Raw genomic sequence first — 57,671 nt, 5'->3', positions numbered from 1 at the left:
GAAATGGTGTTGTCTAACAGTAATTGCAAATCGTTTAATGAAGTAGGCACGTCCAAATTTGTAGCTGGCTTTTTATCCAGGAAGTCCTTTTTACAACTGGTAATCAAAAACAAGCTGCATAAAAACAGCATTGCATTTATATATATTTTGGTTTTCATCTTTAATCCGTTTAATTATTAAAATCCTACTTTTAATCCTAGTGAATATGTCCTTGGGTTAGGATATATATTGCCGCTGTAATAGAGACAGTGGCTTTCGATTGGTGATGTTAAATTGCAGCTATGAATATAGATAAAAACACGCGTTTGATTGACCTGACCGTTGCGGATTTAATGGTCATTGTAAAAGAATGCATGACCGAGTTCATGCTGGTTGATGAAACCTTAAATGACGAAGACGAAATTGGCGGATATGAGATCGCCGAAACAATAACCGGGTATTCCCGTCAAACGCTTTACCAGTTAAAATCTGCCGGAGAATTGCCTTATATAGGTTTACCCGGTGGGGGTATCCGGTTTTCAAAAAAGATGTTAATGAACTGGTTGCTATCCTATCAAAAGCTTACGCACAGGGAAATACAGGAAAAAGCGGAAACCCTGAAACTTAAGCGCAAGCTGCGAAGAAAATAGTGGTTAGTACAAATTATTCAGATAGTATCCTGTACAGTTCCAGGTTTAAGTAGTAATTGCCTTTACCGATTACCCTCTTTTCCAAAACACCCATTTCCGTTAACTGATCAAGGTATTTTCTGGCGGTATTTTCAGCATAAATACCACCGCTAACAAGGTGCTTTACCCGTGTGTAAGGTTGGGTAAATATGGCGTTGACCAACGATTCGGGGCGTGCGATGTCGGTATCTTCGATGATGGCTTTTAAAATGGCATCCTTTGCACTAACGATGTCATTGATCTTGTCATAGGTGATGTTCGAAGTCTCCTCGACGGCTTTCAGCATATACAACAACCAGTTCTTCCAACTTCCTCTTTGGGTTACCCCGGCAAGTCCGGCGTAGTAATCATCTTTATGGTCCATGATGTAACGGCTTAAAAAAAGGATCGGATAATCCAGCAAGCCTTTTTTGGTCAGGTAGTGGATATTGAAAATCCTGCCAGTGCGGCCGTTGCCATCGCGGAAAGGGTGTATCGCCTCAAATTGAAAATGACCAATGGCCATTTTGAGCAATGGATCTACCGAATAAGTTTTGTCATCGTTCAAAAATTCGATCAGATTGTGAAGTTTAGCTTCGACTATTCCTTTGCCTCTTGGCGGCGTATAGGATACTTTACCGGCATTGGGACCGGTGCCGCCCTCTTTGATGACGATCTGGGCGATGGGTGTTCTGATGCCATCATTAAACTGGCAAACGATCCGGTACATTTTAACAAAGTAATTTTCGTCAAAAACCTGATCTTCATTCAAATAGGCATAACCTTCCCATAAGGCCTCACGATAATACAGCACTTCTTTAGACGGTCCGGTGAGTTGCTGAATTTGTTCTTCACTGTAAGCCTGGTACAGTTCATCATCAGTGGTAAAGATGTTTTCTATTGCGCTGGATGCTTTTGCTTCCTGTAAACTAATAGAATTAATAAGCAGTCCTTGGTTAGGGATGACGATACTTCTGCCCTGTAAGCGGCCGAGCGCCGCTTTGGCATTACCCAATTGACTGTAAATTTCCACATCTTCATAAAGGTGTTTGTCAATAGGCAGTTCCGGCAAGGTATTCCATGGAACGTTCCGGTCAGGGTTTACTCGGTATGGCATAAGCAAATGTACATTATTGACATTAAAAATCAAATATTTTAAGGCGAACGGCTTTTTGTGGCATTAAAGCCATGCCAGAGGGTATCGATGACCTTAAAAGTAGAAAGTTTTAAGGTATAACTCGATTTTCGCTTTAATATGTTTTTGGAAACTTTATAAATGTAAAGAAGTTCTATTAAGCAATTACTTGTTTAGCACACTAAATTTTTCATGATGGCACGTACAAGAATTGCACATTGGAACGAACCGATGTATTGATAAAATATGCAGACACACGTAAAGTATTGAAATAGATGATCATACCGGATAACCTTACCAAGTTCAATTCTAACGGTGAACGAATTATTTATTATAAGTTCAAGGTCGACCCGCAGGCGGAACATTACTATGTCCTGCATTCTCTTTTTACTAACTTTCACATAAAAAGCATATCCGGGGAATTGGATTTTCTTGTACTGGCTCCGGGGCACGGGATTTTCGCGCTGGAAATAAAGCATGGCCGTGTTAAACGTGAAAACGGGTTGTGGTATTTTACCAATCGCTTTGGCAAAACCTCCAGTTCGGCGAAAGGCCCTTTCCGGCAGGTCAGCGATACAATGCATTCGATACGGGATTATATCTTAAAGTCTGTTGAAAATAAAACCGACGTACATCAGCGGTATTCCCGGTTGCTGTTTGGCAACGGGGTTATTTTTACAGGAGAGGATGAGCAGCCGAATTTCGGGCCCGAAGGGCATAGCTGGCAGGTAATGACCCGTGATACTTTGGCTTTGCCAATCAACGCATACATCGCACAGTTGTCAGCCGGATGGCACGGTATTAATAAAAGCAAAAACTGGTACGATGCCAATTTGTCTAAGCCTACTGATGCTGAATGCCGGCATATCTTGGCGATTTTAAGGGGTGATTTTTTGATCGATTATTCTCCTTTGAACCAAATGCTGGATGGCGAATTTCTAATTGAGTCGTTCACCCGGGAACAATTCAAACTATTGGATTTTGTTCGTTTTAACGACAGGTCATTGATCGAAGGGGAAGCCGGCACAGGCAAAACCTTAATGGCGCTGGAGTTAGCCAGAAGGAGCATGGCTGATGGAAAGCGAGTTGCCCTGTTTTGCTTCAATAATAAATTGGGCAAGCGATTAGCCTGCGATATGGATAAATTGGCCGTTGGAGCAGAGGGATCATATTTCGCCGGGTCCCTGCACACTTTTTTGATCAAAAGCACGGCTATTAATGTTCCGGAATATCCTGATAATCAATTCTTCTCGGAAGTACTGCCGTTTGAATTTCTGCTTGCTAATGAAAGTATCCCGGAATCAGAGCAATTCGAGGTTTTGATCGTTGATGAGGCACAGGACCTGATCCACCCGTATTATATGGAGGTATTTAATGTGATTCTGAAGCAGGGTATTAAAAATGGCAAATGGATATTTTTGGGTGATTTTTGCAACCAATCCATCTATAACAAAGATGCCGAAAGCATGTTGGCATCACTCAGCGGGCAAACCAGTTTTGTTAAATTTCCGCCGTTGAAGATTAACTGCCGGAACACCAAACGGATATCCATTCACAATACTTTGCTCTCGGGCTCGACTCCGCCGGAATTCCTGTCTTCTGCTTTAGAGGGCGACAGCCCCAAAACCGAATTCCCGGCCCTCAGCCATGTCCGTAACCGCATAGAGCTACTTATCCAGGCATTAATGCAAAAGGGCATACCCAGAGAAAAGATTACGATCTTATCACCAAAATCACTGACCAATTCCGGCTTAACGGCCTCTGATTTTTTACATAGCTTTATAGGGGATGACGGGAAAGCTTTTAGTACGATCCAGTCTTTTAAAGGATTGGAAAATACGATCATCATTTTAACAGGATTTGACGAATTATTATCAGAAGACGCGCAACGGCTGCTTTATGTTGGCATTTCAAGGGCACGGCTGCAACTGTACCTTATTTTTAACAAAACGGTGGAAACCCAGTTCAGTACGCTGATCAATAAGAACTCTGGAAAATTACAAAAATGGACATCAGACAAAAATTAATAGAAGCGATCGGCCGGGAGATCATTGGGCCGGCACCTCATCCGGCTTATTCAGCGGAAGACGGCGAGGAGTTGATCCTTTCCCGGATCCATGGTACACCGAAATCCCGTTATGGTGTGGCCATGTTGTATCCGCAACTGACGATTAACGAAGGGGAGGTGGACGATAAAACCGCGTCCGCTGTGGAACCGCTTTTTGCTGAAGAAAACGAAGAACTTAAAGGATCCAGGATTACCGATATAACGGGCAGTGAAGATGACGAAGAACCGGTAAGCCTGGCCAATCAGTTCCTGCCGTCGGCTATGGGGTTCACCCTGCGTTTTAAAAGGACGCCGGCGCAGAACACGATCATACTCAAAACATCAGCAGCAGCTTATGAGCGGGAAAAGGGATTTCGGCCCGTTCTCAAAGTGGCGCCGGAAAACGCAGGGCAGATGCCGGTGACCAAAGCAAACGGGGAGGTTATCGAAAGCGAATTCTGGAAAAGGAAATCGTTCGCCATTGATCCGGTCACGATAGACCTGGGAACTATTAAAAAAGAAAAGATCGTAAAAGACATTCCTTTGATCCAAGCCGATAAAGGCGACTGGTTAAAATTAAAAATATATAACCGGACAACGCCAGCGGATGATAGCGAAGGTTTCCTGACCCTAACATTTGTGTTGGTGAATTGTATGAAATCAGTTACTGACGGTTCTCGTAACGACAAATACATCCTTTATCAAACGAAATTGCGACTGGAAACAGAAAATGAAGCATTGATCGCGCCTTATTCGGAAAGAGTTGCTGCAACCAATACAGCGGAGGAAGATCAGTTGAAACTGCTTTACAGGAAAAAGCGGGTATACGCTATCGGACATGGTACGGCGGTAAACTGGAAACTCCGTAATCTCGGGGTAGAAAGTGTAGAAACATCGGCCATCCCTGTTTACGAAATGCCGCAGGTCGCGCCTGCCGGTGATGTTGTCCAGAGTATGTACGATTTGTCCACCGAGGGTAACTGGGGCCAGGCGGCCGGGATCTTAAACGATCTTCTTTCAGCCTATGAACAATGGATCAACGGGATCGAAAAAGAAAAAGAAGGTCTGGAAAGCCAATATCAAAAGGCGGCGGCGGCCAGCATTGCTAAATGCAGGGAATGTTACGACCGTATAAAAAGAGGAATAGAAACCCTGCTCGCCGCTGAGGAGAACTCGGACCTCGTCCGCTGTTTTAGATGGATGAATTCCGCCATGCCCTGGCAGTAGCAGCGGTCAAAGACCAAACAGCGTCTTTGGAAAAGAAACGGTACGGGGAAAGCCGCATTTTATGAACTGGAAGGGATCGGCGGCGGCCAGGGAAAAGACTTTCAAGGTTTAAAGGCCTATCATGATGCCTCTCCGTATAATGGCAAATGGCGCCCCTTCCAGCTGGCATTTATACTCTTAAATATCCACTCTGTTGCCGATCCGTATGGCAATGAGCGGCGTATCGTTGATCTGATCTGGTTTCCTACCGGCGGCGGAAAAACGGAAGCTTATCTGGGATTAAGTGCCTTTACCATATTCATGCGCCGTATCAAAGGTTTTAAGAATTTTGACTGGTCATTCCATAACGGGACCGCGATACTCATGCGGTATACGCTCAGACTACTTACGACACAGCAATATGAACGTGCCGCATCCCTCATATGCGCCTGCGACCTGATCCGGAAAGCTAACGTTGAATTGGGCAGCGACCCTATCTCCATCGGCCTGTGGGTTGGCTGAAGTTCTACGCCAAATACCCATAATTCAGGCGAAGGTAATGCCGTGACCCAATATAACCAACTGGTGCAAAAGGATAACGCGCCCTATAATTTTATCGTGATGAAGTGCCCCTGCTGCGGCGCGCAAATCGGAAAAGTTGATAAGGCGACTTTAAAAGGCCTTTCCAAAAATGACGGGCCGAATGGCCATGTCGTTTTCAAATGCGAAAATAAGCATTGCGAATATAGCGGTTTGGAATTGCCACTTTTCGTCGTCGATGAGTATATTTATCAAAAGCATCCGACACTTATACTTGGGACAGTTGATAAGTTCGCTATGATCCCCTGGAAAAAGGAAGCCGGCTCCATTTTTGGCTTTCGGGAGCACGAGGGTTCCTGGGCGCGTATTTCGCCCCCGGAACTGATCATTCAGGATGAGCTTCATTTGATTTCCGGTCCGCTCGGCACCATGGTTGGTTTATACGAGGTGATGGTCCAAAACTTATGTATTAATTATGGTGTCAGGCAAAGCCCGTTTCTACCGGATGACAGATCAGCAGGTTTCGTCGGTAAAGTAATCGCATCTTCCGCAACCATAAGCCGCGCTGCTGAACAAGTAAAATCCTTATACGGAACAGATCAGTTATCGATCTTTCCGCCACAGGGCCTGGAGTTTGGGAACACCTGGTTTTCAGAAGAGAAGGCGATCAGTGATCAATTCCCGGCAAGGACCTATGTTGGCATACTGGGGTCTGGCTATCCATCTATTCAGGCCTCGATCATCAGGTCATATGCAGCCGTGCGTCAAAAAGTTAAGGAGCTGTCCGATAATGAAAAAATAGATTATTACTGGACCTTACTCGGCTATTTTAACAGTATCCGGGAGCTGGGGAATGCCTCCTCATTAATCTATGCTGATGTAAGGGAACGTCTCAGTCAGTTACAGAATAGGGAGCTTCTTCCTTTTACTTTACGCAGGAAGTTGTTTAAATCAGAAGAATTGACGAGCAGGATATCGGCTTTTGAAATACCGGAAGCTTTAAAAAAACTTGAAAAAATTTTCAGTAACAACCATAACCAGGCGATAGATATTTGCCTAGCGACAAATATGGTCGCAACCGGAGTGGATATTTCCAGGCTGGGGCTGATGTTCGTTCATGGTCAACCAAAAACAACGGCTGAATATATTCAGGCAAGTTCCAGGGTGGGGCGGGACGTGCCGAAAGGACCGGGGCTGATCTTTACCATTTACAGCCCGTCAAAACCAAGGGACAAATCGCTCTATGAAAATTTCCAGGGCTACCATATGCGTATTTATGCACATGTAGAACCGACTTCGGTAACACCTTATTCCATAAATGCCAGGCAAAAGGGCTTACATGCGGTATTTATCGGGCTGATGCGCCATTTAGCCGAAGGAAATTTGAGGACAAATGCGTCTACCCAAGGTACGGATTTTCAACAGTTAGCCGTAAAGGTCAAGGAGCTGATTATAGAGCGCTGTGCCATTTCAGACCCGCATGAGCTTACCAATACAACAAATAAGATCGATGAGATCATCCATTTTTGGAAAGGCCGTTTCCAGAACTATGGCGACGCGGGTAATTTTAAGATATTGGGCGATGAAGATTATGTTCCGCTGATGTACGCGTCCAGCGCGGAAGTTAGAGACGAAATCAGAAAGTCTTCGCTTTCAACTCCCACTTCCATGCGGGGAGTGGACTCAGAATCACGAATTGTTATAGTAGACCAAAAACTGTAGTATGGCAAGGAACTTAAGAAGCGGGCAGCTGTTGAGCCCATTTGGTATAGGTCAAATCGTCAATTTTCCTAATGAGGAATCCTTGATGATTTGTGGATTGGACAATTGGGACGATATTCTTGTAACCCGCAAAGAAGAGGTCGGTGCGGCAAGTGTCGACGAATCGGAATTCACCATTCGCGAAAGACGCCTGGAGAAAATGTTGGGCGTGGAGAAGTTCAAAGCACCCTGGGCATATAAAAAGGCCGGAAAAATGAATACCAAGTTATCCATTCCGGCAATCCGGTTTCCCGGCTGGCATTATTGCAGTGTTTGCGGTTATATGGTTCAGATCAGCTATGATCAGAAAGATGTACCCGAGTGTAAGCAGACGCGCAAAGGGAAAGACTGTAATGGGAGATTGGTGCCGATGCGTTTTGTCGCAGTCTGTCAGCATGGGCATATCCAGGATGTTCCATTTAAAGAGTGGGTCCATGGCGGTCCTATCACTGACACCAATCATCATTTGCTTAAGTATGAATCAGGCACAGGCTCTGGCGAACTGGCGAGTATCTCGATCAGGTGTAGTTGCGGGCAGCGGAAATCGCTGGCCGGATTGCTCAATGTTCGAAAGGCGGGAAGTATTGTTTTTGATAGCGCGCTGGCCCGTATCGGTCATGGGGAAGATGATGGCAATTTCAGTATAGAAAATCCAAATAATAGCAATACCAATGGCCAGTATTGCCTTGGGCACAGACCCTGGCTTTGGCCGGAAGGCGTCAAAAGTGCCCGCTATTGTGGCGCCCATCTGCAGGTGCTTATCAAAGGTTGCTCCAACGTGCATTATTCTGAGATTGTATCTGCATTATATCTCCCGGAAATCGAAGATAAAGTGAATCCATTGGTATTACAGCTTATCAATCGGTTGAATGGGATGGCGGGCGATCAGACGGGCCTCGATTACTTAAAAATGTTTTATAATCAGGATCCAACAGGGAATATATTACGAGCTGTATTGATGGGCCAACCCGAAGTAATTAAAGGACAGATCTTGTTGGATGAACTGGTACAGGAAATTATCTCGGTCATTGCTGACAAGGGCGGACAGGATATAGCCGACGAAAATAAGAGCGACAACTTGTGCTTTGAGGAATATGAATGTATTTTGAAGGGAAGAAATTCCGAAAGCGCTGATTTTAAGGCGCTAAGGAAATCCTTCGAAAATTATGTGGACAACGAGTTACATAGCGAATCCTTTGAAACGGTAGTATTGATCGAAAAGCTCAAAGAAACACGCGTTTTTAAAGGGTTCTCCAGAATAAATGGCGCTGGGTTTTGGCCCGGTAATGACTCTAGTCAAAATTTGACATTACATACGGTTAATTGGCTACCTGCTTCGGAAGTTTTCGGGGAGGGGATATTTTTGCAGTTTAAAGATGATAAAATTGATCAGTGGCTGTTAAATAACGGACGGTACCAGCGTTTGTTAAACCAATACCATGACATTAATAACAAGAGGCAGATGACCTTTACGAACCGGGACATTAATCCTGCATTTGTACTAATTCATACTTTTGCCCACCTTTTAATAAAACGATTGTGTTTTAATTGCGGGTATGGATCTTCGTCGCTGCGCGAAAAGATATATTTTAGCAGTGACCCCGGAGAACGAATGAATGGTGTCCTGATCTATACGTCTTCGGGCGATTCAGAAGTGTCTATGGGAGGTCTTGTACGGCAAGGCACGGAGAAGTTTTTGAGTAAACTGATTAAGGAGGCCATCGAGGATTCGAGGTGGCGCTCAGCTGACCCGGTATGTTCAGACATTGGACAATCCAGTGGCCAGGGGCCAGACAATGTGAATGGGTCCGCTTGTCATAATTGTTGCATTGTTCCGGAAACCAGCTGCGAAGAATATAATGTATTATTGGACAGAAGTTCGTTAACAGGAACCCTGGTAAATCCGGAATGGGGTTTTTTTAGTTAGGATTATTAATCTTCCCTATGGTCTTTATGGAAACTGATAAACCTCAGATTTTTGTATAACTAAGCCGCTAACTTTTTTAAGCCATGTTTTGGTTGGACCAAAACGACTGACAAGTAAAATTAAATTTGATAGCAACACTTCGTTTATTAAGCCTATTTATTTTTTAACTACTATTGACATCGATTAATTATAGCCACATTACGCTAATTATTCGTTAACAATAAATTGCATCAATCGCTATTAATACTTATCTTTATATAAGTCATTAGGAATTAAACTATTGCAAATTATTTGTGGGAAATTCGAGAGTAGCCACTTTTGCAAACTTGTAATATATTGAAATACTGAATGTTATAGGGATAGGTTCATGTCCCGTCCATTCCGCTTAGATAACATCTAAAATTGTCAAAACCCCTCAGATTCATCATCTGAGGGGTTTTTGATTTTCAGACCGGGCTGGGGTTAATTCGCGCTGCTTAAATAGGTCACCAAATTATTTATACTTTTTGCTACAACCGCAACTTGCTCCTGCGCTTCTTTCCAGTTGCGCTGTTCTATTGCTTCGCGAATTCCAGGCAGGGTTTTAACGCCATAGCCGGTATAAAAGCCCGGAGCATAAATAGTATGCCTGTACCATGGGCGGCGCGGCAAGCCTTCAGACAGGAGTTGCTGCTCTGCACGATAAAGCATTTTGTTCATTTTATCATTGTCGCCGTTAGCCTGTGATGCTGTTGCCCAATTTACAGCAAGTTTATCCGCAACTTTTTTAAGCGTATCAACAGCTGCTTTTAGGGCAGTAAAATCAAGTTTTGGTACGGTATCTTTCGCAACCGGCATTTGCTCGTGTTTGGTTGGGTCTGTAGCTAAGCCAAAATCGTTGGCTTTTATCAGCTGGTTTTCCATGTCGGTGTTTTCACGCATTTTGTCGGTCAGCTCGTTTACCTCGGTAACATATTTATCAATAGTGGTTTCCAGGTGGCGGAAATCAAATGGTAATAATTCCGCATCGGCCATACGCAACACAGCATGCCCGGCAGTTTGTGCAAGCGCAACACCGTATTTAAACGATGAATCTTTAAATCGGCGATAGTCATCAAACGAATCATAAATGGAGTGGTATTCACCACCGCCATCTTCACCACCAAAGGCAATATCCAAAGTTGGTATGCCCAGATGCTGTAAAAACGATGAAAAATCCGAACCCGAACCCAGGGCTTCCAGTTTTCCGCCTTTACGGTCCAATATCTCTTTTTTATCTTTTACTGATGATGCCTCCACAAGTTCATGTGCTTTTTTGCGGTCGAACACGCTTACATTGGTTTGCGGGTCGGTTACGTTTTGCGTTATCTCGTCCATAAATGGTTCCAGCGCCTGCGAGCCGCCGGTGCCTAAAAAGCCACGGCCATTGCCATCAGAGTTGATGTAAACCACTGTTTTTTCCTGCAGTTCTTTGTCGTGTCCCTCGGCAAATTCTGTCGAGCCCAGTAATCCCGGCTCCTCGCCATCCCATGAACAATAAATAATGGTACGCTTTGGCTTCCAGCCGCTCTTCAGCAAATCGCCGAGCGCTTTAGCCTCATCCAGCATAGCCGATTGTCCGCTGATAGGGTCGCCGGCTCCATTTACCCAGCCATCGTGGTGATTACCACGCATCACCCATTCGTCCGGCCATTTGCTACCTTTTATCTTGGCGATAACGTCGTAGGCAGGAACCAAATCCCAGTTAAATTCCATTTTTAAATGCACTGTTGCCTTACCTGCGCCGATATGGTAGGTTATCGGCAGACTGCCCTGCCAATTGCCGGGTGCAACCCTGCCGTCCAAGGCAGCCAGTAATGGCTGGGCGTCGTGGTAGCTTATAGGAAGCACAGGTATTTTTAATATCGTTGGAGCATCCTTCCTGTCCAGGCGTTTGGCATCTTTGGTAGCCCCAACGCCGGGTGTAAGCGGGTCGCCGGGGTATATCACCATATCCATCACCGAGCCTCGCTGAACGCCGTATTCGTTTTTATAGGCACCTTTAGGGTATACATCACCCGCGGTGTACCCATCATCTTTCGGGTCGGAGTAAATAATACAGCCAATCGCGCCGTGTTCGTAAGCAACTTTCGGCTTTATGCCGCGCCAGGAGCGGCCGTATTTGGCAATTACGATTTTACCTTTTACATCAACCCCAAGCTTTGCAAGCGTTTCATAATCATCAGGCAGGCCATAGTTTACAAATACAAGGGGTGCGGTTACATCGCCGTCGCCACTCCACGCATTATAGGTGGGTAATTGATTGGCCTGGTTGGACGTTGCATCTTCTGCTAAAGCCGGCTCTTTTAATAAAGCAGTATATTTTGTTGGGCCGGTCAATTCCAGTACCCTTGTTTTTGGGGTCGGGAACAATACCGTATAAGTTTCGATATGTGCATCCAACCCATAGCTTTTATATTTCTGCAAAATCTTTTCTGCCACTGCCTTGCCACCGGGTGAGCCTACGTTATGCGGATAGGCCGCAAGTTCTTTAATAGTTTCGCCAATGCGGGGCGCGCTAAGCGAGGCATCAAAAGCCTGCTCGGTTTGCAGTTCTTTGGCTGCTGATGTTGGGGTAAAGCCGCTGATGGTTTTTTGCTGTGCCGATGCAGCCGCTGTTATTGCTATAAAAGAGAGGGTAAAGATTTTTTTCATTTTTGAAGGATGAATGTGATGCGTGAAAATAGGGTTTAATGCGCGGAAACGCAAATGGTTCGTGGCAAATGCTTCGTAGTTAATGGTAGTTATGGCGCCGGTTATTTATTCAACATCATTATCCGGAAAAAAGGGCTTCTTTTAATGGCAATTTCATTTATATTTATTCTGATTTATCACCCGGTAACCTATCAACAAACATGTTATGCGCCTAGCAAGAAAATTTCTTTTTATCTGTTCATTATCGCTCTCTGCAGCAGTCTGTGCGTCGGCTCAAAACCTGCCCGATTCAACGATAAAAAAAATTGATAACCTGTTTAAGTATTGGGATAAAAATACCAGCCCGGGATATGCTGTAGGTGTTGTGAGAAATGACTCCCTTATTTTTGCCAAAGGGTATGGCATGGCCAACCTGGAATATAATATACCTATTAAACCCGAAACTATTTTTCACATGGCCTCGGTATCCAAACAGTTTACGGCTTTTTCTATCGTGCTGCTGGCCAGGCAGGGAAAACTGAACCTTGATGATGATATCAGGAAATACCTGCCGTGGTTCCCGGATTTGAAGGTAAAAATTACCGTCAGGAACCTTTTAAACCATACCAGTGGCATTCGCGATCAATGGCAATTGCTTGCCATTGCCGGTACCCGGCTTGATGATGTAATTACGCAAGACCAGGTTATAAAGATACTAAGCAAACAGCAGGCCCTTAACTTTAAACCGGGCGAGGAGTACAGCTATTCGAACAGCGGGTTTACTATGCTGGCCGAAATAGTACGCGCTGTTAGCGGCAAAAGCCTGCGCAAGTTTACCGACTCGGCCATTTTTAAACCGCTGGGAATGAACAACACCCATTTCCATGATGACTATACGGAGATTGTACCCAACCGCTCCTATTCGTACGATCGCACAAGGGGGCATTTCACAAACAGCACGCTTAGCTATTCTGTTGCAGGCGCTACCAGTTTGTTTACCAATATTGATGATATTGGCAAATGGGTGATGAATTTTTATGATCATAAAGCAGGCGACCAAAAAGACATTGAACAACTAACACAAAAGGGCAAATTGAACAATGGCACAGAAATAGATTACGCCTTAGGCATATCGGTAAATGATTTCAAAGGGCATAAAATCTATTCGCACAACGGTGCTGACGCTGGTTACCGAACCATGGTTAGCGTATTCCCCGATCTGAAAATGGGGTTTATTATTTTCAGTAACCTGGGCGACACAGACCCTTTTGGCAAGGCGCAGCAGTTGCAGGGCCTGTTTATTAAAGATGCATCGCCACAAAAAAAATCTCCCAAGCCTGCAGTTGCAGACAGCACAGGGGCAATATTCAACGATACCCTGGCGATCAAAAAAATTACCGGGAGTTACATCTCAGAGGACGGAGCCCGTTTTGCGTTTAAGCTGAAAAACCGGAAACTATTTTGGGAAACAGGCAGAAATAATAACCAGTTGGTTAAGCACGCAAATGACACGCTGGTTATGCTCAATGATCCGACTGTAAAATTTATTTTCACGGTAAAAAGTTCTAAGGAAACAATAGTCGAACAATATTGGCCCGGGAACCATCGCAAGCTGATAAAATACGATGCCGATGCAAAACCAACTGATGTGCAATTGCAAGTATATGCCGGCAACTATTATTGCCCCGAACTGGATTGCAGTTATCAGATCGTTTTAAAGGACCATCATTTGCTGTTAACTAACGCCAAATACAACGACATGCCGCTTACTTTATACGGCGATAATCATTTAACCAACAATTTTTGGTGGATGGATAATTTGCAAATCGTTAGAAATGCGAAGAACCAGGTAACCGGGTTCGAGGTTAACTCGGGGCGAATAAGGCACTTGCTGTTTAAGAGACAGAACCGGGATTAAGCTGGGTTAAACTTTTGCATTCGGCCAGAAATATGCCTGTCGGCAATAATTCAACACTTTACAGTCTTCTTCTTTTTGCCTTGCGCGCCACGGGCTTTTACCTTGTCAATATAGGTTGTGGCATCGGGTACTTTGCAGGCTGTCCCAGTTGTATCAACGTATACAGCCCCAATTTTAGTAGCGGCGGCAACGGCTTCATCGGCCAAAGGGAGTATATAGCAGCCCACATTCATTACGAAAATATTCATCCTGGCCTTTACCCTGTTGGCCGACGTATGTATATTATTTATAACCCTTTGCAATAAGGCGCGGTAAGTAGCCAGGTTCAGTTCACTATCTGCCTTCAACGCCGCTACATTTCCCAAGGTGGACCATCCTGCAGCGGCAACATGGTCCTTATCACTATCTATCCACTCCAAACCCAGCTCAAACCCATAATTACTTTCGGCTGCCACCCATGGCACAGTATATTCATTAATATTATTTGACAGGGCCTGTTCGGCCCAAGCCTGCAAATCGGCTTTGGTCATTTTGCTATCGTCGGTAATCAGGCCGGCAAGGTACATGGCATCGGCATTACCGGTAGCATAAAGGTCTTTGGCCAAAGAGTAGTCCTTTTTTACCTTTTTCTGGATTGTTTTTAAATGCTCAATCTTAACGCCGAAAAAGGGTTCCTTTACACCATGGTTTAAAAGGATTTTCTTGATGCTTTCGCTGCCATGCGCCTGCAAATCGGCCATGATTTCGTTTACGGTCATTTTTAAACAGATTAAATAATTGATTTAAAAATACTTAAATATAGTAAAACCGCGAATAATTTTGCAAGGTGCTGCTACTCAGCTTATTTCACTAATCGGTACGCAAAAAGGGGCTCTGTTTTATTAATACTGTGCGACGTCTTGGTTACGTCAACAACATCCTGCTTATATTCAAGCTGATAAGTAACGAGTAATTTATCATCAACAATCAGTTGCTTTCTAATAAGATTATACTTAGCGTCATAAAAAAAGAATACGCCGCTTAAATACGTTTTTACAAGGGAGCCTTTATCGTTGTATTGGAACCGTTTCTTTATTTCACGGTCTTCGGCTCCCAGCGCTGAATAGTCAACCTCCAGGAATTCGCTTGCCAGCTTTGATTGGTTTGGGTTAACCGGAGAATATTGCGTAGCTTCTTTTCTTATAAGATTCCCGTTTTTATCATAGTAATACTTGTTTTCGCCCCGCAGCGATCGATGATTGCCTGCATCAACCTCGAACGTTGTGGCGCTTTCAATCAAGCCCCTGGTGTTGAATTTGAAACAATTTACCCAGCTATCTGCCTGGAAATTTATAGTCACCTCAAGCGTATCGCCAACTCTCTTCAATGCATTTGCATGAAAATTGTTAAAATCACCTTTTAAAACGTATGCCAGTTTTTTAACATTGACAGCGCAGCCATTCTTTTCAACGGTATTGTCAGAGGTGCACATGTAACGGGCTAAGGTATTATAGTAGGACGGCTTAACCGGGTTTATGTCCACCATCGAGCCGCCTCCCTGGTAATAATCTTTTGTAAAATCCAGTGTGTCAAGTGCCGTATTGTTTTTTAGCATAACAACCTTAGTTGAATTGTCTAAAAAACTATGGCTGTTGTTTAATATAAGATCAATAAAAGTGCGGGCGGCATCATCGCGTTGCTGATAGCGCTCCTGCTGTACTGGTATCACCATATCCTGAGCAAGGGCGCGACATAAAAATATTGATGCGAGTATTGCGAACGTAATTTTCATTTTGGCAGCTTACAAAGGTAAATAATTACAAATATAGGGAATGATTCTTGGGGGAGAACCTGTCGCTCGCACATCGACTCACCCTAACATAACAATCCTGCAACACAACAATAACCAACCAATAATCCATTATATTTGGCCTTTAACTAATGCAACTCCAGCTAATGAAAAAAATACTGACCGCTCTTTTCGCCTGCGCAACCGTAATAGCGTCGGCACAAACAAAAACTAACGATATTTTGGTTCAATATGTTAAGCCCATTATTGGCACGCAGCGTATGGGGCACGTGTTCCCGGGTGCAACGGTGCCTTTTGGTATGGTGCAGCTTAGCCCCGAAACCGATACCGCCAGTTACGAGCTGAACGGCAAATACAACCCCGACGTATATAAATACTGCGCCGGTTACCAGTACGATGATAAAACCATTGTAGGATTTAGTCACACCCACTTTAGTGGTACCGGCCATAGCGATTTGGGCGATTTTTTAATTATGCCTACTGTAGGCGCGGTAAAACTAAATCCAGGCACTGCCGACAAACCCGGCAGCGGCTACCGCTCGGCTTTCTCTCACGCTAACGAAGTAAGCGAAGCCAATTATTACAAAGTAAAGCTTGATGCCAGCAATATTACGGCTGAAATGACCACAACCACCCGTGTGGGCTTTCATCAATATACTTTCCCAAAATCAGATAACTCGCACATCATTCTTGATTTGATGGCAGGGATTTACAACTACCCGGATAAAAATGTGTGGACTTACCTGCGCATGGTGAACGATAGTACGGTTGTGGGCTATCGCTCAACAAATGGCTGGGCGCGTACCCGTACCCTTTATTTCGCCATGACGTTTAATAAACCCTTCATCCAGATGGGATATAAAAAGTTCGACAAGCGCGAAGTGTATGGCGGTTTTTGGGGCAAGTTTGCCAGGGTGAAAAACTTCCCGGATTTGGCCGGAAGGCAATTGCGCACCTATTTCGACTTCAAGACCGAAGAAGGTGAAAAAATCAAGATAAAATTTGCCATTTCACCGGTGAGCATCGATGGCGCATTAAATAACATGAAGGTTGAAATACCGGGTTGGGACTTCGACAAAGTAAAAAATGATGGCCAGGCCGAATGGGAAGCGGAATTGCATAAAATTGTTATCGACGGCAGCCAGGACGAAAAGGTGGATTTTTACACCTCGATGTACCACGCCATGATAAACCCAACCATTTATATGGACGCGGATGGCCAGTACAAAGGCCTCGACCAAAATGTGCACAAAGCCGAAGGGTTTACCAACTATACAACCTTTAGCCTTTGGGATACGCATCGTGCGCTGCACCCGTTGTTCAACATTATCGACCCGAAACGAAACTCGGACATGGTACAAAGCATGATAGCCCACTTCGACCAAAGTGCCGAACACATGTTGCCGATATGGAGTAACAGCGCCAACGAAAACTGGTGTATGAGCGGCTACCACAGCGTATCTGTTATTGCAGATGCCGTAGTGAAAGGCAATGCGCCTTTTGATGCCAACAAAGCGCTTGACGCCTGCGTAGCCACCGCGAAACACCGTGACTATGAGGGTATAGGTTACTATATGGATATGGGCTACATTCCTGACGAGAAAAACGGCAACTCAGTATCCTCAACCCAGGAATATGCGTACGACGATTTTTGCATTGCCCAAATGGCCAAAAAGCTAAACCGGATGGACGTTTATGAAGAATTTAATAAGCGCGCCCAAAACTGGAAAAATGTGTACGACCCTAAAACCGGCTTTATGCACCCCAAAATGGCCGATGGTACCTTCCGCAAAAACTTCGATCCATTTACTACCATTAACCAGGGCTTTATCGAGGGGAATGCCTGGAACTACACCTTATATGTTCCTCATGACCCGGAAGGGCTGATAAAAATAATGGGCGGCGACAAGCGCTTTATTACTTATGTAGATAGCCTGTTTAGCTATAACCTGCCTGATAAATATTTTGCCGAAACAGAAGATATTACTAAGGACGGCATCATCGGCAACTATGTGCATGGTAACGAGCCATCGCACCACGTGGCCTACCTGTACGACTGGACTGACAAGCCCTGGAAAGCGCAGGAGAAAATAAGGATGATATTACCCCGCATGTACAAGCCAACTCCGGACGGGCTTGGCGGCAACGACGATACCGGCCAGATGAGCGCATGGTATATTTTTAGCTCGCTGGGCTTTTACCCCGTTGCTCCTGCTACCGATCAGTATGCCATTGGCAGCCCTGCGGTACAGCACGCCGTTATTCAAGTTGGCGACGGAAAAACCTTCACCATTAACGTAAAAAACCAAAGCGATAAAAACGTTTACATACAAAGCATTACCCTTAACGGCAAACCACACCCGGGCATGTTTTTAACCCATGCCGATATTATGAATGGCGGTGAGATCAGTTTTGTGATGGGAAGTAAACATAAGTAGTTATTGGGGGTTGGTTGATTAGAGATTAGTAAGACGTCTTAAACTAATCTCTAATCAATTAATCGCTAACAATCACCTCACCGTCACCACTGCCGCGCTTCCTGCCGGCACTGTTACCGTAAAACTTTTCTGATTGGTACGATATTCCTCGGGATTTGCCGGTTCAAAGCTTCCATCACTGTTCACCGTGCTTCCGGCAAAGGTAACACCAGTGTTGGCCGTTATTGATGGGGCTGAAAGCCGGGCAACCTGTATGTTTGATGCTGCATTAGACAATTGTATAGTAAACGAAAAATCTTTGGTCGTCTCTTTGTTTATGATAGTTACCAGGGTTGCATTATCGGGACTAACACAAGCGTGTACACTGTAGTTATCATCGGCGCTTGAGTTTAAAAACCGTGGCTGTATTATTTTATTGCCAACTGCGCCATATTTAAAAGCCAGCATGGCATAGTACAGGGGTTTGGCCGTGGTAACGCCGTTTGCAGTATTTATAGGCGTATAAACAAACCGCACGCCGCCACCGTGAAAATTAACGCCCTGGCCTTTATTTTCGGCAACGCTCCACATAAAATCAAGCGCCCACAATGCTGACGCAAATACATTGCTGATGCCGGGCTTGCCCTGTCCCCAGATACTGTTACCTTCAGATATCCGAAATGGCAACCCATGCGAAGACGCGATTACCGACATACCCTGCAGGTACGTAGCCATTCTATTATTGGGTACTAAAACATCGGGCAGACCTATTGAAGGGTTTGATGCGGGGCCATTGTTATAATAGTGCCCATCGAGCATAACCACCTTATCGTGGTTGCTTTTGGTGAAGTTATGCAGCCAGCGGAGGTTAAAGGGCATCATATCGGGCCCCGCAAATACAGCTCCGGGCACCTGGCGTTTTATGGCATTATAATACCCCCGCCAATCCCGCTGGTAATCTTCGTAAATATACTTGCCCTGGCGGTGAATATTGCCAAAAAAATCTGGTTCATTACCACTTTGAAATGCGTATAAGCTGCTTTGTAGCCTGCTGTGAACATACGCCGCCTCGTTTGCGGCCTCTGCTGGATTGCTATTCCCCAGGTTTAAACCAAACAACACCGGCCATTTAATGGCTTTGGCAAATGCTGCCAGCCTGTCAATACCAGGCTTGGTAAGTTTGCGGTGCAGCATGTCGGTACCGGCGTCATCGGCCCCCCAGTCAATTTCGTCGCTGCTGTTGCCGCCGATGCGCAAAACGCCCTTGCCTAAGTTTTTCAACAATTGAACGAGTACAGTATTGCTTTCATTTAAATAGTCGGGGTCCTGGGTTAAAAGCGCGGTTTCGTAGCTGAGGCCTTCGAAAATGTGTGGTATTTTGTACCCGGTAAGGGTTTGGTCTAAAACAAGGGTAACCGGTATAACTGCCGGGTCCGGTCTGGTTGGCCGGTTTGTATCGCTAAGGTCTTTCTTACATGCACAAAGGCTTAGTGCCAAAACAAGTACGGCAAACCGGGGTGTGTTCATTAATCAGGGAAAAATCAATAGCATGTAACAACAATATTACCTCGCAAAATACAGAAAATTGTGGAAAATATATGCCGGGCTGTATTTCCCGGCATATATTTTTTTAAACGAATGTTGAGTAAGTCCGAAGTTAGTAAAGTCGGACTTATCCCGCCATATAATGCATCTCGCTGCCTGTAAGTTTATTCACCATATCTTTTAAAATGGCGCGGGCGCGGTGCAGGTTGGTGCGCGACAGCAGTTCGGTCATCCCAAGTTTACTGCCTATTTCCTGGTGCGAGTAGCCTTCAATGGCGTACATATTAAATACCGACCGGTAGGTTTGCGGTAGTTTCTGTATCATCTGCATCAAATCTTTAGCTTCGAGGCCATGCGCATTGTAGCCGCTGCCTGCGCCACTGTTTTCTTCGGTAAAGTCCTCAACCAAAACCATCGGCTTTAACTTACGGTAGCGCGATATGGCGCAATGAACCATGATGCGGCGTATCCAGCCCTCAAGGTTACCATCGCCGCGGTAATTGTGTGCGTTTTTGAACATCTTTATAAAGCCCTCCTGTAAAATATCCTGGGCCTCGTCTTTGTCATGGGCGTAGCGCATGCACACAGCCAGCATCCTGGGCGCTAAGGTTTTATATAAAAGCTCCTGCTGCTTACGGTCGTTCTTAAGGCAGCCTTCCCACATTTCAGCTAATCGTATATCGGCGGTCATCATCGTGTTGTAATTTGATGAGCCTATGCCAATATTGATACCCTTATTTTAATTTACTGATAATCAATAAATTAAATTTTTAAGCATCTACGAAAGTGTTCGTTTCCGAACGGTCGGTGATACAAAGGCGGACGATTGGGACTCCCTTTAAGCCCAATCGTCAACCCAGTTTTAAAAGAAAAATTCTTTAAGAATTAGATTTCCTTGCAAAATATTAGCGGTGTCACAATAATCGGAGTGACCACAAATATTAACCCTTCGGCCCGCCAAATTCCATTAGGTACGATTTTAAAAACTCATCTAAATCGCCATCCAACACAGCGGCGGCGTTCGAAGTTTCATGGTCGGTACGTAAATCTTTAACCAGTTTGTAAGGATGCAACACGTAATTGCGGATTTGTGAGCCCCATTCTATCTTCTTCTTGTTACCCTCAACCGCATTACTTAACTCCATGCGTTTGCGCATTTCGGCCTCGTATAATTGCGATTTCAGTAACCGGATAGCATTTTCCTTATTCTGCAACTGCGAGCGCGATTCCTGGTTTTTTATGATAATGCCCGATGGCTTGTGGTATAAACGTACGGCAGTTTCCACCTTATTCACGTTTTGCCCGCCTGCACCGCCTGAGCGGAAAGTTTCAAACTCTATGTCGGCATCTTTAACCTCTATCTCGATAGTATCATCAACCAGCGGGTAAACGTATACAGATGCAAACGAAGTATGCCGCTTGGCATTTGAATCGAAAGGCGAGATACGCACTAAGCGGTGCACGCCATTTTCGCCTTTTAAATAGCCATAAGTAAAATCGCCTTCTATTTGCAAGGTTACGGTTTTAACACCGGCCACATCACCTTCCTGGAAATCCTGCTCAGTTACTTTGTAGCCATGCTTTTCGCCCCACATAATGTACATGCGCATCAGCATGCCGGCCCAGTCGCAGCTTTCGGTACCACCTGCGCCTGCAGTAATTTGCAGTACTGCGTTAAACTGGTCCTCTTCGGCCGAGAGCATGTTTTTAAATTCGAGTTCTTCAACTTCTTTTATGGCAGCGTTGTATTGTACCTGCATTTCGGCTTCGGTAGCATCGCCGCTTTGAAAAAATTCAAAAAGCACGCCCGTATCTTCAACAGTAGCAACTACTTTTTGAAAGGCATCTGTCCAAACTTTTTTTGTTTTGATGGAAGCCAACACTTTTTCGGCTTCTTTAGGATGATCCCAAAAATGTGGGCCAACGGTTATTTCCTGTTCCAAATGGAGGGCATCGAGTTTCTTATCGATGTCAAAGATGCCTCCTCAGGGAAGTTATTCTATCCCTTAAATCCTGGATTTGTTCTTTAGTCATGGAGCAAATATAGGGGTTTGGTTGTAATTGTTGTAGAGGTTGTGGGAAGTTGTAGAGGGTTGAATTGAAATCGCTGTTTCGCGCAGGCCTGCGACCTGCGCTGATGAGGGCCGCCCTTTTGGGGCTTGGAGGGTATCCTTAACTAAAGTATTATTGCACACTTTTAAGAAAAACGAATTTGTAAACTAAAGAAAATTCTCAAAAGCCCCAACGGGGCGCAATCCGCTAGCACAGGTCGCAGGCCTGCGCTAAAAGGAAAGATATGGCATTCAATTATGCACCGCCGGCACAAATTCCGGCAACTCCGCTAATAGCGGCTGCTGCTGATATACTATTTGAAGCGCTTTGCTTTTTTCTTCGAATTGTTCAACGGGTAACGCTGCCTTTTCCAGCGCGGCCAGAACAGGCAGCGGGTCAAAATTAAAATTAACATGGCGGGTTTGTTTATCAATTGCGGTATGGATGGTTGCCAGTTCGTATTCCATTATTTGAGTTAAATATATAACCTTAAACCGGTTTGCCGTAACGTAAGCCGAAAATTGTTCCGCCAAAATAACCGGCAGCAATTCAGGAAAAACACTGCTGAAAAAATCTTCCACATAAATATTGAAAACCTCTTCACCAACCGAAAGGCGCAACAACCGGGTAGTTAGCTTAAACATGGATACCAGCAGCGAAGCCCTGAAATGGAAAACCAAATCTTTTACGATGGCAACGCCTTTATCCTGCAACAATTCGTCTGCCAGCGAGCTTTCGGGTCTGCGTCCTAAAATAATGCTGCCAACGGTGTGTTCCCATTCGCTTACAGATATGCTTTCATCAAAGGTTTTTCCCTGGCATCTATCTGGTAGGTGTTTTTTAAATTGATTTCCCTTTTTATCCCAAATCCGGCGCATTTTTATTAGCTGGCCACGTATTTCGGCTTCGGGCACTTTCATAAAATAATCCGGGGTAATTTCAAACATCAGGGCTTTTAGGTTGGGGAGTTTGCCAACCACATCTTCCAGTATACCCAAAAGTTCATCGTCTGATGCGCCGCTATGGGCATCCAGGTAATAATCTTTGTAGTAAATGCCGTTAGCTACATGCAGTTCGATAACACGCTCGTAATCGAGGTAACTTAAAAACTCTCTTACGGTTTGCCGGCCATTGCGCTGGTTCACCAGCAGGTTATGCAAATCCAGGAGAATATTGCAATCGGCTTCTTCGGCAACACGGTTAACAAACAAGCCGTCGGGCATTTCATTTTTACGGGGCTGGAAGTAGTTTACGCCGGTTTCAAAGGCAAACGGGCGATCCATTTGCGCGCGGTAATTGTTGATGTTGGCCACCGCGGTTTTTATGCTTTCGGCAGTTTGAACAGGCGGCAGCAAAAAGCCGGAATTTATGTCGCGCCCTTCGTCTTTAAAAAAGTTAAAGCTTAAATGCTCGCTCACCCATTTGGGGTTAAGTTCGGCAGCCTGCCGGCGCAGGGTATTAAAATGGGCATCGGGCGGTAAAAATGTACCCCCAACCGGATAGCCTACACCGTGGAACAGCTTGGGGCGATCATAAGTGCGCAAAAAGTCGGTTACTTCGGGGTTGTATTTAAATGCATTGCATTCATCATTTTTATCAAACCAAAAGGTTTGCGGCTCAATCTCAACAACATCTATCAACGATGAATGCAATGCAAGAAAATCTTCGAACCCCTGGAAGTAAATCAAGCCTACGCCAAGTTCGTCCAGGTTTTTCAAAGCAATTAAAATTGTGCGCCACCAACATTAATCCCCTTTGCATCAACACGGGCGTGTATCATTTCAGTTTCGTCGATAAACTGGAAATGGAAGCCCGAGTAACAGCCGGGACAGCCCACAAGTCCCAAAATTTCTTTTGTAACAGCGTGTGTTTGGTCAATTGTCATTTTTGGCGGCACCGATACATAAATAGGTGTAGCCTTTGAAAATTTTCTGGTTGCCATAATATTTAGATAAATAATTATTGCCTACTCTGCTCGCCCTTTTCGGCTTACGGGCGCATACTCTGTTAATACATAGGTAGATGTACCGGGATTTTCTGCCTGTTCCCTTTATCAAATTTTTTCAATGAACGCCCTGCTTGTTCACCCAGTGCTTTTAGCACCACTAATTATTGGTAAAGGTATAATGGCCCGGCGCGCGGGGCAAGCGTAGTGGCACCTAACTGTGTGGGTATTGGCACTGTGTTTTGGGGAGTATAAATACGTGGGGAAGGATTCCATTTATACGTGAGTACGGTAATTTATTGGGCGCCCGGGCGGGCTTTCCGCTAATACTGCACAGGCATTATCCGCCAGCTGGCGGACGGTATCCGCTTCAATCCCTGGCGCAATTTCTGAACCGGGATTCATTCTTTCACCAACCCATAACAATGTTCATCCAAAACAATTCCATTTTTAACAATAGCCTTGCGGGCAATACCTTCTTTTATAAAGCCCGCCTTTTCCAGCACGCGCATTGATGCCGGATTGGTGCTAAAAATACCGGCCTGCAGGCGTGTAATATCCAGGTTGGCAAAGGCATAGTCAACTACAAGTTTTACAGCTTGTGTCATAATGCCACAACCCCAGTAAGCCTCACCGAGCCAGTAACCAATTAAGGGTGCTTTGCGGTAAACATCGTTGCGCATGGTGATGCCAACCACACCGGCAAGTTCACCGGCTATATCAATTACAAAAACCAGCAGCGGGTCCTGGGTCATCATCATGCTAACCCAGTCAGCAGCGTTTTCCATAGTGTAAGGGTGCGGAAACACATCTAACAGGCAGTTGTAAATTTTACTGTTATCGGCATTACGCTGCAACGCCGCAACATCGCCGGCCCGCCATTCGCGAAGCGTAAATCCTCGTCCTTTTATTTCCATTTTGTAACAAAACAATGTTAAAAATACTAATGATTAGGGAAAATACTATCTTGGCTTGCCGATTACTTATACTTTGGTTAGGGCGGTTAATAAACGCCACGGTTTAAGCCGGCAGAACAAAATAACTGACATGAAAAAAATCCTTATCATCCTGCTTTTATCAGGGTGCAGCGGCGTGTTTGCGCAAAGCCTGGCTCCCTTATCCATCGAAAAAATAATGCGTGACCCCAAGTGGATCGGTGTAGCACCGTCAAACATCCGCTGGAGCGACGACAGCAAAAAGATTTATTTTAACTGGAATCCCGAAAATGCCGACCGCGACCAGCTATTCGCCATTACCCCAACCGATATCAAGCCCGCCAAGGTTAGCATGGATGAGCGCAAAGCCATGGTACCCGAATATGGCGACTGGAACAAAAAGCACACGCTAAAAGTCTTCGAAAAAAATGGCGATGTTTTCCTGTCAGACCTTGTAAGCGGTAAAATAACTCAGCTAACCAATACTGCGGAAAGGGAAGGCAGTCCGTCATTTAGCGGCGATGAAAGCAAAATAATATTTACCCGCGGCGAAAACCTGTTTTCGTTTAAAATTGCAAGCGGCGAGTTGGTGCAGCTAACCAATTTTACGCATTCGGCAGCAGCAACCCCGGCTCCGGCCGCAAGCGGACGTCGTGGCGGTGGCCGCAGGGCCGCGACAGACGTAGTAGCCGGTAACGACCAGGAACGCTGGTTAAAGGCGCAGCAGCTTGAACTTTTTGATATTATCAAGGTAAAAGACAAGGACCGCAAGCTGGATTCTATCGAGCGCAAGGAATTTGAAGTAAAAAAATTAAAGGAAATTGCTGTTGACAATAAATCGGTAGGCGATGTGGTGCTTAGCCCGGATGGGCATTATGTAACTTATCGGCTGGCCAAATATCCCGAAGGCGTAAAAAGCGCTATCGTGCCCAACTATGTTACGGCGTCAGGTTTTACCGAAGATATCCCAAATCGCACCAAAGTTGGCGAACCACAAGCTGCCTACGAAAGCTTTGTATTCGACACGCACAAAGATACTGTTTATAAAATCAATACTACAACCATTCCGGGCATTAAGGACTTGCCCGATTATGTGAAGGATTACCCTAAAGAGTTGGAACGCCTCACAAAGGCTAATGAAGACCGCAAGCTGGTTATCCGCGGCCCGTTCTGGAGCGAAGACAGCAAGTATGCCATAGTTGAGATTACCGCGCAGGACAACAAGGACGTGTGGGTAATGAAGCTTGACCCTGCAACCGGCAGTTTAACCCCAATGGACCGTGAGCGCAACGAGGCCTGGGTCGGCGGTGCAGGCCAGGGTAATGTGGGCTGGACAGACAACACACATTTTTATTTTGAAAGCGAAGCCAGCGGCTATGCCCACATTTACCTGCTTGATGCAGTAACCGGCACCAAAAAACAACTGACAACCGGCAAATGGGAGGTACAAAGTCTGCAGCTGTCGAAAGATAAAAAGACATTTTACTTTATTGGTAATATCGAGCATCCGGGTGTTACTCATTTTTACCGTATCCCGGTTGCGGGCGGTGAGCCTGTTAAAATAACCAGCATGAAAGGTGGTAACGAAGTAACCCTATCGCCTGATGAAAAATGGCTGGCTATACGTTACTCCTTTTCAAACAAGCCATGGGAACTGTATGTACAACCCAATAAACCGGGCGCAAAGGCCGAACAGGTGACCAATTCAATAAGCGCGGAGTTTAAATCGTACCCATGGCGCGAACCGCAGGTTATCACCTTTAAAAACCGTTACGGCAGCGATGTTTATGCACGCCTGTATGTGCCCGAAAAACAGGACCCCGCAAAACCTGCTGTAGTATTTGTACACGGTGCAGGCTACCTGCAAAACGTGCACTTTTGGTGGAGCTCGTATTTCCGTGAGTACATGTTTAACAATATGCTGGCTGATAACGGCTACGTAGTACTGGACGTTGACTATTCAGGCAGCGCGGGCTATGGCCGCGACTGGCGCACTGCAATCTATCGCCACATGGGTGGCAAAGACCTAACTGACCAGGAAGACGGCGTTAAAATGCTGGTTGAAAAATACGGCGTTAACCCTAAGCATGTAGGCTTGTATGGCGGTTCATACGGCGGTTTTATAACATTGATGGCACTGTTTACCGAGCCCGATACTTGGGCGGCTGGCGGCGCTATCCGTTCTGTTACCGATTGGGCGCACTACAACCATGGCTATACCGCCAGTATTTTAAATGAGCCATTTACTGATGAAAAATCGTACCGCATAAGCTCGCCCATTTATTTTGCCGATGGCCTTAAAGGCAACCTGCTGATGTTGCACGGCATGGTTGACCAGAACGTAAACTACCAGGATATTATCCGCCTCAGCCAAAAACTGATAGAGCTGCATAAGGAAAACTGGGAACTGGCGTCGTACCCGGTAGAGGATCACGGGTTTGTACAACCCAGCAGCTGGACGGATGAATATAAGCGGATATTTAAGTTGTTTGAAACGACGCTGAAGAAACCATAAGCTCCTTTAGCTTTCCGATAAAAAGCTTCCTGCAATGCAGGGGGCTTTTTTTGCAGATGTTAGGCGGCTGATGGGTGCAAGCGTTCCATTTTTCCGCGTGGAACACCCGGAACGCTGTGAAACATGTTCATTATCAAATGGTTAATTTTTTACCTGTCTGCGAATAACATATAATAACGATTTAACAAAGTTTAGAGCCAGCCTGTTTATTAATATTTTGATTTTATGCCAATAAAAAAAACGCCGGCGAAATAATTTCTTTAATCTTCCGCGTCGCGCAAAGTCTTTACCTGGTTATGCGCGTCGATAACACGCTGTTGCTGGCGTGTCACAATTTCCGTGAATTCCGGAGCCAGGCCGCTTTCGGCAGTTAATGCTGCCTGGTAGGCCTTTTTGATAGCGTCTTCGCCGCGTTCGCATTCTTCTAAAACGGTTTTGCGGTCGTGCCCGCTAAAGGCAGATTTGACATCGAGCCACATGCGATGTATGGCCCCGCTTCCGCTCATCCCCATTTCAACATCGCCCCCCGTTTTATGAATTGCTGAACCCAACTCGTGCACGTTTCTGCGGCTTTCGTCGCGTAATTGCATAAACAAGGTTCGCAAATCCAGGTCCTTTTCCTGCAATTCCTGGGCTGCATGTGCGAAGCCCGCAACGCGGTCGTTATTTATCTCAATAAGGTCGTTTAATATTTCAATTGACTTTTCTGTGGTTTCCATGGTTGATAGCTTTTGTGCTTATACTCAAACAACTATCCTGCCAATATTAGTACCAATGATTACTATCAGCCTAAAACGAAAACGCCCATAGCTTATAACTATGGGCGTTTAATAATGTAATTTAACCTATCCGGTTACTTTTTCTCGGGCAACCAAATAAACTTAATCAAATTGGTGCCGCTTAAATATTTGTTAGCGGCATCTTTAGTACTGCCGGTTGTTATATTGCTCAAATTACTTACATGGTGCAATATGGCATCAGGGTCTTCCTGGTTTTGTGCCGAAGCACCAAGATATCCTGCCCAAAAAACGTTCTCCTTTAACTGAACCTGGGTTGAGCGTGCCTCTTCGGCAACAAACTTATCAATATCAGCCTGTAACGCACCGCTTTGTTTCAGTTTGTTTATTTCGTCCTGGGTGTCTGCTATCAGTCTGTCAACATCAGCAGGAACGCAGGTAAACGATATGGTGAAACTAAACCGGCTGTTAGGTATCTTTTTATAACTCGCCCTAACGCCCGGATTATAAATTTTACCATCTTGCTCGCGCAGGCGGTCGAGCAACCTGTTCTGTAAAACCTCTTCAAGGGCGTCAATTTGTATGTTATTTACGTCATTGTAGTCATAGTTGCCGCTAAATACTAATTGTACCGTGCCTTTCTCGCCAATGCCTTTGTTTATTGTTTTTGTTATCTGCCCTGCCGGCGGAACGATATTAAGGTTTTTATACGTTTCCTTTCGGTTTGTTGAGGGCAGGCTAGCCAAATAAGCCTCAATATATGGTTTCAAAACTGCCACATCAAAGTTACCTACAAACGTAAACACAAAACTGCTTGCATCCGAAAAACGGTCCTTGTAAAACGCGTAAGCTTTATCAAGACTGGCCTTGTTCAGTCTTTCGGGTGTTACCACCATCTCCCTGAAATTATGGTTATTTAATGTAGCGCTAACTGTATCCTGGAAAACACTTCCCGGATTTAGGCCGCGGTTGGCAAGCAGGGCATTAGTCTGGCTTATGTTGGCCTGCCATACATCAGCATCTTTGCGTGGTTGCGTGAAGTACAGGTATATGAGCTGCATAGCCGTTTCAAAATCTTTGGGGGTTGTATTTGCTGTTATGCCCTGGGCAACATCACTTATATATGGTGATACGCTTACATTCTTAGCGCTCAATATTTTATTAAGCTGTATCTGTGTAAAGTCGGCTATTCCGCTGGCACCGATAATACCACCCGCCAATTCGGCTGAGGTATAGTCATCATCGCTTGCCAACGATGTGCCGCCAAAGCTGTAACCGTTAATTAGTACCTGGTCGTTTTTAAACTTGGTTGGTTTTAAAACTACCTTGGCGCCATTACTCAGCGTAAATGTTGTAATGCCAATAAGGCTATCGGCTTTGGTTTCGGTAATTTTACCTGCTTTTGGCAACTGGTCAAGCAGAGGTTTGTCGCTGGTGTTGTCAACGTATGCGGTCACTCCTTTGCCTGCATTGGCAATCCAATCTAAAATGGTTTTTTCATTTGGCAACTTGTCTTTTTCGCTTTCGGGCGCTTCAACAATAATTACCCTGTTTTGGTCACTTACAAATTTACCGGCCATCCCGTTCAATTCGGCAAGGGTAATTTTGTTGATGTTGTTTACATAAAAATTGTAGACATATGATATTCCCGCAAAGGCATCCCCGTGCAAAAAGTTTTGCTGGTATTCGCCAACAAAGTTTGCCGACCGGGTTTTATCGCGCTCACGATAGGCATTGTCAATACCAGTTAATGCGGTTTGTTTGGCTCTTTCCAATTCGGTTAAAGTAAAGCCAAAGTGGCGCACACGTTCGGTTTCGGCAACAGCTGCTTTAATAGCAGTTTCGAGGCCGCCCGATTTAGATACTGCGATTGTTGTGAATGCATCCTGTTTGCCAATAAACGGCCCGTATGAGCTTTGGCCATAAACAAACGGAGGGGTAGGTTTTTGGGTTAATTCGCTTATGCGGTCGTTCAGCATCTGGTTAAATAATTGCACGCGGATGCTTTGCATTAAATCAGCAGTGTTTTTGATGCTGGTTTGCGGGTGCTTAACAATAATTTCAGCAAGGGTGTACGGAAATTCCTTGTCGGTTGCTATTTTAACAACGGTGCCCGGCGTAGGCGGCACATTGTAAACGGTGCGGGGCTTCTCGTTTGCAGGGTTTTGCAGCGATGAAAAATTGCGCTTTATCAGCTCTACTACCCGTGCAGGGTCAAAATCGCCAACGGCAATCACGGCCTGCAGATCAGGGCGGTACCAATCATGGTAAAAGCTTTTAATTGTTTCAGGCTTAAAAGTTTTAAGGATGTCTTCTTTGCCTATCGGGATACGTTGTGCATAGCGTGAGTTGTTCAGTAGTATCGGGTAGGTTTGATTGCTCAGGCGCTCCTGTGCATTTTTACCGTTTGCCAGTTTTTCTCCCAGCACCACGCCACGTTCCGAATCAATTTCTTTAGGATCGAAAGTTACGTATGATGCCCAGTTGGCTAATATATTAAAGCCTTTTTCAAATACGTCGACGCTATCGGTAGGTAATGGCAGTTGGTAAACTGTTTCATCAAACGAGGTGTAGGCATTCAAATCTGCACCAAATTTAACACCCGATTTTTGCAGGTAGCTTACCATGTCGTTTTTCGGGAAGTCGCGCGTGCCGTTAAATGCCATGTGCTCGGTAAAGTGGGCCAGGCCTTGCTGGTCGTCGGTTTCAAGTACCGAACCAACTTTGTTTACCAGGTATAATTCGGCCCGGTTTTTTGGCTCGGCGTTTTTACGCACATAGTAGGTTAAGCCATTTGGCAGTTTGCCTACTATAACCTCAGGGTCGGCGGGCAACAGGCCTGCCGCAACAATATGTTTTTGTTCAACACCGGCGGGTTTAGATTTTGGTGACGGTGTAACGGGCTTTTTTTTAACCTGCGCAAACGCACCACCCGATACCACAAGCAGGGCTAACGCCGCTACTGAAACTTTATAGTTTAATCTCATTTTTTAAATCAGGGAATAATCCGCTAATATGCGAAACGAATGCCTTAGTTACAAACACCATTATTACATTTAACATCATTTAACAAGGATATATTGGATTTATTTATTATTGGGTTTTTGCGGCTGTTACCAGGCAAACTCATTTATAATTAATGTTTTACCAGAATGGCATTAAGCAACCGTCATCCCGTGCATTTCGACAAATAGTAGTGCGTTTAAATCAACGTGAAATAAATTCCTGAAAACCTTATTTTTGCGCTTTAATTATTTTTAGTGGGAAAAGATAAAATACGGCGCTTTGCCGAGATAGCTACCTTCAGCAATGTTTTACAACTGGATGCCGGCAAGCCCTTTAGAGGTCAGTGGGCCGATGCATTTTTTAAAAACAACAACCCGGTAGTGCTTGAGCTGGCCTGTGGAAAAGGCGAATATACCGTTAACCTGGCGGTGATGTTCCCGGAGAAAAACTTTATCGGCATCGATTACAAGGGCAACCGTATTTGGCGGGGTGCAAAAACCGCTTTGGAAGACGGGGTTACCAACGTGGCATTTTTACGCATACAAATTGAAACGCTTATTGAATATTTTGGCCCCGGCGAGGTTGATGAAATATGGATTACCTTTCCCGATCCGCAGCCGCAGCTGAGCCGCGAGAAAAAGCGGCTAACCTCATCGCGGTTTTTAAATATGTACCGGGTGATATTAACGCCCGGGGGCTTTGTAAACCTTAAAACCGATAACGACGATTTGCATGCCTATACCGCCGATAAGATTGCTGAAACCGGCTTAACATTGCATGCAAGAACCGAAGACGTTTACAAATCTGAGTATGCCGACGAAGTACTGAACATCAAAACTTACTATGAAAAGAAATATTTGAAGGACAATAAGAATATTAACTACCTGAAATTTTCTTTTTAACAATGCCAATAGAGCAGGTCAGTGCAAAACACTGATACGATAAAAGCATTCTATGATTAAATTGTCAATTCTACATTAATTATTCGCTCATTTTATTTAGTTTAGGATGCTTATAAACCAGTAACCCAATATCTCATGAAATTAAGAGTAATAGCACTGCTGTGGCTAACCTGTTCGCTGTCGGCTGCAATGGCGCAATCTGCCAAAACTTACCAGGTAAAATCGCCCGATGGCAAAATCAGCGTAAACATCAGCGCCGGCTCAACTGTAACCTGGGCTGTTAATCACGAAGGCACAGAAATAATAACACCATCAGAAATTTCGATAACTTTGGATAACGGCGATGTTTTGGGTAAAAACGCAGCCGTGAAAAAGGCAACTGCAAGCTCAACTAACTCAACTATCGCCACGCCTATCTATAAAAAAACACAGGTGCAGGATAATTTTAACCAGCTAATCATAAACTTTAAAGGCGATTATAGCCTTATTTTCAGGGCGTATAACGACGGAGCAGCTTACAGGTTTGTAACCGCCAAAAAAGGGGATATCACCATAACAAACGAAAGCGCAAATTTTAATTTTAAAGATGACGACAAAGCGTTTTTGCCTTTTGTTAACGACTATCGTAATAAAGACAAATTCACTACGTCGTTCGAGTCCCACTATGATAACATCAATCTATCAGCCATAAAAAAAGACACGCTGGCATTTCTGCCGGTCTTGGTTGATGTTGGCTCACCAAAAAAGGCAGTGATATTGGAGGCGGATTTGCAGGATTACCCGGGGATGTACCTCACCCGCGGGGAAGGCAACAGCCTGCATGGCGTATTTTCAAAATACCCAACCGAAGAAGCTGTTTTGAGGATAAACTACGTGGTGAACAAACGTGCTGACTTTATTGCCAAAACCAGTGGCACCCGCAGCTTCCCCTGGCTTGTAGTAGTTATCAGCACCGAAGACAAACAGTTGGCCGATAACGACATGATGCAAAAGCTGGCCGAGCCTTCGCAAATAACTGATTACTCGTGGATAAAACCCGGCAAGGTTGCCTGGGACTGGTGGAACGACTGGAACGTGAGCCATGTTGATTTTAAATCGGGCATAAATGTGCCTACCTATAAATACTACACCGATTTCGCGGCAGCAAATAAGCTGGAGTATATTATTATTGACGAGGGCTGGTCGGACGATTGGGATTTGAACAAGGCCAAGCTTGATGTGCAGGCAGTAGTCGACTATGCCAAACAGAAAAATGTAGGGGTAATTTTATGGTCGACCTGGTACGCCATAAGCCGCGACGTTGAAGGGTTGATGGATAAGTTTGAAAAATGGGCGTAAAGGGTTTTAAGGTAGATTTCATCGACCGAGACGACCAGAAAATGGTCGCCTCATTATTTGACATCGCCAAAATCGCCGCAAAACATCATCAGTTGATTGATTACCACGGCATGTATAAGCCCAGCGGCATGCAGCGCACCTGGCCAAATATTATTAACTGCGAAGGCGTGAAAGGCTTGGAAAATATGAAATGGGGAACTGATAACCAACCCGGTTATGATGTAAGTATACCGTTTATCCGCATGATGTCGGGTTCGATGGATTATACCCCCGGCGGCATGCGTAATGCTACCAAGGAAGCCTTCAGGCCGGTAAACTCCAACCCGATGACACAGGGGACACGCAGTCACCAATTAGCTATGTACACCATATTTGAGGCACCGCTGCAAATGCTGAGCGATAACCCGAGCATATACCAGCGCGAGCAGGAAAGCACCAATTTTATAGCCGCCATACCAACTACCTTTGATGCTACCGTAGCGCTTGATGGCAAAGTGGGTGATTTTGTAAGCATCGCCCGCAAAAAAGGCCGCACCTGGTACGCCGGTGCAATGACCAATTGGAATGCCCGTGATTTAACCGTTGATCTTTCCTTTTTAGGCGATGGCAAATATAAGGCCGTAATTTTTGAAGATGGTTTAAACGCCGGCAAAGACGCAACCGATTACACCACCAAAACCATAACGGTAACCGCAAAAGATAAGCTGACCATCAAAATGGCATCCGGCGGTGGCTGGGCTGCAAGATTTGACCGGGAATAAGCGGGTTTGACAGCTTTTGCCGGGATTAAAATCAGAGTTATTTATCAAAGTGGTATGCTTATTTTCAAAATGGCATGCTTATTTAAAGCCTGCCGATAATAACCTGCTTTAATTGTAAACCATTTCATTATGAAAAGCGACCCTGTCATTTTGGCAGGGTCGCTTTTTTGTGCTTATTTGATAAATTGCTGTAAATCAAAACCATGGCCCTGATTTCGTCCGGCGGCATGATTATTGGAAAGGGTGCCGAAACAGTAAATGCCCATATCAAAATGATAATTCAATACTTAAGGTATTTAATGGCACCAATATCCGCCATGTTTCCCCTGTTTTATAAATACTTTACTTCAGTTCAATTTATTTCATGCAATCACATTTAAAAAAGCTTTCGTTTGCGGGTGCGCTTATTACCCTGGGAATTATTTTTGGCGATATCGGTACCTCGCCACTGTATGTTTTTCAAACTTTATTGGTGGAGGGGCGGCAGGTAAACGAGGCCCTGGTGTTAGGGTCAATCTCCTGTATATTCTGGACACTTACGCTGCAAACAACCTTCAAATACATCTTCATCACCCTGCAGGCCGATAACCACGGCGAAGGCGGTATCTTTTCATTATATGCCCTGGTGCGGCGCTATGGCAAATGGCTGGCCATCCCGGCAATAATAGGCGCCGGTACATTGCTCGCCGATGGTATTATCACGCCGCCAATTTCTGTAACATCGGCAATTGAGGGTTTAAGCAACGTGCCCGCACTGGCATCGTCATTTGTGCCGGGCAGCAAGCTTATTCTTGGCATCGTGATAGGTATTATGGTGTTGCTGTTCTTTTTCCAGCAATTTGGCACCAAGGTAGTTGGTTCGGCGTTCGGACCGGTTATGCTGCTTTGGTTTTTAATGATAGGTGTTTTAGGGGCCATTCAATTTGTGCACAATCCTGGCATCATCAGGGCGTTGAACCCCTATTACGGTATTCATTTGTTAGCCGTGCACCCACGGGCAATCTATCTGTTAGGCGCGGTTTTCCTGTGTACAACCGGTGCCGAGGCCTTATATTCAGATTTGGGCCATTGCGGCCGAAAAAACATCCAGGTTAGCTGGATATTTGTGAAAATAGCGCTGATATTTAGTTATTTAGGACAAGGTGCCTGGGTTTTGATGCAACCAGCCGGTACAAGTTTTGCAGGTGTCAATCCGTTTTATCAAATAGTGCCCTACCCGCATTTATTTATGATCCCATGTGTGGCGCTGGCAACACTGGCAACTATTATAGCCAGCCAAGCATTGATAAGCGGCTCGTTTACGCTCATCAGCGAAGCGGTGAGTATGAACTTCTGGCCGCGCATTACTATAAAGTATCCGTCAAATATTCGCGGGCAAATTTATATCCCCAGCATAAACTGGATATTGTGCTTTGGGTGTATTGCTGTTTCGCTTTATTTCCAAACATCCGAAGCCATGACGGCTGCCTACGGGTTCTCCATAACCATAGCCATGCTGATGACCACCATATTGATGTACTATTTTATGCGCTATGTTAAGCACTGGCCGGTGTGGTTGGTAACCATTATACTTTGCTTATTCATAACTGTTGAGTTTTCGTTTTTTGTAGCCAACGCCATAAAGTTATTGAAACGGTTGTTCTTCGTTGCATTTGAGGGCGGGCTGATATTCACCATGTATATCTGGTTTAAGGCGAGGAAGATAAACAACCGCTTCCTAAACTTTGTTGACCTGAAGGACCAGGTGCCGTTACTGAATGCGCTTAGCGCCGACACATCCATCAGTAAATATTCAACCCATCTTATTTATCTAACCAAAGCAAATAACGCCAGGCAAATTGAGGAAAAGATATTATACTCGATAATGAGCCGCAAGCCCAAGCGGGCTGACGTTTACTGGTTTGTGCACATTGAAACCACCAACGAGCCTTACACCATGGAGTACAGCGTTGACCAGGTTGAGCCGGGCAAAATAATCAGGATAGAGTTTCGCCTCGGTTTCAGGATACAGCCGCGGGTAAACGTACTGTACCGCAAGGTTGTTGAGGACATGGTGGCCCGCAATGAAATTGATATCCACAGCCGCTACGAATCGCTCAATCAGTTTAAAATAAATGCTGATTTCAGGTTTGTGATAATGGAGAAATTCCTGTCGTACAATAACTCGTTCAGCGTAAAAGAAGGTTTTATACTTAACAGTTATTTCGCCATAAAAAAACTGGCACAATCAGAGGCCAAAGCATTTGGTTTGGATACCAGCGAAACCTATGTGGAGAAAATACCGCTGGTGGTTAAACCTGTCGGCAATATTATTTTGAAACGGGTAGCTGCAGTATAAATCCAGCCAAAAATGGAATGAGAATTTGAGGGATTGGTTGCCAGCATCGTGGATAAATCCCTAGAATCCGCTCAATCCCGGTCCAAAAAAAGCGCCACCGACCTAAGTCAGATGGCGCTTTATAGTATATATTAGATTGGATAGGGCTAATTAATGAACGTAGATATCGCCGCTGCCGCTGGTTGATTTGGAAACGTTTTTAGGGTTGCCGGAGCAGTGGATATCGCCCGAGCCGTGTAAAGCGGCATCGATACGTTCGGTTGCATTCACGTAAGCATCGCCCGAGCCGGTAAGGCGGATGGCGGTGCTTGCGGTAGTAAGGTTACGCGCAGTGTAATCGCCCGAGCCCACCAGGCTGACGGTTGAATTATCGGCACGACCAGTCAGGCTCATGTCGCCAGAGCCAGAAATGCTGCTTTCAAGGGTTTTAACATCTATTTTACCAACCATATCGCCCGAACCGCTTATGCGCAGCTTTAAAGAATTGGCGGTAAGACCATCTCTAAAAGCCACATCGCCCGAACCGCTGATATTAACCTCTCTTACATCTTTTACAGAAACATACACCATGATTTTTTTATGGTTGCCCCACCAGTTACCCCAGTTAAAGGTATCGTGTTTGCTGTAAATTTTCAGTACGCCATTGTTTACTTCGGTTAAAATACGGTCGATCACATCGTGAGGTGCTTCTACTTTAACCGACTCTGTTGATCCCTGGGTAATAACCACGTCAAACGGCCCGGCAACATTAATAGCATTAAAGCCGGATAAATGGCGGTCGACGGTTTCGGAAGCGCTTATTTTTACAATTGAAGCAGGCTTTGCAAACGTATTGACTGCGCCGGTAACAAACAAAACAGCCAGCAAAAATTTAGCTATATATTTCATGGTTTTTAGTTTTGTTTAATTAGACGCAAGTAAAAGTGCAAGGTTGCACGAAAATAGTAAATATCTTCAAGATTATTACAACTAACGCCTCGTTTTATAGCGGGATCAACCCTGTTTTTTTAATGAATAATAACTAATTTTGCGATAGTAACTATTCACTATGTCGATAGCCGAAATAAAAAGAACCAAATCAGACCTGATAGCATGGATAGAGCAGCTATCAGACCCCGGTATGCTTTTTATTTTAGATGGGCTACGCACATCCAAATCAGGTGGGGATTGGTGGGCAGACCTATCAGAATCTCAACGGCAACACATTGAGGAGGGCTTGGCTGACGCCGAAAATGGACGCACGATATCGTCAGATGTTTTTTGGAACAAGCTAAGAAATGCCTGATAATTCAGTGTAGAACATCCAATTTAACCTTACATCTCCGTCATGCCAGATGAACCCCATCGGGGTTTAAGGTCGGTAGAAAAACAATATACCAGGATTCTCCGTGCCGTCAGGTACGGAACTTCGCCGATGTTGCGTACCTAACGGCACGCTGACCCTTTTATTTTTCGTTTTTCTACCGACGTTTTGCACCTCACGGCGCAGCTCAGGAAAAGCCCTGTTCACTCCCCCTTCAGGGGGCCGGGGGGCACTAATCCACCATCACCCCAATATAATAATTAAATTTATCTACCTCAATGTTATCCTTTTTAGCGCCGTCGATAGTTACCGGCATAAACCTGGTTGACGGCGTAATAAACTGGTAATCGCCGCCTTTAAGCTTTACGCGTACGGGCATATTGAAGCCTTTTACATCCGATATCCAGCGAACATATAATTTGCCGCCTGTTTCCATAAAATTTAATATCGGGATGCTGCGGTATTTTAAATACTGGTCGAACACCGGCGACAGATTTTTGCCTGATTGCTGGTTGATATAGCCCACCACATCATCATAAGTTACCGTTTGGTGATAAAAGGTTTTATTAAGACCACGGAGTATGCTGCGCCATTTTTCATCATCGTTAATAATGGTACGTATCATGTTCAGCATGTTTCCGCCTTTGTAATACATATCGCCCGATCCTTCTTTATTTACATTATATACGCCCAAAATCGGACTGTCGTTTGCAATGGCAAAACGGGTGCCGTGCACATATTCCTGCCCGGCCTGTTTACCATAGCGCTGCTCAATAAATAACGATTCGGAATAGTTTGTAAAGCTTTCGTGTATCCACATATCAGCCAAGTCCTTAGAGGTGATGTTGTTGCCGAACCACTCGTGCCCGCTCTCGTGCACCACAATGAAATCCCATTTCAATCCCCAGCCGGTGCCCGAAAGATCGCGCCCAAGATAGCCGTTTTGATAGTGGTTGCCGTAGGCCGTACCACTTTGGTGCTCCATGCCAAGGTGCGGTGCTTCAATCAACTTATAGCCATCTGCGTAAAAAGGATACGGGCCAAACCAATGCTCAAAGGCCTTTATCATGTCCTTCACATTTTCGCCAAATTGTTTCTTTGCTTTTTCAACGTTATAATCAAGCACCCAATAATCTAAAGTGAGCTTGCCTTTTTCGCCCATGTAGCTATCGCTGATGTGCGAATATTTGCCAATGTTGGCCTCGATGTCATAGTTATTGATGGGCTCCGTAACAATCCAGTCGAACCGGGTGTAACCGTTTTTCAAATCGGTCACCTTGCGCAGGCGTCCGTTCGAGGCATCGGTTAATCCTTTTGGAACGCTGATGCTGATCAGGGCGCTGTCAACCTCGTCGGCTTGCTGGTCCTTGTTCGGCCACCAGATGCTGGCACCGATTCCCTGGCAGGCGGTTGCCACCCATGGATTGCCCAATGAGTCTTTTGCAAAAACAATTCCCCCATCCCATGGTGCATGTTTGGCAATGGTTGGATTACCGGAGTAAAAAACAGTAAACTCATCCTTGCTGCCTTTACTGATGGTGTTTGGGAAGGTTACAAACACAGCATTAAACTCGCGGGTAAAAGACAGCTCTTTGCCTTTGTAAACCACTTTTTCAACCTTCAGGTTCGCAAACAGATCGAACTGCAGTTTGGTAAAATCTTCGGTAGCTGTGAATTTAAACAGGTTGCTGCCGCTGATGAATTTATTGTCGATATCAAACTTAACATCAAGATGATAATAATTAATATCGTAACAGGTACGCAACGGGCTAAGGTAGCCCCGCAATGAATCGGCCCGGGTAAAGGTTTCTTTAACAGCGCCAAGTTGGGCGTTTGCACCAAAGGAAATCAGCGCCAGCGCGCACAGTAGTAATAATCTGTATCGTTTCATTTTATGTTTTAAAAGCGGTCTGTGAAGACACAGACCGCGGGTTCTTTTGTTTTTTAATCGGTGAAATCCCTATTCTAATACTGTAACTTTTATACTCGATTTATTTTGCCCGTCATGGTATATCCTGATATTCGATTTCTGAAAATCCGAATCTTTAGCCTGAGTAATATCCACAAATTTTTGCGGGTTACGGTCGGCCAGCGGGAACCATGAGCTTTGTATCTGTATCATGATGCGGTGCCCTTTCCTGAATGTATGGCCTACATCGGGCAGGTTATATTTAACCTCGGTTACCTTGCCCGGTACAAACGGCTCCGGCTTTTCGAACGAGTTGCGATATTTACCCCTGAAAATTTCGCCGCGCACCAGCATTTCATAGCCGGCCAACTGGACGCTTTTAGGGTTGGGTGTTGGGGCAGGATAATTATCCGGGAACACGTCAATCAGTTTAACTACGTAATCGGCATCGGTAGTACTTATCGATGTTAGTAAATCGGCAACTACCGGGCCGGTCAAAGTTATATCGCTTGATAGTGTATCTGTTTGATATGTTTTTACATCGGGGCGGCGCTCGGCGAAACGCTGGTCGTCGAGCATGTATTCCCTGGTACGGCCACGTTGAACGCCATCCTGGTAAGGTACGGGCGAACTGGGGTCGCTGACATATTCATCAAAACCTTCGCCGCTTGTTGGCGCGTCAAACGATAGCTTACCATTGGCATGCAGGTACATTGTTTTTTCTGTTGAATTTTCTGGCGGCCATTTGCTGAACTTCTTCCATTCATTGCTGCCCGAAATATAGATGGCTGCTTTTGGTAAAGTATTTTCACCCTCACCTTTCAGGTAATATTTAAAAAACGGCAGCTCCAGGTTTTCGCGGAACCATTTGCTGGTGTTGGAGCCAAAATCCTGGTCACCGAAGTGCTGCATGTCGGGGCTTTCCCAGCCGCCATGGTACCACGGACCCATAACCAGCGTGTTTGGATGACTTGCCGGGTTTTGTTTTTCGATTGCGTCAAACACATGCAATGCGCCAAAACAATCTTCGGCATCAAAAAAGCCCCCCACAACCATAGTAGCAGGCGTAAGCTTTTTTAAATGTGGACGAATATTCATAGCCTGCCAAAAGCTGTCGTAATTTGGATGCGCCATCATATCGTTCCAAAACTTTACCGAATCGCCAAAGTAGTGGGTTTTATAATTTGGCAAAGCGCCCATCTTTAAATAAAACTTATAATTATCGGTGTATTTAAACTTGATGCCTGTTTTAAATTGCGCCGGGGTAATTGGCTGCGGCCTTGGCACACCGAAACTGGTAATAAACGAGAACGCGTCCATCAAAAACAGTGCACCGTTGTGATGAAAATCATCGCCTATAAACCAATCAGTAACCGGGGCTTGAGGGGATACGGCCTTCAATGCCGGGTGCGCGTTTGGCAACGATGCGGTTGAATAAAAGCCGGGGTAAGAAATACCCTCGATACCAACCTTGCCGTTGTTGTTAGGCAGGTTTTTTATCAGCCAGTCTATGGTATCGTAAGTATCAGAGCTTTCATCCACCTGGTTGCCTTTTTTGTTGGCGATATCGGGGCGAACATCGATAAAATCTCCTTCGCTCATCCACTTGCCACGCACGTCCTGGTATACAAAAATAAAGCCTTCCTCCAACAACAATGTGTTTTGCCCCAGCGACCTGCGGTAGTTGTTTTCGCCGTACGGCGATACAGTGTACGGCGTACGAGTCATCAGGATAGGGTATTTTTTTGATTGATCTTTGGGCACGTAAATAGAAGTAAACAGGTTTTACCATCGCGCATGGGGATGTATTTTTCCATTTTGGTGTAATGGTCGCGGATGTAGGCAGTGTCTTTAGGCGGCTGGGCGAATGCAAAAGTGCAGCACAGCACAAACCCTGTTAAAAGTAGGAGTTGTTTCATATTAATAGGTCAGTTAAGTCAACGCTAATTTAAAAAGTTATTCGTGAATATACTATTGATGTTAATGATAAAATATAGGAATTGCAGAAGCAGGGGAATTCTAATCGCGAAAAATTTTCTTTAAAAGTATGATAAATACTCCAATACCTATTGTGGGTAGCCAGCCTATAAATGAATACATCCCCAATTTGCTTATAATGGGGTTTAAGTGGTTGCCTTGGTAAGTGAACATTGCAACCCCAAAAAAGAACATCCCAATTCCCAGTGCAATTATTAATAGGCCTATTATTAAATTCCTATATTTTTTCATTGCCTGTTTTGATGACGTTATAGGCTGGCGTGGCTTCTTTACGCTAAGATAAAGTAATTTAATTGGATAAAGCACGTGTATTTGCGAGCGTACTTACCACATATTAACAATTCCATAACACTTATTAAAATATTTTAAAAAGTATTAGGATTATATGAATTACTTTATTAAGTTTGTTTTGAATAATGTATTGCACTTCATCACATCGAACTTTATGTCAGCCTTATGTCGGTAAGGAGAATTATAGTTAAATTGGTTTGAAAAATCCTCGCCCAGGCGGGGATTTTCTTTGTAATGCTTTTTTTAAACCCTATTATAAATAAACACAACCAACCCAAAATGGCCCGATTAAATTTATTAGAAGAGACACGTTATGAGAAGTTGCCGGTAACGGTGTACGACAACCAGCAGGAAGCGTCGGTAGCGGTAGCGCAGCGGATAGCAAAGCTGATCAAAAGCAAGACGGAAAAAGGCGAAAAAACAGTGCTTGGCCTTGCCACCGGTGTAACCCCAATTAATGTTTATGCCGAACTTGTTCGCCTGCACCAGCAGGAAGGCTTAACCTTCAAAAACGTGATCACTTTTAATTTGGACGAGTACTACCCCATGCAGCCCAATGCCGCACAGAGTTATGTAACGTTCATGAACGAAAACCTGTTCAACCATGTCGATATCGATAAAAAGAACGTGCATATCCCCGATGGTACACTGGACCTGGATGCCGTTGCAGGTTTTTGTTTGGAATACGAGAAAAAGATAACCGCCCTGGGCGGACTGGATCTGCAGATACTAGGTATAGGCCGTACCGGCCACATCGGTTTTAACGAGCCGGGCTCGGCCCCAAACTCGGGAACGCGCCTGGTAACTTTGGACGATTTGACCCGGAATGATGCCTCCCGCGATTTCGGTGGTAAGCAAAACGTGCCCACCAAAGCCATTACCATGGGTATCGGCACCATCTTCAAAGCCCGTGAAATCATCCTGATGGCCTGGAGCCTGAAGAAAGCACCAATCATTAAAAAAGCGGTAGAAGGCGAAATGTCGGGCGAAGTGCCGGCTACTTATTTGCAGTTATCGGACAATGTGGAGTTTGTACTGGACGCACCTGCAGCAAGTGGTTTAACCCGCTTCAATACCCCATGGCTGGTAAAAGATTGTGTTTGGGAAAACAGCATGAAAAAGAAAGCCGTTATCTGGCTGGCCGATAACCTGGGCAAACCCATATTAAAACTTACCGAAGAAGATTACAATAACCACGGCATGGCGCAACTTGCCGTTGAACAGGGCCCGGTTTATAATATCAACATCGATATATTTAACCAGTTGCAGCACACCATCACCGGCTGGCCGGGCGGCAAACCTGACGCGGACGACAGCCAAAGACCGGAACGGGCAGAACCTGCAAGGAAACGTTCCATCATTTTTTCACCACACCCGGACGATGATGTGATCTCGATGGGTGGCACTTTTATTCGTTTAGTCGATCAGGGGCATGATGTACATGTAGCCTACCAGACATCGGGTAATACCGCCGTATGGGATGATGATGTACTAAGATTTGTTGAATTTGCCATCGACTTTAACCAAAGCATAGGCGATGATAATACCAAACTAAAGAAAGTGTATGAAGACATGCGTGCCTTTATGCCGACCAAGCAGCCAAATCAAATTGATACCAAAGAAATAAGGGATGTAAAAGGTTTCATCCGCAAAACAGAAGCCATCTCGGGAGCAAGGTATGCAGGCCTCGAAGATGATCATATCCACTTTATGGCGCTGCCGTTTTACGAAACCGGCAAAATAAAAAAGAATACCGCCGGCGAAGCCGATATCAAGCTAACCATCGAACTGCTGAACAAAGTAAAACCCCAGCAAATATTTGCCGCCGGCGACTTTGCCGACCCGAACGGCACCCACCTGGTTTGTTTCAACATCATATTAGGTGCCTTGAAAGAACTGCAAAAAACAGAGGACTGGGTAAAAGACTGCTGGCTGTGGATGTACCGCGGTGCCTGGCTGGAGTTTGAAACGCATGAGATTGAAATGGCCGTACCACTTTCACCACAGGAAGTGATCCGCAAGCGCAATGCCATCTTTAAGCACCAGAGCCAAAAAGACAGACCAGTATTCCCGGGCGATGATGCCAGGGAGTTTTGGGTGAGGGCTGAAGACCGCACAAGGGAAACTGCACGTGCTTATGATAAATTGGGCATGGCTGAGTATGAGGCTATGGAAGCGTTTGTGAGGTATATATATTAAGATTTCACTGATTTGAGGATGATTACACCGATTTAGATAAACAATCGGTGTAGTCATTTCTCCCAATCAACTACCAGATTCCAATCCAATTTTCAATATCTCGTTTAAACATATCGACAGCTAACCAGGTATTTACACTTTCCCGGTTTTTTCTATCAAAGGCAGTTATATAATGTAAATGAATATGCTCTCCTTCATTTAAATCAGGGATAGGTGTCAGAAATCCTTCGCGCTGCTGCTGATGCGGGGAGTTGGAAAAACCAAAGCTATCCTCAAATCGGGCAGGCATTCCGTCGTTTTGAGATGCCCGGTATTGTATAATTTCGCCGTCTTCCACGCCAATATGCAATACCCATTCATTATCGTTTACCTCAACACTGTCCAAATGTTCTCCGGCTGAAAAACCGAATTCAACATTTTTATCATAGTCAGTTAATTGACAATATAATTCAATCGGATTAAATCGTGATGAGATTTTTTCTATCCGCCAAAGCCATCCCATGGTATCGGCAAGCGATTCACCATTATACAATGGCAGTTTCCTTTTAAAGGTTACTAATTCAATTCGGTGTGAATGAGTGCCTATAGTTTGTGATTGCCCATGCTCGTAGCTCGCTTCACCAATTAAGGCCCAGTAGCCTTCAGTTCCTGCTATTCCACATTTAATCGTGCCCAAAGGGGTTACAAACAAGTTTTCTTTGAGCACTATCTTATCCATAGTCAAATATAAACCAGTAATTCAGGAATAAAACAAAGTTTATTAGAAGCGTTCTTTCAAAAACCTACCAGTATAACTATCTTTTTCCTTAATCAAATTCTCCGGTACGCCTTCAAATACAACTTTACCGCCGCGGTCCCCGCCCTCGGGGCCGATATCTATTACCCAGTCGGCGCACTTAATAACATCCATGTTGTGCTCAATAACGATGATGGTATTACCATGTTCGAGCAGGGCATCGAATGATTTGAGCAGCTTTTTGATATCGGCAAAATGCAGGCCTGTAGTCGGCTCGTCAAAAATAAATAGTGTCTTGTGGGTATTGTTGCCCTTAACCAGGAACGATGCCAGCTTTATCCGTTGTGCCTCGCCGCCTGATAAGGTATTTGACGATTGTCCCAGTTGCACATAGCCCAGGCCAACATCCATTAAAGGTTTTATTTTGGCGATGATTTTAGGCTCTTTAGCAAAAAACTCCAGACCCTCCTCAATGGTCATGCCCAGCACTTCAGATACGTTTTTATCCTGGTAGGTAACGTCGAGGATATGTTGTTTAAAGCGTTTGCCGCCACAGGTTTCGCAGGTCAGGAAAATATCGGCCATAAACTGCATCTCAATCTTCACCTCGCCTTCGCCCTGGCAAACATCGCATCGACCGCCCTCAACGTTAAATGAGAATGCCGATGGCTTTAAACCGGCAGCTTTGGCAACCGGCAATGCGGCATACAGGTTTCGTATCTCATCCCAGGCTTTTACATAAGTAACCGGGTTCGAGCGCGACGAGCGGCCTATCGGGTTCTGGTCAACCATTTCAACCTGTTCAATTTTCTGGTAATCGCCCTCAATACTGTCGTAGGCGCCGGTTTGTTCGGCATTGTAGTTACCCAAGGTTTTTTGAAGCGCAGGGGCTAATATCCGTTTTACCAAACTGGTTTTACCCGAGCCGGATACACCGGTGACAACCGTTAAAACGCCCAGTGGGAATTTGGCATTTACGTGCTGCAGGTTATTTTCCCTTGCTCCTTTTATCTCGATAAAATCGTTCCATTTACGGCGGCTTGCCGGGATTGCAATTTGCTCCTTCCCGCTCAGATAACGACCGGTTAAGCTTTTATCATCCTTTAAAATCTCATCGTACGTGCCGCTGAAAACCAGGTTACCGCCATGTGTGCCGGCTTCGGGGCCAATGTCAATTACATGGTCGGCGGCTTTCATTATTTCTTCCTCATGCTCAACCACCAAAACGGTATTGCCTACATCGCGCAGCGATTTTAACACGCCTATTAAGCGTTGCGTATCGCGCGGATGCAAACCGATGCTTGGCTCATCCAACACGTACACAGAGCCCACCAGGCTACTGCCCAGCGAGGTTGCCAGGTTAATACGCTGCGACTCACCACCCGAAAGTGTGTTTGACAGCCTGTTAAGCGTTAAATAGCTTAAACCAACATCATTTAAAAACAAGAGGCGGTTGGTTATTTCCATCAGCAGGCGCTTGCCTACTTTTGCATCGGTTTCGTTAAGTTCAATGGTTTGAAAGAAATCCAATGCCTTATCCAAAGCCATCAAAACCACATCGGTTATTGATTTGCCATTAATTTTCACATAAGATGCATCTTTCCTCAACCGGCTGCCCTTACATTCCGGGCAGGTAGTTTTACCCCTGTATCGCGATAGCAAAACCCTATACTGAATTTTGTAGGTTTGCTCCTCCATCTCCTTAAAAAACTCGTTAAGGCCACGGAAGTACTGGTTGCCGATCCAAAGCAATTGCTGCTCTTTTTCGGTCAGGAAATTATATTGGCGATGGATTGGAAAATCAAACTTCAAAGCGCTTTTAACCAGGTTGTCGTTCCATTCGCGCATTTTTTCGCCGCGCCATGGGGCAATGGCACCTTCGTAAATGCTTTTGCTTTTATCGGGTATTACCAGGTCCTCATCTATGCCAATTACTTTGCCATAGCCTTCGCAGCGTTTACAGGCTCCGTAAGGGTTGTTAAAGCTGAAAAAGTTTGGCGTAGGTTCTTCAAAGCGGATGCCATCCAGCTCAAACCTGTCGCAAAAAAAACGCTCTGTTTCGGCTTCGGCATCCGGCTCGGTGTAACGTACATAACAATCGCCTTTGCCTTCAAAAAAAGCAGTTTGTATCGAGTCGCCAAGACGGCTATAGGTCTCGTCTTCTTCGTTTTTGGAGATACGGTCGATTACGATTCTGACCGTTTGGATTGCCGCTTGAGGAGTAGTCTCGTCGGCCACGACTTCCGCCTTTTTGCTTTTTGCCTTGGTCTTCACAGCTTTCGCTTTCACCTCAACTTCTTCCCCGTTTACTTCTTCAACCAGCCAGCTGCCATCGTCAACAATGCTCATGTCTTCCAGCAGGTCTTCGATTTTAGAAAGCTTGCCACGGAATTCGACCCTCACAAAGCCTTTTTGCATCAATACGGCCAACTCTTCTTTCAGGCTGCGGTTATTGTGCGGGTAAAGCGGGCAAAGTATAGTCACCATGGTTTCGGCCGGCAGCGTCATGATGAAATTAATGACATCAGTAACCGAATCTTTTTTTACCAAACCGCCTGATACCGGCGAAATTGTTTTACCGATACGGGAAAACAGAAGCTTTAAATAATCGTAAATTTCAGTTGATGTACCAACGGTTGACCGTGGGTTTGAAGTGATGACTTTTTGCTCGATAGCTATTGCCGGGGCAATTCCTTTAATATAGTCAACATCGGGCTTGTTCATACGGCCCAAAAACTGGCGTGCGTATGATGAAAGGCTTTCAACATAGCGGCGCTGCCCTTCCGCATAAAGCGTATCAAAAGCCAGCGACGACTTACCCGAACCCGACATACCGGTGATCACCACCAGCTTGTTTTTAGGTATGGCCACATCCATATTTTTAAGATTGTGTACCCGGGCGCCTTTTATAATAATATGATGTTGAGGGTCTTTTTCTGCTTCTTCCATTTAGTTCATAGTTCATGGTTCATAGTTCATGGCAATAAAAGGTTACCTAATGAACTACAGACAGTTATTGAGGATAGTTTTGGCGTGCTTTTTCACAGCAAATAGCATTCCGGCTATGAACTATGAACCATCAAGCATGAACTTTCGCCCAAAATGCAAAAATCCTAAAATATTTAGCAGAATCCAAATGAGTTTTAGAATTAGTGGGGTGTTATCTGCCTATTTACTAAATAGTTTGCATTGTGCTGACAATTGTCGCTAAAACCTTTTGAAATGCTTTCAGTCTATGTTTTAACCACATAAAACAATGAAAAATATTTATCGTGAAAAATAATATTTGTTTATTTGGTGATAATTTGTTTTATTTGGGATAACATTTTTTTAATCCCTAAAAGATAACGCTATAGAAAAAACTCTACTTTAATAAAATATTTAAATACTTAAGTAAGTAGTTTTCTATGGATTTTCAATTGAAGAGTGACCAGGATTTAATCCATCTTTACATTGCGGGTGATGAAGGAGGGCTGGTTGAATTAATTCGCCGCTACCAATCAAAAATATACACTTCCATTTATTTGCTTGTTAAAGACGAATATCTTGCCGAAGATATTTTTCAGGATACCTTTATTAAGGTGATAAATACCTTAAAAGCCGGAAAATATAACGAAGAAGGTAAGTTTTTGCCTTGGGTAACACGTATTGCCCATAATTTAGTGATCGACCATTTCCGCCGTGAAAAACGGGCGCCGATGGTTAGCAATGGTGATGATTTTGATATTTTTGAAGTGTTAGGCAATTATGATGAAAGCACCGAAGACCGCATGGTTAGAGAGCAAACGTATAAAGACCTGAAATCATTAATACACCTGTTACCTGCCGAGCAAAAAGAGGTGTTGATTATGCGCCACTTTGGCGATATGAGCTTTAAAGAAATTGCCGATATTACCGATGTGAGCATCAATACCGCCCTTGGCCGTATGCGATACGCGCTTAATAACCTGCGCAAAATGATGCAAAGCAAAGAGTTGAGCCTGAAAAATTAGTGATTAGCGGTTAGTTAATCAGAGATTAGGTCAGAAGGTTTACCGATAATTAATATCGTTATGCTTTCTGACCTTTTTTATTTGAGAACGCCTGATTGGTTAATTATTGACTGCACAGCGCATTCCGTCCTGGAATATTATTAACTACCCCATAAACATTTCGCAATCTCCGGCAGTTTACTATTTTTACAATCCAATTATTCATCACTCTAAAGCGTTACCCAATGATAGTTATAAGAAACCACCCCGAATTTGAATCCCACCTCGGTAAAGAGATTGGCATTTCAGGCTGGCACACCATAACCCAGGAACAAATAAACAAATTTGCAGATGCGACCATAGACCATCAGTGGATCCATACTGACCCGGTGCGGGCCGAAAGTGAAGGCCCTTTTAATGCCACCATTGCGCATGGCTACCTAACCGTATCATTGCTGCCTTACTTCTGGCACCAGATTGCCGATGTGCAAAACCTTAAGATGCAGATAAACTACAGCATCGAAAATATTCGCTTTGCCCAACCGGTAAAAGTTGACAGCCAGGTGCGGCTGCACGCCAAACTGGTGGCCATTGTAAATTTACGTGGCATTACCAAAGCAACCATTGGCGTAACCATGGAGATTGACGGCGAGAAAAAGCCGGCGTATACCGGCGAGGTGGTATTTTTGTATCATTTTAATTCGTGATAGTATTTTATCCGGTATAATTAAAAAGACATATTGCTTTTATTGGCTGAAATAAAATTAAGCTAAAGGAAATTATTGGGATTTTAATATATTTATCCCATGAAACATACCCTTTTCCTTATCGCCGTTGTGGCATTTTTTGCTTCAGGCTGTATATCTTCAAAAAACGACCCAAAGCCTGGCGACGGTGCTTCAACATCCGACAGCTATTTCCCTGTTACTTCCGGGAGCACATGGACTTATAAAGAAGAAATTGCCGGTGCCACAAGCTCGACAGTAATAAAAATGACGGGGAACACAAAAACGTTTAATGGCAAAAGCTATTACGAAGCAACCAGCTCATCGACTGTAAAGGGGAACACCTTAGGTTATTTTTACACGGCTAATCATGATTTTTCGATACTCCAAACCATTCCCACTTACGGGATTAACATAGAAATACATTTGGGCAACGACACGAAAGCGGCAGGATATAGCTGGACTACCAGCCCAACTGCGGATGGTTACGTTAATGGTTTCCCGGCACAAATGATAAATACCATTAAAGAAAAAGGCATAACCCGGGTTGTTAACGGCAAAACTTTCACCAATGTAATGCATACTCAGGCGGATCTTCAGTATGATTTGGGTTCGGGTTTTATGAGCTATTCTGTTTATGATTTCTACCTTGCCAAAGGCGTTGGTATGATAGAATCGGATACCGGCATTTCAGGCTCGATATATGACAAGGAAACCATATTGAGTTATAACGTGAAATAAGTGTCGGCATAGGTGTTCACTGAGCACCTGCGGCTAAACATCTTCAAATTACTCCATTATAAAATCTTCAAATCAACTCTGCTCTTCCCACACCATGCATAAATGCAAAATGGTGTCAACTGCTTTTTGCATATCCTGCACCGATACCCACTCGTGCTTACTGTGAAAAGCGTGTTCGCCGGCAAAAATATTGGGGCATGGCAAGCCCATGAACGACAGGCGGGAACCATCCGTGCCGCCGCGAATGCTGCACAGTTTTGCATCAAGCCCGGCCCGTTTCATGGCCTCCATGCCGTATTCAACAATCTGCGGGTGCTTGTCCAATACGCTTTTCATGTTGCGGTATTGGGGCTTTACATCAAGTGTACAGGTTGAGCCGGGAAAGTTTTTTAATACCCTATCAGCAATCTGGCGGATTACATTGGCATGTTCTGCCAGTTTATCATCGTCAAAATCGCGGATGATGAAATCGACGCTTGCCGTTTCCACGTGGGCCTCAATAGCTACTGGATGTACAAAGCCTTGTTTGTTTTCGGTTCCTTCAGGCGATAAATCATAAGGCAACGATGCTACTATCTGGCCTGCGATTTTTATGGCGCTTTCCATTTTACCTTTAGCAAAGCCAGGGTGCGAGCTTACACCGTTTATCACCAGTTTTGCGCCATCGGCACTGAAGGTTTCATTCTCCATGTTGCCTGCGCTTTCGCCATCCATGGTATAGCAGGCATAGGCGCCAATTTTTTTTATATCAACCTTATCAACTCCACGACCGATCTCTTCATCGGGTGTAAATAATATGCGGATAGTGCCGTGCTTTATTTCAGGGTGATTAATTAACTGGTAACAGGCATCCATAATTTCGGCTACGCCGGCTTTGTTATCAGCGCCTAAAAGGGTAGTACCGCTGGCAGTAATTATGTCGTTACCCAGCTGGTTTTTTAAATCGGGATGTTCTGTAAGTTTTATTATTTGCGCTGTGTCATCGGGCAAAATAAGGTCCTCGCCACCATAATTTTTGTGTATTATTGGTTTTACACCTGTACCGCTGCAATCGGGCGCAGTATCCATGTGCGAGCAAAAACAAATTACGGTGACAGCCCTGTTAACATTTGCAGGTATTGTTGCGTATACATAGCCATATTCGTCCATGTGGGCATCAGTAACGCCCATCGCCAGCAATTCGGACACTAACAATCGGCCCAAATCTTTTTGTTTTGGCGTTGAAGGTGTAGTTTCGGATGCCGGGTCGGATTGAGTATCAATGGTTACGTACCTTAAAAACCGTTCGGTAACCGTGTGTTTGAGCAACGAATTAATATTCATATTAAGCAATATGTCACTAAAATTTTTAATTTTGAGGAAACAGTATAATATTACTCCAAAATTGTAAATATTGCGCAAAATTTATCAATTGAAAAGATATATTTTATTAATAGCCCTTGTAATTTCTACTGTTGCTGCCAATGCGCAGGCTGGTTACAATTATTATCAATTTGGCGTCGGTTTTGGCGCAAGTTATGAGCGTGGTTACACGAATATCCCTAAACAAAGTCAAAACTTTACCGGGCAAATCTTTGGTACTTATAATTTCAACCCGTATATCCCTATGGAACTGGAATTGCAGCGTGGCAATTTATCGGGCGGAGGACTAACTGTTGATAAGGATAGGTACGGCCGCCAGTTTACCAATAATTTTTTGGCGCTTTACATGCATGCAGACGTGCAATTGGGCGCGTTTATTGACTACGAGAACGACTGGTTTTTAAATGCGGTAAAAGGATTTTATGCAGGCACCGGTATTGGAATAGTTAGTAACAACAATAAGGTACAGCGTACAAATGTAATTTTAGCCAATGGCGGCACCGACTACGTTTTTCCGGGGAAAGACAAAAGCATTAATTTTTCAATACCGCTAAGAGTGGGTTATGAATTTAAAATATACGACTCATACGCCGAACCAGGCTGGGCCATTGATGTAGGCTACGTGCACAACATTGTTTTTGGCGAAGGTTTGGATGGCTACGACGACCCTACCTCGAAATTTAAGAATAATGCAACTAACCAGTACCGGCAGTTTACAATTGGCTTCAAGTACTTCTTCGGTACAACGGTATCATATAACAAGCTGGTTAGGACTTACGGATTTTAAGCATGAATATTGAAGAACTTCGTGATTATTGCCTGCAGAAGCCTGCGGTGACTGAGGGTTTACCCTTTGGCGAGGATACGCTGGTATTTAAAGTTGCCGGCAAAATATTTTTACTTACCAGCATAAGCCAGGGAACAAGCTTCAATGTAAAATGCGAACCCGAACTTGCCGTTGAACTGCGCGAAAAATATACTGAAGTACAGCCCGGCTACCACATGAACAAAAAGATGTGGAACACCGTTCGCCTTGACGGTACACTCACCAAAAAACAACTTCACGATATGATTGACCACTCATACAACGAAGTGATTAAAGGTTTGCCTAAAAAGGTACAGGAAGAGCTAGCCGCAGGTAACCAATAAAATACATTTTTATTCGGCGCCGGTAATTATATTTGCCAAAAGCCCTTTTCATGAAAACACTTTTACCGGCCCTGTTTTGCTGCTTTGTTTTTTTTAACGCAAGCGCCCAGCTAACCCCTTTTGAACTTAGTAAGGATAAAAACTACACGGCCACTTACAGCGAGGTTATTGCTTATTACAAAAAACTTGCGGCCACCAATCCGCAGATGAAGTTGATTAACTACGGCACTACCGATATTGGCAAGCCTTTAACGCTGGTGGTGTTATCGCGCGATAAGGTGTTCGACCCGGCTTTGATAAAAAAACAAAACAAACGCGTGCTGCTGATAAACAATGGCATACACCCCGGCGAGCCGGAAGGCATAGATGCCAGCATGATGTTTGCCCGCGACCTGCTGAAAAAAAATGCGCTGCCCAAAAACATTGTAATTTGCATGATAGCCCTATACAATATTGACGGCGCCATGAACCGTGGCTGGAGCCGCGTGAGCCAGAACGGGCCGCGTGCCTATGGCTTTAGAGGCAACTACCGCAACCTCGATTTAAACCGCGATTTCATTAAGGCCGACAGCCGCAACGCCCTGGCTTTTGAGCAGATAGTAAACACCTGGAACCCTGAGATCTTTTTGGATAACCACACCAGCGATGGCGCCGACTACCAGTACACCATGACGCTGATTGAAACCCAAAAGGATAAGCAAAACCCAATACTCTCAAAATACACTTCAGAAACTTTAACGCCCGAATTGTATAAACGCATGAAAAGAGGCGGTTATGAAATGATACCCTACGGCGCAGGCGAGCGTGGTTTGCCTGATTCAGGCATCGTAAGCTTTTTGGAAACGCCGAGGTTTGCCACGGGCTACACGTCACAGCGCAACATCATCAGCTATATTACCGAAACGCATATGCTGAAGCCGTTCGACAAACGGGTGTGGGCCACCTACGAATTTGAAAAGCACCTGGTTGATATTTATGAGCGTGATGCCAAACTGGTAGGCGAACTGAAGCATAAGGCTGATGAGCAGGTGGCTCAGCAAAAAACCTTTGCCATGGACTGGGACGTCGACCACGACCATATCGACACCATCACTTTTAAAGGCTACGCTGCCCTGTACAAACCCAGCGACATTAGCGGCCTGAAACGTTTATATTACGACCGCAACCAGCCATATACCAAAACTGTAAAGTATCTGAATACCTACAAAGCAACTGAAACAGTTGATAAGCCGCTGGCCTATGTAATACCGCAGGCCTGGGGCAAAATCATAGACCTGTTTAAGCTGAATAGTGTTGCTATGCGCCGCCTGACACACGACACTACGCTCACCCTGCAGATGTATTATATCGACGACTATAAAACCCCGAATAAGCCTTATGAAGGCCATTATATCCACAGTGCTGTGAAGCTTAACCCGGTTACCATGCCGGTTAAATTTTATGAAGGCGACTACGTGGTTTACACTAACCAGCCACTGAACCGTTACATAGTTGAAACTTTGGAGCCGCAGGGTGTAGATTCTTTCTTTGCATGGAACTTTTTTGATTCGGTTTTGGGCGAGAAGGAATATTTCAGCAATTATGTGTTTGAAGACAAAGCCGCTGAGATGCTGAAAACCGATACAGAGCTAAAGAAGAAACTGGATGATGCCAAAGCAAAGGACCCTAAACTGGCCGCCAGCGCGGGCGCACAATTAAACTTTTTGTACCGCAACTCTATCTATTTCGAAAAAACATATCTTCGCTACCCGGTAGGCAGGATTGTTACCGATACTAAACTCGATTTGAAATAATGGAATATTTGCAGACGGCCCCGGTGGCCTCCTTTATATTTGCTTTTACTATTCTTACTTCGGTTTGGGCATTTTATAGCGATAACATTTATGCCCAATTGATATTGCACCCGTTCAGCATATACCGCGGTCAGCGTGTTTATACCGTTGTGAGCAGTGGATTTATTCACGCCGACATCATGCACTTGCTGTTTAACATGCTTTCATTTTCCTTTTTTGCGTTTGGGCTTGAACCGGTTCTGGGGCACTGGCAGTTTGGGGTGCTATACTTTGTCAGCCTGATTTTAAGTGACCTGCCCACAGTTTACAAGCATAAAAACGACGAATGGTATCACAGCCTCGGGGCTTCTGGTGCAGTGAGTGCGGTTATATTCAGCTATATTCTGTATAGCCCTGTTTCACCGCTGGGGCTTATGCTGATACCCGGATTTCAAATGCCGGCTGTGGTTTTTGGTGTACTTTACCTTATTTATTGTAATTATGCTGCCAAGCGTGCCGCAGATAATATCAATCACGATGCGCACATGTTTGGCGCACTGAGCGGGTTGTTAATAACCATTGCGTTGCACCCGCACGTTGTAAACGGGTTTATAAATCAAATTACCGAGAAAGTTCAATCGTGGATGCATTGATATAGCTGCCATCCGGATTAAATAAAAAACTCATAGGCTGCTCGGGATTTTTAATAATCTCGAGCAGTAAAAAGCCCCAGTTTTTCCAGAAGCTTTCCAGCACCTGTCCGTATATTTTATTTAGCCAGGTATCAAACAATGGCTTGCTGCTGGTACCGCGCAAAGGCATCGCCTCAATATAAATTTCGTCGTTGGCCTCCAGTACATTATACTCCGGCAGGCGGTTAAACAGGTAAGCCGAGTAAAATACCCGCCCGCAAAACTCCTCAAATTGTATTGGGTGCAACACCTCATTCTTTATCTTATCATACATCTCGCGGTGGTACGAATAATTTGCGCCATTATCCTGCAGGCACATCACCAGCCCAAAATCGCGTATGCGGAGCGAAAACGTAAGTGTGTTTATTTCATCTCGGTATCCAAACTCCAGCGGGTTATTATCAACCTTAAAAAGGAAGATGCTGTAAGGCTTAAAGTCCTCAAACACAAGCGGCAGATTAAGGCTTTGCAGCATTAAATGCAGGTTATCGAATTTGTGTATGATTGATTGTGATATATTAAATTCTTCGCCTTTGGAGTGCTGTAGTTTTATTCCGCCTTGCACTTCATTAAAAATTAACCCGTACAACATTTTGGCCGCCCATTGAAAAAGGAGCTGGTCATCTAATTCTTTAACAGCATCGTAACCCGATTCAAAGGCAGCGGCAATTTTATTTTCAAGCGGCTCCAGGTATTCGTCATTTACTGCAGCGGCACAGGGTATTTTAATATCTTTATAGGTGGCCATGCTTTCATCAAGCATCTTAAATGGCTTATCTTCCAGCTCGTAAAGACTCATTAACCATTGGGGAAACACCTGCACGCGTTCCTCTTCCGACGTTAGCGCCTGCCCGGTTAAAAAGCAATTGCGGTTGCCGAATTTAAAAGATTGGAACGGATGATAAATTTGTTGGCCCATGGCCGCAAAGATAAGCATCAAATCCGACCGGAAAATTTTAGCTTTGAATTTAACATGAAGCTGACTTACCAACCATTCGAACTGTTGCTGCGGCACACTTTTACAATTGCGAAATTTTCGCGTACCTCAACGCCGCTTATGCTTATACAAGTTGAGCACGAAGGCAAAACCGGTTACGGCGAGGCGTCAATGGTGCCCTACATGGGCGAGAGCTTTCAAACCGCCACCGATTTTTTAGGCAAGGTGGATGCCGCGCAGTTTAAATACCCTTTTGATTTTGACGCGATAATAGCTTACCTGGATGAAATTGCCCCCGGCAACCCCGCCATTAAGGCAGGCATCGACATTGCCCTGCACGACCTGGATGGCAAGCTGCAAAACAAACCCTGTTGGCAGTTGCTGGGTAGCAGCCCTGCAAATATGCCGGCAACCAGTTTCACCATCGGGATTGATACGCCCGAAGTCATCATCCAAAAAGTAAAGGAAGCGCCGGACTGTAAAATAATAAAAGTAAAACTTGGCCGCGACAGCGATAGAGAGCTGATCAATACCATTCGCTCAGTAACCGATAAACCATTGTTTGTTGACGCCAATCAGGGCTGGACCGATTTGGAGCAAAGCCTCGACCTTTGCCACTGGCTGCACGAGCAGGGTGTGTTACTGATAGAGCAGCCCATGCTGAAAACCGATATCGACAGCAATGCCTGGCTTACCGAGCGCAGCCCGATCCCCATCATCGGCGATGAAGCGGTGCAGCGCTTGCCCGATGTTGAGAGGGCAAAAGGCGTGTATCATGGCATCAATATTAAACTGATGAAATCTGCAGGCATGCACGAGGCTCACCAGATGATACTAAAAGCAAACCAGCTCGGTCTTAAGCTGATGATTGGCTGCATGAGTGAAACCAGCTGCGCCACCCTGGCCGGGATAGCACTTGCTCCGCAATGTGATTGGGCCGATTTAGACGGGCCGTTTTTAACGAGTAATAATCCGTATAAAATGCCGGAGTTTGTTGATGGGAAGTGGGTGTTGGGGGATGATTATGGATTAGGAATTAAGACAATATGAGCATTTTTTCCATAATTAAAAGTCGGTGGCAAAACGATATTAACTCCGACGCTAAAAATTTAAATCAACCCCTATCAGTAAAAGGTTTGACTGGGAAAGAAATGCAATTAAAATTCATCAAAGAATATTTGAAACCGTTACTTAAACAGCAAGGTTATTTAACGAAAGGCCAAACGTGGTGGCGCGGTAACGACGATTTCTTTACTATAATCAATCTTCAAAACTTTTCATGGAATCTACAGGATGATGTAAGTTTTTGTTTCAATATAGGAGTTGGGCTAAAGGCAACAATGAAAAACCCAAAGGCGAGTCCAAATATTCATGACCTAACGGTAGGTTTAAGACAGGGCGCTTATCTGACCAAGGCAAAGGAGTTTAATAAACATCGAAACCAAACTGGTTATTCGGTTAAAACAGGCGACGAATTTGTTGAATTTGTGAGCATAATTACAGCTGACTTTGAACACGATATACTTCCTAAATTAAGTGATTTAAAAACATTAAAGGATTGTGTGGATTATTACGAAGGTACTCCTTTTTGGGGCGATAATTTAAAAAGGGTACTTATCGAGAACAATATCCCCGTCCTAAAATAAGCACTTTGGTATCACTGTTGTCCGGTAAAAATAAAAAATAGAATTAAAATGGGGTTTGTGTTAAATAGAAGCTTTTTTTGGTAAATATTGAAAAACACACCCCCTCAAGTTTTAAAAAGCGATAATT

At 44.6% G+C, this 57,671-nt stretch carries 44 protein-coding genes and 1 pseudogene (1 of these 45 running past the window's edge); 24 read left to right on the top strand and 21 right to left on the bottom strand.

Annotated elements, in window-relative coordinates; genetic code table 11:
* Nucleotides 1-158: the start of a RagB/SusD family nutrient uptake outer membrane protein gene (locus tag NAF19_RS27795; protein ID WP_252793642.1), read on the bottom strand. 1,225 nt of this gene lie to the left of the window's left edge; the window shows 158 of its 1,383 coding nt (coding positions 1-158); the start codon lies at nucleotides 156-158; the stop codon falls past the left edge of the window.
* A 123-nt stretch (nucleotides 159-281) separates the two neighbouring features.
* Here NAF19_RS27795 and NAF19_RS27790 point away from each other — a divergent pair, with 123 nt between their 5' ends.
* Nucleotides 282-629 (top strand): helix-turn-helix domain-containing protein, encoded by a 348-nt coding sequence (locus NAF19_RS27790; RefSeq protein ID WP_252793641.1) that lies wholly within the window; start codon nucleotides 282-284, stop codon nucleotides 627-629.
* A 13-nt stretch (nucleotides 630-642) separates the two neighbouring features.
* Here NAF19_RS27790 and NAF19_RS27785 read toward each other — a convergent pair whose 3' ends face one another.
* Complete coding sequence (locus NAF19_RS27785; protein WP_252793640.1) at nucleotides 643-1,764, bottom strand: Fic family protein; 1,122 nt, start codon at nucleotides 1,762-1,764, stop codon at nucleotides 643-645.
* A 293-nt stretch (nucleotides 1,765-2,057) separates the two neighbouring features.
* On the opposite strand from NAF19_RS27785, the gene NAF19_RS27780 reads away from it, so the two are divergent.
* From NAF19_RS27780 to drmB, 5 genes are all read left to right on the top strand, one after another.
* Entirely contained in the window at nucleotides 2,058-3,809 is a 1,752-nt protein-coding gene (locus tag NAF19_RS27780) for a nuclease-related domain-containing DEAD/DEAH box helicase (RefSeq protein WP_252793639.1), read from the top strand.
* Nucleotides 3,788-5,056, top strand: coding sequence for a hypothetical protein (locus NAF19_RS27775; protein ID WP_252793638.1), 1,269 nt, complete (start codon nucleotides 3,788-3,790; stop codon nucleotides 5,054-5,056). Before NAF19_RS27780 ends, NAF19_RS27775 begins: the two co-directional genes overlap by 22 nt.
* A gap of 300 nt (nucleotides 5,057-5,356) precedes the next feature.
* Nucleotides 5,357-5,557: a hypothetical protein gene (locus tag NAF19_RS27770; protein ID WP_252793637.1), complete on the top strand. Its 201-nt coding sequence runs from the start codon at nucleotides 5,357-5,359 to the stop codon at nucleotides 5,555-5,557.
* 63 nt (nucleotides 5,558-5,620) lie between these two features.
* Nucleotides 5,621-7,297: a helicase-related protein gene (locus NAF19_RS27765; protein WP_252793636.1), complete on the top strand. Its 1,677-nt coding sequence runs from the start codon at nucleotides 5,621-5,623 to the stop codon at nucleotides 7,295-7,297.
* A 1-nt stretch (nucleotide 7,298) separates the two neighbouring features.
* Entirely contained in the window at nucleotides 7,299-9,263 is a 1,965-nt protein-coding gene (drmB, locus tag NAF19_RS27760) for a DUF1998 domain-containing protein (protein WP_252793635.1), read from the top strand.
* A 462-nt stretch (nucleotides 9,264-9,725) separates the two neighbouring features.
* Here drmB and NAF19_RS27755 read toward each other — a convergent pair whose 3' ends face one another.
* The gene (locus tag NAF19_RS27755) at nucleotides 9,726-11,936 is read right to left on the bottom strand and encodes a transferrin receptor-like dimerization domain-containing protein (RefSeq protein WP_252793634.1); all 2,211 of its coding nucleotides are present in this window, start codon (nucleotides 11,934-11,936) and stop codon (nucleotides 9,726-9,728) included.
* 205 nt (nucleotides 11,937-12,141) lie between these two features.
* Here NAF19_RS27755 and NAF19_RS27750 point away from each other — a divergent pair, with 205 nt between their 5' ends.
* Nucleotides 12,142-13,833, top strand: a complete 1,692-nt coding sequence (locus tag NAF19_RS27750) for a serine hydrolase domain-containing protein (RefSeq protein ID WP_252793633.1) — start codon at nucleotides 12,142-12,144, stop codon at nucleotides 13,831-13,833.
* A gap of 50 nt (nucleotides 13,834-13,883) precedes the next feature.
* On the opposite strand, the gene NAF19_RS27745 is transcribed toward NAF19_RS27750, so the two are convergent.
* Nucleotides 13,884-14,591 carry a DNA alkylation repair protein gene (locus NAF19_RS27745; RefSeq protein WP_252793632.1) on the bottom strand — a complete coding sequence of 236 codons (708 nt, stop codon included), beginning with the start codon at nucleotides 14,589-14,591 and terminating at the stop codon, nucleotides 13,884-13,886.
* A gap of 83 nt (nucleotides 14,592-14,674) precedes the next feature.
* Nucleotides 14,675-15,604, bottom strand: a complete 930-nt coding sequence (locus NAF19_RS27740) for a hypothetical protein (protein WP_252793631.1) — start codon at nucleotides 15,602-15,604, stop codon at nucleotides 14,675-14,677.
* A gap of 164 nt (nucleotides 15,605-15,768) precedes the next feature.
* Here NAF19_RS27740 and NAF19_RS27735 point away from each other — a divergent pair, with 164 nt between their 5' ends.
* Nucleotides 15,769-18,060: a GH92 family glycosyl hydrolase gene (locus NAF19_RS27735; RefSeq protein WP_252793630.1), complete on the top strand. Its 2,292-nt coding sequence runs from the start codon at nucleotides 15,769-15,771 to the stop codon at nucleotides 18,058-18,060.
* 72 nt (nucleotides 18,061-18,132) lie between these two features.
* Here NAF19_RS27735 and NAF19_RS27730 read toward each other — a convergent pair whose 3' ends face one another.
* From NAF19_RS27730 to NAF19_RS27705, 6 genes are all read right to left on the bottom strand, one after another.
* On the bottom strand, nucleotides 18,133-19,566 hold the full coding sequence (locus NAF19_RS27730) for a glycosyl hydrolase family 79 C-terminal domain-containing protein (protein ID WP_252793629.1): 1,434 nt from the start codon (nucleotides 19,564-19,566) through the stop codon (nucleotides 18,133-18,135).
* 145 nt (nucleotides 19,567-19,711) lie between these two features.
* Entirely contained in the window at nucleotides 19,712-20,278 is a 567-nt protein-coding gene (locus tag NAF19_RS27725; protein WP_252793628.1) for an RNA polymerase sigma factor, read from the bottom strand.
* A 247-nt stretch (nucleotides 20,279-20,525) separates the two neighbouring features.
* Nucleotides 20,526-21,618, bottom strand: a protein-coding gene (gene prfB, locus NAF19_RS27720; RefSeq protein WP_252793627.1) for a peptide chain release factor 2 whose coding sequence is annotated in 2 segments (ribosomal slippage) — nucleotides 20,526-21,557 and nucleotides 21,559-21,618 — 1,092 coding nt in all. Because the reading frame shifts where the segments join, the coding sequence is not laid out codon by codon here.
* 269 nt (nucleotides 21,619-21,887) lie between these two features.
* Nucleotides 21,888-23,354 (bottom strand): MbnB/TglH/ChrH family RiPP precursor modification enzyme, encoded by a 1,467-nt coding sequence (locus tag NAF19_RS27715; RefSeq protein WP_252793626.1) that lies wholly within the window; start codon nucleotides 23,352-23,354, stop codon nucleotides 21,888-21,890.
* Nucleotides 23,355-23,359: 5 nt separating this feature from the next.
* Nucleotides 23,360-23,578, bottom strand: coding sequence for a hypothetical protein (locus tag NAF19_RS27710; RefSeq protein ID WP_252793625.1), 219 nt, complete (start codon nucleotides 23,576-23,578; stop codon nucleotides 23,360-23,362).
* Nucleotides 23,579-23,982: 404 nt separating this feature from the next.
* Nucleotides 23,983-24,498, bottom strand: a complete 516-nt coding sequence (locus NAF19_RS27705) for a GNAT family N-acetyltransferase (RefSeq protein ID WP_252793624.1) — start codon at nucleotides 24,496-24,498, stop codon at nucleotides 23,983-23,985.
* Between the two features lie 130 nt (nucleotides 24,499-24,628).
* Here NAF19_RS27705 and NAF19_RS27700 point away from each other — a divergent pair, with 130 nt between their 5' ends.
* Entirely contained in the window at nucleotides 24,629-27,031 is a 2,403-nt protein-coding gene (locus tag NAF19_RS27700; RefSeq protein WP_252793623.1) for a prolyl oligopeptidase family serine peptidase, read from the top strand.
* A 260-nt stretch (nucleotides 27,032-27,291) separates the two neighbouring features.
* On the opposite strand, the gene NAF19_RS27695 is transcribed toward NAF19_RS27700, so the two are convergent.
* Together NAF19_RS27695 and NAF19_RS27690 are read right to left on the bottom strand one after the other, a co-directional pair.
* Nucleotides 27,292-27,750: a ferritin-like domain-containing protein gene (locus NAF19_RS27695; RefSeq protein WP_252793622.1), complete on the bottom strand. Its 459-nt coding sequence runs from the start codon at nucleotides 27,748-27,750 to the stop codon at nucleotides 27,292-27,294.
* A gap of 134 nt (nucleotides 27,751-27,884) precedes the next feature.
* Nucleotides 27,885-30,755: a M16 family metallopeptidase gene (locus NAF19_RS27690; RefSeq protein ID WP_252793621.1), complete on the bottom strand. Its 2,871-nt coding sequence runs from the start codon at nucleotides 30,753-30,755 to the stop codon at nucleotides 27,885-27,887.
* A gap of 273 nt (nucleotides 30,756-31,028) precedes the next feature.
* Between NAF19_RS27690 and trmB the strand changes: the two genes are divergently transcribed.
* The 4 genes and pseudogenes from trmB to NAF19_RS27670 all read left to right on the top strand — a co-directional run bounded on the left by trmB (nucleotide 31,029) and on the right by NAF19_RS27670 (nucleotide 36,113).
* Nucleotides 31,029-31,676 (top strand): tRNA (guanosine(46)-N7)-methyltransferase TrmB, encoded by a 648-nt coding sequence (trmB, locus tag NAF19_RS27685; RefSeq protein WP_252793620.1) that lies wholly within the window; start codon nucleotides 31,029-31,031, stop codon nucleotides 31,674-31,676.
* Between the two features lie 135 nt (nucleotides 31,677-31,811).
* Nucleotides 31,812-33,124: pseudogene (locus NAF19_RS27680) on the top strand (glycoside hydrolase family 97 N-terminal domain-containing protein); the annotation flags it as partial.
* A complete protein-coding gene (locus NAF19_RS30945) occupies nucleotides 33,125-33,775 on the top strand; it encodes a glycoside hydrolase family 97 C-terminal domain-containing protein (RefSeq protein ID WP_502213792.1) in 651 nt (216 codons plus the stop codon).
* A 364-nt stretch (nucleotides 33,776-34,139) separates the two neighbouring features.
* Nucleotides 34,140-36,113, top strand: a complete 1,974-nt coding sequence (locus NAF19_RS27670) for a KUP/HAK/KT family potassium transporter (protein WP_252793617.1) — start codon at nucleotides 34,140-34,142, stop codon at nucleotides 36,111-36,113.
* A gap of 150 nt (nucleotides 36,114-36,263) precedes the next feature.
* Here the strand turns inward: NAF19_RS27670 and NAF19_RS27665 are convergent, their stop codons facing one another.
* A complete protein-coding gene (locus tag NAF19_RS27665) occupies nucleotides 36,264-37,001 on the bottom strand; it encodes a head GIN domain-containing protein (protein ID WP_252793616.1) in 738 nt (245 codons plus the stop codon).
* Between the two features lie 160 nt (nucleotides 37,002-37,161).
* Here NAF19_RS27665 and NAF19_RS27660 point away from each other — a divergent pair, with 160 nt between their 5' ends.
* On the top strand, nucleotides 37,162-37,398 hold the full coding sequence (locus NAF19_RS27660) for a hypothetical protein (RefSeq protein WP_252793615.1): 237 nt from the start codon (nucleotides 37,162-37,164) through the stop codon (nucleotides 37,396-37,398).
* A gap of 250 nt (nucleotides 37,399-37,648) precedes the next feature.
* Here NAF19_RS27660 and NAF19_RS27655 read toward each other — a convergent pair whose 3' ends face one another.
* From NAF19_RS27655 to NAF19_RS30885, 3 genes are all read right to left on the bottom strand, one after another.
* Nucleotides 37,649-39,307 (bottom strand): M1 family metallopeptidase, encoded by a 1,659-nt coding sequence (locus tag NAF19_RS27655; protein ID WP_252793614.1) that lies wholly within the window; start codon nucleotides 39,305-39,307, stop codon nucleotides 37,649-37,651.
* A 69-nt stretch (nucleotides 39,308-39,376) separates the two neighbouring features.
* Nucleotides 39,377-41,053 (bottom strand): CocE/NonD family hydrolase, encoded by a 1,677-nt coding sequence (locus NAF19_RS27650; RefSeq protein ID WP_370362922.1) that lies wholly within the window; start codon nucleotides 41,051-41,053, stop codon nucleotides 39,377-39,379.
* Complete coding sequence (locus tag NAF19_RS30885; RefSeq protein ID WP_370362921.1) at nucleotides 41,053-41,244, bottom strand: hypothetical protein; 192 nt, start codon at nucleotides 41,242-41,244, stop codon at nucleotides 41,053-41,055. The genes NAF19_RS27650 and NAF19_RS30885 overlap by 1 nt, the downstream gene beginning before the upstream one ends.
* Before the next feature lie 649 nt (nucleotides 41,245-41,893).
* Here NAF19_RS30885 and NAF19_RS27645 point away from each other — a divergent pair.
* Entirely contained in the window at nucleotides 41,894-43,813 is a 1,920-nt protein-coding gene (locus tag NAF19_RS27645; RefSeq protein ID WP_252793613.1) for a glucosamine-6-phosphate deaminase, read from the top strand.
* 70 nt (nucleotides 43,814-43,883) lie between these two features.
* Here NAF19_RS27645 and NAF19_RS27640 read toward each other — a convergent pair whose 3' ends face one another.
* Both NAF19_RS27640 and uvrA read right to left on the bottom strand, forming a co-directional pair.
* Nucleotides 43,884-44,531 carry a hypothetical protein gene (locus NAF19_RS27640; protein ID WP_252793612.1) on the bottom strand — a complete coding sequence of 216 codons (648 nt, stop codon included), beginning with the start codon at nucleotides 44,529-44,531 and terminating at the stop codon, nucleotides 43,884-43,886.
* Nucleotides 44,532-44,573: 42 nt separating this feature from the next.
* Entirely contained in the window at nucleotides 44,574-47,498 is a 2,925-nt protein-coding gene (gene uvrA / locus NAF19_RS27635; RefSeq protein ID WP_252793611.1) for an excinuclease ABC subunit UvrA, read from the bottom strand.
* 458 nt (nucleotides 47,499-47,956) lie between these two features.
* Between uvrA and NAF19_RS27630 the strand changes: the two genes are divergently transcribed.
* The 3 genes from NAF19_RS27630 (at nucleotide 47,957) to NAF19_RS27620 (ending at nucleotide 49,986) form a co-directional block, all read left to right on the top strand.
* Nucleotides 47,957-48,541 (top strand): RNA polymerase sigma factor, encoded by a 585-nt coding sequence (locus NAF19_RS27630; RefSeq protein ID WP_252793610.1) that lies wholly within the window; start codon nucleotides 47,957-47,959, stop codon nucleotides 48,539-48,541.
* Between the two features lie 224 nt (nucleotides 48,542-48,765).
* Nucleotides 48,766-49,227 (top strand): MaoC family dehydratase, encoded by a 462-nt coding sequence (locus tag NAF19_RS27625; protein ID WP_252793609.1) that lies wholly within the window; start codon nucleotides 48,766-48,768, stop codon nucleotides 49,225-49,227.
* A gap of 99 nt (nucleotides 49,228-49,326) precedes the next feature.
* Nucleotides 49,327-49,986 (top strand): hypothetical protein, encoded by a 660-nt coding sequence (locus tag NAF19_RS27620; RefSeq protein ID WP_252793608.1) that lies wholly within the window; start codon nucleotides 49,327-49,329, stop codon nucleotides 49,984-49,986.
* 72 nt (nucleotides 49,987-50,058) lie between these two features.
* Here NAF19_RS27620 and pepT read toward each other — a convergent pair whose 3' ends face one another.
* On the bottom strand, nucleotides 50,059-51,309 hold the full coding sequence (pepT, locus tag NAF19_RS27615; protein ID WP_252793607.1) for a peptidase T: 1,251 nt from the start codon (nucleotides 51,307-51,309) through the stop codon (nucleotides 50,059-50,061).
* A gap of 88 nt (nucleotides 51,310-51,397) precedes the next feature.
* On the opposite strand from pepT, the gene NAF19_RS27610 reads away from it, so the two are divergent.
* Genes NAF19_RS27610 through NAF19_RS27595 form a run of 4 tightly spaced genes read left to right on the top strand, consistent with a single transcriptional unit; the run spans nucleotide 51,398 to nucleotide 54,922 of the window.
* Nucleotides 51,398-52,135 (top strand): outer membrane beta-barrel protein, encoded by a 738-nt coding sequence (locus tag NAF19_RS27610; protein WP_252793606.1) that lies wholly within the window; start codon nucleotides 51,398-51,400, stop codon nucleotides 52,133-52,135.
* A gap of 2 nt (nucleotides 52,136-52,137) precedes the next feature.
* Entirely contained in the window at nucleotides 52,138-52,497 is a 360-nt protein-coding gene (locus tag NAF19_RS27605) for an MmcQ/YjbR family DNA-binding protein (RefSeq protein WP_252793605.1), read from the top strand.
* A gap of 50 nt (nucleotides 52,498-52,547) precedes the next feature.
* Nucleotides 52,548-54,290 carry a M14 family zinc carboxypeptidase gene (locus NAF19_RS27600; protein WP_252793604.1) on the top strand — a complete coding sequence of 581 codons (1,743 nt, stop codon included), beginning with the start codon at nucleotides 52,548-52,550 and terminating at the stop codon, nucleotides 54,288-54,290.
* Entirely contained in the window at nucleotides 54,290-54,922 is a 633-nt protein-coding gene (locus NAF19_RS27595; protein ID WP_252793603.1) for a rhomboid family intramembrane serine protease, read from the top strand. The genes NAF19_RS27600 and NAF19_RS27595 overlap by 1 nt, the downstream gene beginning before the upstream one ends.
* Here NAF19_RS27595 and NAF19_RS27590 read toward each other — a convergent pair.
* On the bottom strand, nucleotides 54,891-55,880 hold the full coding sequence (locus tag NAF19_RS27590; RefSeq protein ID WP_252793602.1) for a hypothetical protein: 990 nt from the start codon (nucleotides 55,878-55,880) through the stop codon (nucleotides 54,891-54,893). The genes NAF19_RS27595 and NAF19_RS27590 overlap by 32 nt on opposite strands.
* Nucleotides 55,881-55,934: 54 nt before the next feature.
* On the opposite strand from NAF19_RS27590, the gene NAF19_RS27585 reads away from it, so the two are divergent.
* Together NAF19_RS27585 and NAF19_RS27580 are read left to right on the top strand one after the other, a co-directional pair.
* The gene (locus tag NAF19_RS27585; RefSeq protein ID WP_252793601.1) at nucleotides 55,935-56,948 is read left to right on the top strand and encodes a dipeptide epimerase; all 1,014 of its coding nucleotides are present in this window, start codon (nucleotides 55,935-55,937) and stop codon (nucleotides 56,946-56,948) included.
* Nucleotides 56,945-57,544, top strand: coding sequence for a DUF4304 domain-containing protein (locus tag NAF19_RS27580; protein WP_252793600.1), 600 nt, complete (start codon nucleotides 56,945-56,947; stop codon nucleotides 57,542-57,544). Before NAF19_RS27585 ends, NAF19_RS27580 begins: the two co-directional genes overlap by 4 nt.
* Nucleotides 57,545-57,671: the final 127 nt, after the last annotated feature.

Origin of the sequence: Mucilaginibacter flavidus (assembly GCF_024055575.1) — a bacterium.
Lineage (GTDB): Bacteria > Bacteroidota > Bacteroidia > Sphingobacteriales > Sphingobacteriaceae > Mucilaginibacter > Mucilaginibacter flavidus.
The sequence above is the reverse complement of the archived record's forward strand: the minus strand, read 5'-3'. Positions and strand labels throughout refer to the sequence as shown.

Excerpts from the sequence above, each read along its gene's own strand:
- NAF19_RS27790 (WP_252793641.1), top strand. The coding sequence starts at position 282 with ATGAATATAGATAAAAACACGCGTTTGATTGACCTGACCGTTGCGGAT.
- NAF19_RS27785 (WP_252793640.1), bottom strand. The coding sequence starts at position 1,764 with ATGCCATACCGAGTAAACCCTGACCGGAACGTTCCATGGAATACCTTG.
- NAF19_RS27780 (WP_252793639.1), top strand. The coding sequence starts at position 2,058 with ATGATCATACCGGATAACCTTACCAAGTTCAATTCTAACGGTGAACGA.
- NAF19_RS27775 (WP_252793638.1), top strand. The coding sequence starts at position 3,788 with ATGGACATCAGACAAAAATTAATAGAAGCGATCGGCCGGGAGATCATT.
- NAF19_RS27770 (WP_252793637.1), top strand. The coding sequence starts at position 5,357 with ATGCGCCGTATCAAAGGTTTTAAGAATTTTGACTGGTCATTCCATAAC.
- drmB (WP_252793635.1), top strand. The coding sequence starts at position 7,299 with ATGGCAAGGAACTTAAGAAGCGGGCAGCTGTTGAGCCCATTTGGTATA.
- NAF19_RS27755 (WP_252793634.1), bottom strand. The coding sequence starts at position 11,936 with ATGAAAAAAATCTTTACCCTCTCTTTTATAGCAATAACAGCGGCTGCA.
- NAF19_RS27750 (WP_252793633.1), top strand. The coding sequence starts at position 12,142 with ATGCGCCTAGCAAGAAAATTTCTTTTTATCTGTTCATTATCGCTCTCT.
- NAF19_RS27745 (WP_252793632.1), bottom strand. The coding sequence starts at position 14,591 with ATGACCGTAAACGAAATCATGGCCGATTTGCAGGCGCATGGCAGCGAA.
- NAF19_RS27740 (WP_252793631.1), bottom strand. The coding sequence starts at position 15,604 with ATGAAAATTACGTTCGCAATACTCGCATCAATATTTTTATGTCGCGCC.
- NAF19_RS27735 (WP_252793630.1), top strand. The coding sequence starts at position 15,769 with ATGAAAAAAATACTGACCGCTCTTTTCGCCTGCGCAACCGTAATAGCG.
- NAF19_RS27730 (WP_252793629.1), bottom strand. The coding sequence starts at position 19,566 with ATGAACACACCCCGGTTTGCCGTACTTGTTTTGGCACTAAGCCTTTGT.
- NAF19_RS27725 (WP_252793628.1), bottom strand. The coding sequence starts at position 20,278 with ATGATGACCGCCGATATACGATTAGCTGAAATGTGGGAAGGCTGCCTT.
- NAF19_RS27710 (WP_252793625.1), bottom strand. The coding sequence starts at position 23,578 with ATGGCAACCAGAAAATTTTCAAAGGCTACACCTATTTATGTATCGGTG.
- NAF19_RS27705 (WP_252793624.1), bottom strand. The coding sequence starts at position 24,498 with ATGGAAATAAAAGGACGAGGATTTACGCTTCGCGAATGGCGGGCCGGC.
- NAF19_RS27700 (WP_252793623.1), top strand. The coding sequence starts at position 24,629 with ATGAAAAAAATCCTTATCATCCTGCTTTTATCAGGGTGCAGCGGCGTG.
- NAF19_RS27695 (WP_252793622.1), bottom strand. The coding sequence starts at position 27,750 with ATGGAAACCACAGAAAAGTCAATTGAAATATTAAACGACCTTATTGAG.
- NAF19_RS27690 (WP_252793621.1), bottom strand. The coding sequence starts at position 30,755 with ATGAGATTAAACTATAAAGTTTCAGTAGCGGCGTTAGCCCTGCTTGTG.
- NAF19_RS30945 (WP_502213792.1), top strand. The coding sequence starts at position 33,125 with ATGTATAAGCCCAGCGGCATGCAGCGCACCTGGCCAAATATTATTAAC.
- NAF19_RS27670 (WP_252793617.1), top strand. The coding sequence starts at position 34,140 with ATGCAATCACATTTAAAAAAGCTTTCGTTTGCGGGTGCGCTTATTACC.
- NAF19_RS27665 (WP_252793616.1), bottom strand. The coding sequence starts at position 37,001 with ATGAAATATATAGCTAAATTTTTGCTGGCTGTTTTGTTTGTTACCGGC.
- NAF19_RS27660 (WP_252793615.1), top strand. The coding sequence starts at position 37,162 with ATGTCGATAGCCGAAATAAAAAGAACCAAATCAGACCTGATAGCATGG.
- NAF19_RS27655 (WP_252793614.1), bottom strand. The coding sequence starts at position 39,307 with ATGAAACGATACAGATTATTACTACTGTGCGCGCTGGCGCTGATTTCC.
- NAF19_RS27650 (WP_370362922.1), bottom strand. The coding sequence starts at position 41,053 with ATGACTCGTACGCCGTACACTGTATCGCCGTACGGCGAAAACAACTAC.
- NAF19_RS30885 (WP_370362921.1), bottom strand. The coding sequence starts at position 41,244 with ATGAAACAACTCCTACTTTTAACAGGGTTTGTGCTGTGCTGCACTTTT.
- NAF19_RS27645 (WP_252793613.1), top strand. The coding sequence starts at position 41,894 with ATGGCCCGATTAAATTTATTAGAAGAGACACGTTATGAGAAGTTGCCG.
- NAF19_RS27640 (WP_252793612.1), bottom strand. The coding sequence starts at position 44,531 with ATGGATAAGATAGTGCTCAAAGAAAACTTGTTTGTAACCCCTTTGGGC.
- uvrA (WP_252793611.1), bottom strand. The coding sequence starts at position 47,498 with ATGGAAGAAGCAGAAAAAGACCCTCAACATCATATTATTATAAAAGGC.
- NAF19_RS27630 (WP_252793610.1), top strand. The coding sequence starts at position 47,957 with ATGGATTTTCAATTGAAGAGTGACCAGGATTTAATCCATCTTTACATT.
- NAF19_RS27625 (WP_252793609.1), top strand. The coding sequence starts at position 48,766 with ATGATAGTTATAAGAAACCACCCCGAATTTGAATCCCACCTCGGTAAA.
- NAF19_RS27620 (WP_252793608.1), top strand. The coding sequence starts at position 49,327 with ATGAAACATACCCTTTTCCTTATCGCCGTTGTGGCATTTTTTGCTTCA.
- pepT (WP_252793607.1), bottom strand. The coding sequence starts at position 51,309 with ATGAATATTAATTCGTTGCTCAAACACACGGTTACCGAACGGTTTTTA.
- NAF19_RS27605 (WP_252793605.1), top strand. The coding sequence starts at position 52,138 with ATGAATATTGAAGAACTTCGTGATTATTGCCTGCAGAAGCCTGCGGTG.
- NAF19_RS27600 (WP_252793604.1), top strand. The coding sequence starts at position 52,548 with ATGAAAACACTTTTACCGGCCCTGTTTTGCTGCTTTGTTTTTTTTAAC.
- NAF19_RS27595 (WP_252793603.1), top strand. The coding sequence starts at position 54,290 with ATGGAATATTTGCAGACGGCCCCGGTGGCCTCCTTTATATTTGCTTTT.
- NAF19_RS27590 (WP_252793602.1), bottom strand. The coding sequence starts at position 55,880 with ATGGGCCAACAAATTTATCATCCGTTCCAATCTTTTAAATTCGGCAAC.
- NAF19_RS27585 (WP_252793601.1), top strand. The coding sequence starts at position 55,935 with ATGAAGCTGACTTACCAACCATTCGAACTGTTGCTGCGGCACACTTTT.
- NAF19_RS27580 (WP_252793600.1), top strand. The coding sequence starts at position 56,945 with ATGAGCATTTTTTCCATAATTAAAAGTCGGTGGCAAAACGATATTAAC.